The organism is Brevundimonas sp. FV1ye28 (assembly GCF_058681135.1).
Genome location: NZ_CM178731.1, coordinates 2,428,159 through 2,483,152 on the forward strand (window position 1 = coordinate 2,428,159; position 54,994 = coordinate 2,483,152).

The following is a 54,994-nucleotide window of genomic DNA, read 5'->3' on the forward strand; positions in this document are numbered from 1 at the left end:
ACCCCGCGCGCGACCGGCAGGGCGTCGAACTTTTCGTTGGGCGCGAAATCGGCGCCGATCCGCTCGCCGCGCGACCGGGCGGTGCGGGTCAGGAGCTCGGGCAGCTGGTGATAGGCCTGAGGCCCGACGACGATGTCGACGGCGGGCGCCCGCCGCATGATCTCCTGCCCCTCCGCCTGGGCGACGCAGCCGGCCACGGCGATGGTCATCCGGCGCTCTCCGCGCGCGACCTTGCGTTCGCGCAGCTCCCGCATCTTGCCGAGCTCGGAATAGATCTTCTCGGCCGCCTTTTCGCGGATGTGGCAGGTGTTCAGGATGACGAAGTCGGCGGTTTCGACCTGGTCGGTCGTGGCGTAGCCCAGCGGGCGCAGGACATCGGCCATGCGTTCGCTGTCATAGACGTTCATCTGGCAGCCGTAGGTCTTGATGAAGAGCCGCTTGGTCCCGACGGGATCAGCAGGCTTCTCGACCTCGGGCGGGGTCAGGGTATCGGACATGACGGCCTTCTAGTCCGCCCGCCGTCCGGGCGCCACGCCGTCGCTCAGGACAGTTGGTCGGGGTTCACCCGTGCCGCGTTGCGAGTGAAGATCAGGCCTTCACGCTTGGACGGCTCGGCCCCTTCGATGGCCTTGCCGTAGAGTTCCAGCTTGTGGCCGACCAGTTCGAAGCCGAGGCGTTCGGCGATCTCGGTCTTGAGGCGCTCGATCTCGGCGTCGAAGAATTCGATGACCTCGCCGGTGCGGGTGTCGATCAGGTGGTCGTGGTGGTCGTCGCCGGCCTCTTCATAGCGGCTGCGGCCGTCGCCGAAATCATGCTTCTCGACCACGCCGGCCTCTTCGAACAGGCGGACGGTGCGATAGACGGTGGCGATCGAGATGTGGGGGTCGATGGCGGAGGCGCGGCGGTACAGCTCCTCGACGTCGGGGTGATCCTCGGCGCTGCCGAGAACGCGGGCGATCACCCGGCGCTGTTCGGTCATGCGCATGCCGCGCTCGGCGCAGAGTTTTTCGATCCGGTCCATGGCTGTGAAGATAGAGGGGCGAACCGTCGCTGGGAAGCCGTCAGGGCAAGTTGAGAACCAGAAGCAGAGCGTCGACCGCCGAGCCGTCCGGACGCGGATAGTAGCGCGGCCGCCGACCCGTCGGCTCGAAGCCGAGCCCGCCGTAGAGGGCACGGGCTGGGGCGTTGTCCTCGGCCACTTCGAGGAACATCCGGGTTGCCCCGGAAGCGGCCGCGCGATCCGTTGCGGCCCGGACCAGACGCGCGCCCAGACCCTGTCGCCGGGCCGTGGGTCGGACCGCCAAGGTCAGGATCTCCGCCTCGTCGGCGACGGTGCGGATCAGGATGAAGCCGTCCCCCTCGCCTTCCAGGGCCACGCCGGTCTGGCCCAGCAGTTCGGTGAAGGCCGCCGCCGACCAAGGGGTGTCGAAGGCCTCCGCATGAAGGGCGGCGAGCCCTTGGGCCAGGGTCCCGGAATCGGGCGTCGAACTCATGCGACGGGGGCGGCCGGACGGGGCTGGCCGGGCAGGCGTGTCGGCGGGGTGGCGTCGGGCGCGCGAAGATAGAGGGGGCGCGGCGGGTGGGCCGCGGGGTCGTGGGCCACCGTCAGGGCCGCGAGCGCCGCAGGGTCGGGCATGGTCGCGGCGTCGGGAGACCCGCCCACGAGCGCCGCGCCGGAGCCGCTCATGCGCCAGTCGCCGGGGGCCAGGACGGCCGTGGCCTGTTCGATCGACAGGGCTTCGGCTTCCGAGATCGGAGATCCGTCCCGGAAGCGTTGGAGGTAGACCTGGCCACGACGGGCGTCGATGACGGCGGCCGTGGTCCCCTGCCCTCCATCGGCGGAGCGGGCCAGGGCCGCCAGCGTCGAGACCCCGACCACGGGCAGATCGAGCGCGGCGCCCAGGCCCTGGGCGAAGGCCAGGCCGACGCGAAGGCCCGTGAAGGACCCCGGTCCCACGGTGACGCCGATCCGGTCGAGCGCCTCGAAGCCGCCGGCCTCGGCCACCGCATCGCGCACGAAGCCGCCCAGGCGTTCGGAATGGCCGCGCGCCATCGGTTCGGAGCGCACGCCGAGCGGACTGCCGTCCTCGAAGACGGCGGCGGTGCAGGCGTCCAGCGCGGTATCGATGACCAGGACCCGCATCGGGGTCAGATCACCTGTTCGACGCTGGTCACTTCGGGGACATAGTGTTTCATCATCTGCTCGACCCCGGCCTTGAGCGTCATGGCCGAGGACGGGCAGCCGGCGCAGGCGCCGCGCATGCGCAAGGACAGGACGCCGGTCTCCTCGTCGAAGGCGTCGAACAGGATGTCGCCGCCGTCCTGGGCCACGGCGGGGCGGATGCGGCTGTCGAGCAGGGCCTTGATCTCGGCCACGATCTCGGTGTCTTCGGCGCCGTCATCGGCGCCCTCTTCGCCCGCGCGCAACAGGGGGGCGCCGGAGACGAAATGGTCCATGATGACCGACAGGATCTCGGGCTTCATCTCCGACCAGTCGCGGCCGTGCTTGGCCTTGGTGACCGAGACATAGTCGGCGCCGAAGAAGACGCCGGAGACGTCTTCGAGCGTAAACAGGGCCTCGGCCAGGGGCGAGGCCGTCGCCTGGTCGATGGTCAGGAACTCACGCGAACCGGCGGGAGCGACATCGCGTCCGGGCAGGAACTTCAGCGCGTTCGGGTTCGGGGTCGGTTCGGTCTGGATGAACATGGGCGGGAGATGCGCTTGGGCGGGACGGTTCGCAAGGGCGGCGGATCGGGCGGTGCGAAGGCGAGACTCCAAAAATAGAGTCGATAGACTCGACAGAGTCTACATCGGGGGGGGTGTCGCGCTGGGGGTGTCAAGGATCACCCGCAGTGTCTCACGGTTTTGGAGGGTGCCTGGAATAAAGCTTAGTTTTCGGGCGGGACGTTGTTTTCACTCGGTGAATTCGAGCGTCCTTTGCCAACTCCGGGCCTGGTTCCTTCTCCCCCTGCGGGAGAAGGTGGCGGGCGGCAGCCCGACGGATGAGGGGTCACGCGGGCGGTTCCAAGGAGGCAGAGGGCAAGGCTTCCTGGGCCGGTGCGACCCCTCATCCGACCTCCGCTGCGTTCCGGCCACCTTCTCCCGCAGGGGGAGAAGGCATCTACGCCAGGTCCTCGATCTCGGCGTCGGTCAGTTCGCCAGGAACGATGGTGACCGGGAGCTTGCGGCCACCGAAGGCCGCGCCCTGTTTCAGGACGGCGGAAACCAGGGGGCCGGGGCCGCGTCCGCCCGTGCCGGCCGCGAGGACCAGGATCTTGATCTCCGGATCCTCGCCGCAGACCTTGCGGATGGCGGCCTGGGGTTCGCCCTCCTCGATCAGGAAGATGGGCTGTGCGCCGGAGCGGTCCTGGGCTTCCTCGCCGAGACGGTTCAGCAGGGCCTCGGCCTCGGCGCGTTGCTGGCGCTGGATTTCCTCACGGACCCCGGACCAGTGTTCGTCCGAGCCGCCGGGGATGATCCGCAACATGGCGACCCGGCCGCCGGTCGATTTCGCCCGGCGCGAGGCGTAGCGAAGCGCCGCCTCGAACTCGGGGCTGTCGTCGACCACGACCAGGAACTTGCGCGGCATCAGAGGGCGCCCACGATCTGTCGGATCTGACCGTTGGCGATGGTCAGTTTGGCGAAGGTCCAGCCGGCGCCGGAGGCTTCGATCTCGTCCACGGCGGCGCGGACGGCCTCGACCAGTTCGGCGCGCGATCCGATCCAGGCGTCGACGGCGGCCTCGGCCGTCGCCTCGGTGTCGCCCACGGCCGGGTTGGAGGCTTTCGCCACCGCGCGGGTCAGAGAGACCTGTTCGGCCATCAGGTCCTCGATCAGGCGACGCACGGCCAGACGATCGAAATGATCGCCCGACGGCACGGCGCCGGCGGCGGCGCGCAGACGGTCGAAGTCGAAGGCGGCGCCGACCTGGTGATAGAGCCGGGCCATCCGGGGCTCGGACCAGCCGGCTGCGACGCCCGCTTCCTGGGCCAGGTCGCCGATATCGGCGGTGGCGACCAGGGGGCGCAGCATGGCGATGGTCTGGGCCAAGGCTTCGCCCACGCCCATGTCGGCGAACCGTTTGAGGCGATCCGCCAGGCGGCCCTGTTCGAACCGGCTGAGAACGCCGCCCCCCGCCGCGCGGAGCGCATCGGCGGCCGGACGATAGGCTTCGATCAGACCCTGAACCGTCGTTCCCTCGCGGCCCGCGCGGTGCGCCAGCCAGAAGGTCTGACGCCGCAGGACGGTGGAGATTTCGGTGTAGAGGGCCGTCTGGGTCTCGGCCGGGACCTTGAGATCCAGGGCGCTGACCGCGTCCCAGGCCTCGTCGAGGCGGAAGACCCGCCGCGCGGCCTCGAAGGCGATGACCAGGGCCGTGGTGTCGCAACTCGCCGCCGCCCGCAGACGGTCGGGGAAGGTCGGGCCCGTCATGTTGACGATCTCGTTGCACATAACCGTGGCGACGATCTCGCGACGCAGGCGGTGGCCCTGCATCTGGGTCTCGAACCGTGCGAGGGGTTCAGGGAAGTAGCGGACCAGGGTCTCTTCGAAGAAGGGGTCCTCGGGGGCCCTGGACGCCACGATCTCGTCGGCCAGTTCCAGCTTGGAATAGGCCATCAGCACGGCCAGCTCCGGCCGGGTCAGGGCCAGACCCGCTGCCTTCATCTCGCCGAGCCGGACATCGCCCGGCAGGCCCTCGACCTTGCGGTCCAGTTTGCCGCGCGCGGTCAGCGCCTGCATGAACCGCTGCTGGCTATCGAGCGCGCCCGGTCCTTCCGCCTGCTGCAACGTCAGGGCCAGGGTCTGGTCGTAGTTGTGGGCCAGGACCTTGAGGCCGACCTCTTCGGTCATCGAGGCCAGGAGCGGGACCCGCTCGGCCAGCGGCAGAACACCGTTGGTGACGGCCGATCCGATCAGGATCTTGATGTTGACCTCGTGGTCGGAGGTGTCGACGCCCGCCGAGTTGTCGATGGCGTCGGTGTTGATGCGTCCGCCACCGGCCGCGAAGGCGATCCGACCGGCCTGGGTGAGGCCCAGGTTGGCCCCCTCCCCCACCACCTTGACCCGCAGTTCGTCGGCGTTGATCCGCAGGGCGTCGGTGCCCTTGTCGCCGACCTGGGCGTCGGTCTCTGCCGCCGATTTCACATAGGTGCCGATGCCGCCGAGGTAGAGCAGCTCGGCCGGCGCCTTGAGGATGGCGCGGATCAGGCTGACGGGGTCCAGCGCCGTGTCGGTGATGTCGAGGGCGGCGCGGATCTCAGGCGTCAGTTCGATCGACTTGGCCGATCGCGAGAAGACGCCGCCGCCGGTCGAGATCAGGGCCTTGTCATAGTCCTGCCAGGACGACCGCGGCAGTTTGAACAGCCGGTCGCGCTCGACCCAGGACGTGGCGGGGTCGGGTGTCGGGTCGATGAAGATGTCGCGGTGGTCGAAGGCGGCGACCAGCTTGGAGGCCTTGGACAGCAACAGGCCGTTGCCGAAGACGTCGCCCGACATGTCGCCGACGCCGACCACGGTGAAGGGTTCGGTCTGGATGTCCTTGCCGATCTCGCGGAAGTGGCGCTTGACCGCCTCCCAGGCGCCGCGCGCGGTGATGCCCATGGCCTTGTGGTCATAGCCGACCGAACCCCCGGACGCGAAGGCGTCGTCGAGCCAGAAACCGTAGTCGGCCGAGACGCCGTTGGCGATGTCGGAGAAGGTCGCCGTCCCCTTGTCGGCGGCCACGACCAGGTAGGGGTCGTCACCCTCGAAGGCGACGACATTGGCCGGGTGAACGACCGCGCCGTCCGCGCCAATGTTGTCGGTGATGTCCAGAAGGCCCGACAGGAAGGTCTTGTAGGCGCGGATGGCCTCGGCCTGCTGGGCGTCGCGGTCGCCGCCGGCGCGGACGATGCCCGACAGGTGTTTGGGGAAGAAGCCGCCCTTGGAGCCGACGGGCACGATGACGGCGTTCTTGACCTGCTGCGCCTTCACCAGACCCAGGACCTCGGTGCGGAAGTCGTCGCGACGGTCGGACCAGCGCAGGCCGCCGCGTGCGACCGGGCCGAAGCGCAGGTGGACGCCCTCGATGTGCGGCGCCCAGACGAAGATCTCGCGATAGGGCTTGGGCAGGGGCAGGTCGTCGAGCTCGCGCGAGGCGATCTTGATCGAGATGTGGGCCTTGAAGCCCCCGTCGGCGGAGGTCTGGTAGTAGTTGGTGCGCTTGATCGCCCCGATCAGGGCCGCCATGCGGCGCAGCGCCCGGTCGTGGTCGAGCGATTTCACCTCCATCAGGAGGGCATTGATCTTGTCGTTGAGTTCGGCGACCTGGGTCGCGCGGTCGTCGGCGGAGCCGCCGTGAGCCGGGTCGAACTTGCAGGCGAACAGGCTGAGCAGGGCCCGGGCGATGGCGGGATAGTCGCGCAGCGCCTCTTCCTGAACCGCCTGGGACGGGTCGAGGCCGGTCTGCTGGCGGTAGCGGGCGAGGGTGCGGATCAAGGCCGCCTCGCGCCAGCCGACGCCGAGTTCCAGCACCAGACGGTTGAAGCCGTCGCTCTCGGTCTGGCCGTTCCAGACGGCCGAGAAGCCGGTCTCGAACGGACCCTTGATGTCGTCGAAGTCGAGCGAGGCCCCGCGCGGGTCCTCCAGAAGGAACTCATGGACATGGATGTCCTGGGCCGTGCCCGAATGGGCGGTCGGGCGGATGGTGTGGTTGAACTCCTCGAGCGTCTTCAGGCCCATGTCCGCCAGGATCGGCAGGACGTCCGACAGCGGCACGGCGCCGCCCCGGTGGTAGAGCTTGAAGCGGAACTGCAGCGGGCTGTCTTCGGTCGAGCGGAAGGCGCGGACCGCGACCGGTTCACCGCCGTCGCGCAGACCGGTCGCGTTGAGACGATCGATCTCCTTCAGGTCGGTGACGGCCTCGGCGGCGTCGTAGCGGTCGCGATAGCCGGGAGCGAAGGCTTCGGCCCAGCGGCTGCTCATGGCGCCGATCTGATTGTCGTCGATGTCGGCGGCGCGCAGAGCGCTCTCGAAGCGATCGACCCAGCTGCGGCCCGTCTCGACGATCTCGGCGTCCAGGGCGCGGGCGTCCGGCGTGGGATGTTCGCCCGGCGTCACGCCGATGATGTAGTGGATGCGCACGAGCGGCTGATCGGACAACTGCGGATACCAGGCCGAGAGGCGCCCGCCCCAGGCGCGCGCCAGGATGCGGCCGATCCGCTCGCGCACGCCGGCGTCGAAGCGCTCGCGCGGCACGAAGGCCAGGACCGACACGAACCGGTCGAACGGGTCCTTGCGCGTGAAGGTCTTGATCCGGGGACGGTCATACAGGTGGAGGATGCCGAGCGCCGTCTCCAGCAGCTCGTTCTCGGTGACCTGGAAGAGTTCGTCCCGGGGGTAGTTTTCGAGAATGTTCCGGAGCCGCTTTTCGTTGTGCGAGCCGGGAGCCTTGCCGGCGCGGTCGAGCACCTTGGCGACCTTGCGACGGATCAGCGGCACCTGGGACGGCGGGCGGTCGTAGGCCTCGGCGGTGAACAGGCCGACGAACCGGGTTTCGCCCGAGGGACGACCGTCGTCGCCATACCGCTTGACCCCGACGTAATCCATGTAGGCGCGACGATGCACCCGGCTGCGCAGATTGCCCTTGGCCACCGTGACCGGATCACTGAGATCAATCTGGCGCTTCATCTGGGCGGTCAGGACGGCGGGCTCGGAGGTGCGGCGCAGAACGGTGCGCTGCGGATCGCGCAACACGCCGACGCCGGCGGCGGACTGGTCCAGCGGCGCCTCGGCCGCGTAGCCACCGTCGGCGGTACGCGGATAGTCGTAGTCGCGGGCGCCCAGGAAGACGAAGGCGTCGTCGTTGAGCGAGCGCAGGAAGGCGAGGTTCTCGGCCACGATCTCCGGATCGATGCCGCCGGGGCAGGCCTCCAGATGGGCGATCGAGCGGGCCATCAGATCGTTCATGGCCGGGTAGTCGGAGACGGCGATGTGGACGTCGGCCAGGGTCTGTTCGACGCCGGCCTGAAGCGCCTCGCGGCGTTCGGGCGGCAGGGGATCGATGACCAGGATGATGAGGGATTCACGCGCGCCGCCGGCCTGACGCGATCCGTCGGCCTGGCGGGTCAGGTTCAGAACAGGGTGGAACAGGGCGCGGACCGAAACGCCGCTGTCGGCCAGTTCGCCCATGACGCTGTCGACCAGGAAGGGTCGGTCGTCCTGAACGATGCGCAGGGCGTCGTACGGCGTGGCGCGACCGGCCGCCGCCAGGGGTTCCACCGCCACGCGCGTCTCGCCGGGCGCGCGCCGATCGGCCCAGCGCCAGGCCTCGGCCAGGACCGCGCCCAGGTCGACGAGCGCCAGTTCGGGGGTCTCGTCCTCGGCGTAGTCTTCCCAGGCCTGGGCGACGAAAGACTGCTCCAACTCGCCGCCCCCGCCACCCAAGGCCCCAGCGAAGGCCTTTTGCAGCGCCTCCGGGCTTGAGGGCTGGGAGGAGGTGCGGAGGTCGCCGGACATGGGCAGGGTCTCGAAAGGCGCGGCTGGGCCGCCAGGATCTGGACCGGACGTTATCGTCTCACTGTTACGCCGGCGTCACCGCCCGATACGTCCTGTCCCTGATGCGTTGGATAGGCCGGACCGCGCGGGACGGGAAGGCCGGAAACGACAAACGCCGGGTCCTGTCTCCAGAACCCGGCGCCTGATCACCGTTCACTGATCCGGGGGGAGATCAGAAACGGTAGTTCATGCCGATGCGCACCGCATGAAGGCCGAACCGGCCGTTGGAGCGGATCATGTCGGTTCCCACGGTGTTCGGGGCCAGGACGAACGGGTTGTTCGCCGCAGCGACGCCGCGTCCGACGCGAATGTTGAAATCGGGCGCTTCAAGCGAGGTGTACATGTACTCGCCCGTCACGCTGAGGTTCGGCGCCAGCATGTATTCCACGCCGCCGCCGGCCTGATAGCCGTCCGCCTGGTCCTCGTTCGTCGTGGCGTCGAAGCTGTTCATGCCGTTGGACGAATAGAACTGGTTCGACATCTCGCCGCTCGCGGCGCCGCCGGTGGCGTAGAGCAGGGCCGGGCCGTAGGCGTAGCCGACACGGGCGCGGATGGCGGCCAGGTTCTCCAGCTTGCGCTCGAAGGTGTAAGACGCCGGCGTGGTCGAATAGGAGGTGACGCTGTCCTCGGCGCCCGAGAAGCCCGAGTATTCCGCCACGGCCCCGATCACAAAGGAACCGAACTGGAAGTCGTAGCCGGCGCGGATGCCGCCCTCGGCGCCGTCCGAGTCACCGTCGCATCCGGCGGTGGGCACATTGCCTTTGGGCGAACCGCCGCACGATCCGGGGCTGAAGGCGTCGGCACCGGCCGCGGTGGTGACGGTGTCGCCGAAATTGCCGTCCAGATTGCGGTCGAAGCGCAGACGTTCGTCGTCCTGGTCATTGGTCTGGGTCGCGCTGCCGTAAACGCCGACGTAGCCGCCGGTCCAGTTCGGGCGCGCGTCCCAGTTGGGCATCCAGGTCTGGGCCATGGCCGGTGCGGCGACGCCCGTGAGAAGCAGCGCCGTAGCGGCCGCGGAGATGATTTTGATCATGTTTTCAGTCCTTGGTCGAACGCGTTGCGACTGCGCGGCGTGGCAACCCTTCCGCCGGGCCTAACGACAGGAACGGTGGGGCGTTCCGCACGGACGCAGGCCGAGGGTTCGCGATCGCACAGTGTCGCTTTCCCGCATCACTGTTCAGACAAGGAAAAAGGCCGCCGGACGGGCGTCCGACGGCCTCACTCGGACCGGCGCTGGAGGGGGGAGAGGCGCCGGTCGGTACCGTCGCGGCCTTGGGGGAGGGGAGGGGGCCGCGACGTCTGGATGGCAGATGGGAGGGCCTCCCGGCCTCCGCAAGGGGTCGAATGTCAGGGTTCGGCGGTCGAGGCGCGTGGCGGTTTGACGCGGCGTTTCGACGAGGGGGCTCGCTTCGCCGGCGCCTTGCCGGAGGCCTCTTCGTCTTCGTCGGCATAGGGACTCCCGTCACCGGACAACAGGATGGCGACCCACATCGAGCCCTTGAACTCGGCCAGGATGGCCATGGCCATCACGGCGAGCGGCGTCGACAGGAACATGCCGACGACGCCCCAGAGCTTGCCCCAGAGGGCCAGGGCCAGAAGCACGGCGACCGGGTCGATGTTCTGGTTGTCGCCCTGCATGCGTGGCTGGATGGCGTTGCCGACGACGAACAGGATGACCTGCAGTCCCACGAGCAGGATCAGGGCCGGCCAGTAGGTCGGGAACTGCACCAGGGCGAACAGGGGCGGGGCCAAGCCGGCGATCGCGCCGCCCAGGACCGGGATGAAGCCCACGACGAAGATGACGAAGGTCCAGAACTCCGCGTTCTGGAGCCCCACCAGCCGCATCAGGATCCAGGCGGCGGCGCAGATGATCAGGCCGGTGACGGTCTGGACCCACAGATAGCCTTCGACCCCGCCGCGGACCCGCTCGAACACCTCCGAGGCTTCCTGACGGGCCTCGCGGTTCGGGAAGAGGTTGACGAGTTTCCTGCGGAAACCGTTCTGGGCCGCCAGCAGGAAGGCCAGGTAGACCATGACGAAGAAGGCGCCCGAGACCACGCCCTGAACCTGGAAGGCGAGGGAGGTCAGGTTGCCGCGAAGATCGATGCCGCGGATCAGTTCCTGGGCCGTCGGCGGGGTCTCCATGCCGAACAGTCGCGCCCCGTCGGCGATGATGGCGTCGATGCGCGGGCCGATGCCGCTGGAGACGCCCGAGGCGTCGGTGAAGAAGCCCGCCGCCCCGTTCACGATGAAGGCGATCGAGGCGAGGAAGGCCACGACCACCACCGACAGGGCCGCCGTGCCCGCCCAGTGCCTGGGCAGGGTCGTCCGCTCTTCGATGAACCGCTTCACCCCGTCGATCATGATCAGGAGGAAGATCGCCATGGCCAGGGGCGTCAGGATGTCCCGCAGCCAGTAGATGGCCGCGCCTGCGGCCACCACCGCCAGGGTCACCAGCGCATTGCGCGCAACGGTCGAGGTCGGAACGGCGATCGGCGATTTCATGGATCGACTTGTCGGGGGCGGCGGGGCGGCGGTCAATCGACGATTGGCCCGGAGCGAGGCTGCGGCTAATCATCGTGGCAAGGAGATCGCTTCATGACCGACGCCGCCGCCAACCCGGGCCTGTTCCTCGGCCAGTCCTCCGACGGAGGGACGCCGCAACGCGAACTCCTGTTATGGACCCGCGCCAACCGCCATGGGGTGATCGCCGGCGCCACCGGCACCGGCAAGACGGTGACCCTGCAGATCATGGCCCAGGGCTTTTCGGAGATGGGCGTCCCCGTCTTCTGCGCCGATGTGAAAGGCGACCTGTCCGGCATCAGCCAGGTCGGATCACCGAACGAGAAGCTGATCGCGCGCGCCGAGGGGATGGGCCTGAGCCTGTCGCCCAAGGCCGCACCGACGGTCTTCTGGGACCTGTACGGCCAGAAGGGGCATCCGGTCCGCGCGACCGTGTCGGAGATCGGTCCCCTGTTGATGGCGCGCATGCTCGACCTGAACGAGGTGCAGGAGGGGGTGCTGACCGTCGCATTCCACGTCGCCGACAAGGAAGGTCTGCTGCTGCTCGACCTCGACGACCTGAGGTCCATGCTGGTCTATGTCGCCGAGAATGCCGCGCGCATCGGCCGCGAGGTCGGCAATGTCGCCCCGGCTTCCATCGCCTCGATCCAGCGCGCCCTGCTGCAGCTGGAACAGGACGGCGGCGACGCCTTCTTCGGCGAGCCCGCGTTGAAGCTGACCGACATGATGCGGACGAGCCTCGACGGGCGCGGTCAGGTCAACGTGCTCGATTCCACCCGGCTGATGAACAGTCCGCGCCTGTACGGGGCCTTCCTGCTGTGGCTGATGTCCGAGCTGTTCGAACAGCTGCCCGAGATCGGCGACCCGGAAAAGCCGCGTCTCGTCTTCTTCTTCGACGAGGCCCACCTGCTGTTCAAGGATGCGCCCAAGCCCCTGCTGGAGAAGGTCGAACAGGTCGTTCGCCTGATCCGCTCCAAGGGGGTGGGGGTCTATTTCATCACCCAGAACCCGGCCGATATCCCCGACAGCGTCCTGGCCCAGCTGGGCAACCGCATCCAGCATGCGCTCAGGGCCTACACCCCGTCGGACCAGCGCGGACTGAAAGCGGCCTCGCAGAGCTTCCGCGTCAACCCGGCCTTCGACACGGCCGAGGCCATTCAGGCGCTGGGCACCGGCGAGGCCCTGGTCTCGACGCTGGACGAGAAGGGCGCGCCCCGTGTCGTCGCCCGCACCCTGATCCGTCCGCCGGACAGCCGGCTGGGTCCCGCGACCGATACTGAGCGCGCCGCCGTCATGGCCGCCAGTCCGGTGAAGGGAATTTACGACACCGTCGTGGATCGGGAATCCGCGGAGGAAATCCTCGCGGCCCGCCATGCGCAGACGGCAGAAGCTGCGACCCCTGTGACAAAGCCCGCTCCGAAGGGCCGCGCCCCAACGACGCCCAAGGCTCCCCCTGCGCCCAAGGCCCCGCGCAAATCCACCCGTCAGACGCCGATGGAGGCCCTGACCAAGTCGGTGTTGCGCACGGCCGGATCGACGATCACGCGCGAACTTTTGCGGGGAATCCTGGGCGGTCTGCGGCGTTAGGTCAGGCCATAGAACCTAGACGGGCATTGGCGAGATCGGCGATGACGCCGGTGACCTGGGCGCCCGACCCGGTCTGGCTCAGCAGCTTGGCCAGGTGCGGCGACAATCTGCGGGTATCGACCAGAACCATGGCCCAGCCGATGAACAGCTGCGCCTGAATCGGCCAGCGCGCCAGGACGCGGACGTTGCGATGGCGGGTGTCGGCCTCGATCTCCGCCATCAGGGCGGTCAGGGCCTCGGGGTCGCCTTCCAGCACCTGGACGAAGGTGCCGGAATGGAAGGCCAGGGCGCCGGTGATCCGGCGACGACCGTTGTTCCTGACCGAGGTGGCCACGACGTCCGACAGGTCCGTAGGCCCCTCAGACGCATCCACCGCGTCGCTGCGATAGACGAGGCGCTCGAGCACGCGCTCCCGAAGGGGCTGGCGCGTGGTCTCGGTCGGGGATGTCATGGGGAGGATGGCCTGGCGGCGAATCCGCCGTCCATCTAGGCGCTTTTCGCCGGAAACCCTAATCGCTCAGGGGCCAATCGCTCGGAGCCCATTCACTCAGGGTCTGGGCACCAGCCGCCACATGCGCAGGGGATGGCGCACCGCCCCCGCCTCGTCTCCAGCCGCGTGGCCTCGGCCCATGTAGAGATCCGCACGGACCGGGCCACGAATGGCCGAGCCGGTGTCCAGCGCCATGACCAGGCCGGAATAGCCGTGGCGGGCGCCGATCAGGTTGCCGCCGTCGGCCGAGATCCACACCAGGTCGCCATAGGCCCAGCTGGCCGGATCGACCGCGATGGCCCGACGCGCGGGCAGGGGAACGCCCGCCGCTCCGGCCGGATCGCCGCCGTCGTCGGGGTCCATCGCGAAATAGATGTAGCGGGGGTTGAGGGCCGTGATCGCCCTGACCTCAGGCCCGCGGTGGGCGGCCAGCCAGGCGCGGATCGCCTCGCCGGAGGTCCCGTTGGCCGGCAGAATGCCGCGCTCCGCCATCGGCCGGGCTATGCCGACGAACCGGTGGCCGTTGTCGGCGGCGTAGGCGGCGCGGGCCTTGGACCCATCCTCGAAGGTCAGGTAGCCGGAGCCCTGGATCTGGAGGAAGAAGAGGTCCTCGGCCCGCATCCAGGCGAGGGGCGGCGAGGGCGGCGGGCCGGCCTCGATCACGGCGCGCTCGGCGAGGACCTGACCGCGCGTCCAGCCGGCGGGGCGGCCGAGAACCGGCGTGTCGAACTCGCGGTCGGGGGCGCGGCGGGCCGAATATTCCGGGGCGAAATAGGAGGTCAGCAGGCCGGGGCGGCCGTCGGCGGTCTCGGCGGCGACCACCGCGAAGCCGGTCTCGAAGAAGGCGCGGGCCATCGAGGGTGTGACCGGCCTGGAGGTGCGCCGGATCTCCTGGGCCCGCTCGCACTGTCGGGCGGAAGCGGCGTCGCGGGCGACGCGGCAGGTCTCGGCATAGGCCTGGAACGCCGCCAGATGATCCTCGTCGGCCCAGCCCGGCAGGGTCTGGGGTCCCGGCAGGCTGGAGACCTGGGCCGGCGGCGCGCTGGGCGTCGGTCGTGTCGGCGAAACCGGCGCGGTGGTCGGCGGCGACGTCGCACACCCGGCCAGCAGCAGGAACGCGCCCACCACTAACGGCCTCAGGTCAAATCCCAAGGGTAGGTGCCCTAGGCGTTGGCGGGTTCGACGCGGGCGAGGACCCAGTTGGGGTCGGCGGCACCGAGCGAGCGTTCGAACGTCCAGTGTTCGGCCGTGCGGCGTTCCTCGATACGCGGCTCAGACGCCGGGGCGCCGGGGGTGGCCTCGCCTTCGGGCAGGATCACCTTGGAGCGGATCTCGGCCAGGAAGCGGACCTTGGCCACGGCGCGGTCGCCCTCGGCGGAGGCCAGTTCCAAGTCGGCGCGGGGCGGGAACAGGAACTCGACCTGTTCGGTTTCGCCGCGAACCTCACGGGCGGCGATGCCGGTCTCGAACGAGTCCAGCACGGCGGGTGTCAGCAGGGGCTTGAGCGCGGCGCGATCGCCCGAGGCATAGCCGCGGACGATGGTCTCATAGGCCTGACGCGCGCCCTCGATGAACTTGGCCGGATCGAAGGCGGGGTCGCGGGCGCGGAGCGAGGCGGCGGCGGCCAGGGTGGCGGCGTCGAGAGCCGGCACGCGCGACTGAGCTTCCGGGCCAGTGGCGGCGGTCGCGGGCAGGGCGGGGGTCTTGGCGTCTTCCTGCGGCTGGCGGCCGACCTTCTTGCCCAGCACATTATAGAGCTGGAACAGGACGACCGCGGCGATGACGGCGAAGATGACGAGCGAGAACTGTACCGGCACGGGGTATCCCTGGATGGCGTCCTGGTCCCGGCCGAGAGGGCCGGGCGCGTCGGACAGGACGATTACGGTCTGATATGGGCCTTCGCAAGGCGTGACGCACCCCAGGCGAGTTGTGACATCCCGCCGCGACCCCAGGCGCTCAAGCACCGAGCGGCCGAGCAGTGAGCGATAGCGCCCAAAAGATTGCGGCGGGTTCGGGCGGATGCTAGTCGCGCAGCCTCGCATTTTCGCCTCTTTGAACGGCTTCGTTTTCATGACCGACGTTTCGCCCGCCGACGCCAACGGCGCCGCACAGACCAACCAGCCGCCGGTTCCGGGTTTCCGGATCCTGGCCCAGTTCGTGCGCGACCTGTCGTTCGAGAACCCCAAGGCCCCCGACAGCCTGCGCATGGACGGCAAGCCCGCCATCGACATGGGCGTGGAACTGAACGCCCAGGGTCGTCCCGACGGTCTGTTCGAAGTCGACCTGAAGCTGTCGATCAAGGCCTCGGTCGAGACCATGCCGGTCTTCCATGTCGAGCTGCTGTACGGCGGCCTGTTCCAGCTGACCGGCATTCCGGAACAGGACATCGAGCCGATGCTGCTGATCGAATGCCCGCGCTATCTGTTCCCCTACGCCCGCGAGATCGTGGCCCGGGCGACCGCGGACGGCGGCTTCTACCCGCCCTTCATGCTGGATCCGATCGACTTCGCCGGCATCTACACGGCGCGTCAGCAGCAGCAGGCCCAACAGGGCGGCGTAGCCTGAGCCGCTAAACAGCGGGCTCGACGACCTCGAGCCCGTAGCCGGCCCACAGCGATCGATCCTTCAGGGTCGCCAGCAGGAAGGCGTGGTGCGCCTCCGCTTCTTCGGGGTGAAGTCGCGGCGTCAGCGGACGCGGGCGCGGCTGATAACCGCCCGCCGCCGCGTGGGCGGCCGCAGCCTGGGTCTCGCGACGGCTGGTCAGGTCCAGCACCCGCTCCTTGCCGCCCTTCAGCTCCAGATAGACCTCGGCCAGCAGACGGGCATCGATCAGGGCGCCGTGGAACGAGCGGTCGGCCAGGCTGACCTTGTAACGTTTGCACAGGGCGTCGAGCGAGTTGGGCATGCCCGGCCAGACCTTCTGGGCCAGCTGAAGCGTGTCGATCCAGCGGTTTTCGTGCAGCAGGGCCTGACCGCAGCGTCCGCATTCGTGATCAATGAAGTTGCGGTCGAACTGGGCGTTGTGGGCGATCACCGGGGCGTCGCCGATGAAGTCCATCAGGTCGATCACGATCTCGGCGAACTTGGGGGCGTCCTTGACCTTCTCGTCGGTGATGCCGTGGACCCGCGTGGCGTCCGGCGGGATCAGCCGTTCGGGATTGACGAAACGGTGGAAGGTGCGGCCCGTCGGCAGCAGGTCGAGGATCTCGATACAGCCGACCTCGATCAGCCGGTCGCCCGTGCGCGGGTCGAAGCCGGTGGTTTCCGTATCGAGGACGATTTCGCGGGTCATGCGCCCTTAATGGGGCGTTTCGGGCGCTTTCGAAAGAGTCCGGACAGGGCGTTTCCAGCTCGGCGACAGAACCATCCCCACGATTTCAGCGACACGCGCGCGGGTGGCGTCCAGCCCTCGGCCGGTATCGACGACGAAGTCGGCGCGGCGGCGTTTTTCATGGTCGGGTGTCTGGCGCGCCAGGATCGCCTCGAACCGTTCGGTCGTCATGCCCGGTCGGGCGAGAACCCGGCGGCGCTGGGTCTCGGGGTCTGCGCTGACGACGACCACCGCATCCACGGCTGCGTCACCGCCGGTTTCGAACAGAAGCGGAATGTCGAGCACGGCCAGTTTCACGCCCGCCGCTCGGGCCGCTTCAAGATCGGCGGCGCGTCCGGTGGCGACCAGTGGATGGACGATGGCCTCCAGCCGTTCGAAGGCGGTGTCGTCCCGGCCGAGCGCCTCGGCCAGGCGCGTCCGGTCGACCGCCCCATCCACGACCACGCCTGGAAAGGCCCGGCCGATCGGTTCGACCGCAGCGCCGCCGACGGAATAGAGGGCGTGGACGGCGTCGTCGGCGTTCCAGACCACGGCGCCGTGGTCGGCGAACATGGCGGTGGTGGTAGACTTGCCCATGCCGATCGAACCGGTCAGGCCCAGCAGGATCACGCCGTCTCTCCCAGATGGGCCAGAAGCAAGGGTCGCGGGTCGAGGTCGGGCGGGGCGACGCCGAAGATGGCCTCAAACGACGGCGCAGCCTGACCGATCAGCATGGCCAGCCCATCCACCGTGACCAGGCCTGCTTCGCGCCCGGCCTGGAGGAAGGCGGTGATGACCGGCTTGTAGGTCATGTCCATGATCGTGGTCGCCGGGTCAAGCGTCGCCAGATCGATCTCGGGCCGGACCGTCAGGGCGTTGACGATCAAAGCCGCTCCGTCGAACGCCGCCCGTCCCTCGGCGACCGTGACTGATCCGCCCAGATCGGCCGCCAGGGCCTCGGCCCGGTCGCGGGTCCGATTGATGATCCGGACGTGGGCCCCCGCGCCGGCCAGGGTCGCGGCGGCGGCGCGAGCGGCGCCTCCGGCACCGAGCATGACTACCGCCGATCCGGCCAGGGAAAGATTCGGAGCCTGTTCCTCGAGCGCGCGCAGAAGACCCAGGCCGTCGGCGCTGTCGGCGTGGACCTGGCCGTCGCGGAAGACGAGAATATTGGCCGAACCACTGTCCCGAGCCGTCTCCGAAGCCGTGTCGACCAGGGCAAAGGCCTGTTCCTTGAACGGGGCGGTGACGTTGACCCCGCTGAGCAGACCCGCTCGCCCGGCGGCGACCAAGGCGTCGAATCCAGCCGGGTCCTTCGGCGAGAAGGCGACATAGGCCGCATCCAGCCCGGCGGCTTCGATCCAGGCGTTGTGGATCATGGGGCTGAGGGAGTGGGCGACCGGGTTACCGACGATGCCGCCGACCTTGACGGAACCGGTGATGCGCGCGCGGCTCATGTGCGGATCACCCCGGCGCGGCGCAGTTCGTCCAGCACGGGCCAGAGCGGCATGCCGAGCACTGTGAAATAATCGCCCTCGACCCGGTCGAAGAGCTGGGAGCCCATGCCTTCGAGCCGATAGCAGCCGACCGATCCCAGAAGAGCCTCGCCCTCGGTCTCCAGATAGGCGTCGAGGAAGTCGTCCGAGAACCGCCGCATGGTCATCCGTGCGGTATCGACGCCCGACCAGACCACCGCCCCGTTGATGGCCAGGGCCGCGCCGGAGTTCAGATGGTGGGTGTGGCCGCTCATCTGACGGAGCCTCTGACGGGCCTCGGTCAGGTCACTGGCCTTGGAGATCATGCCGCCCTGGAAATCCAGCGTCTGGTCCGAGCCCAGAACCCAGGCCTCTGGATCATGACGCGACACCGCCAGCGCCTTGGCGCGCGCCAGCTCCAGCGCCAGTTCGGCCGGATCGATGCCGGCCAGCGTGGTCTTGACGGCGTCTTCGTCCACCCCGGCGTCGAGGGCGGTGAACGGCACGCCGGCGCCGGTCAGCATGGCGCGACGGGCGGCGCTGCGGGACGCCAGGACAAGGCGTTGATCACTCACCAGGCGCCTCCCATCCGGCGCGTGCGCCGCTCGTTCAGCAGGTTCAGGATAGCGGCCGCCGTCTCTTCCACGGAACGCCGGGTCACGTCGATGGTCGGCCAGCCCCGGCGCTCGAAGGCTCGCCTGGCCTTGATCGTCTCGTCGCGCACGGCGTCAGGCTCGACATAGTTGGAAGCGTGGTTGGCGTTCAGGCCGTCCAGACGATTGCGCCGAATCTGGACCAGCCGGTCCGGCGAGACGGTCAGGCCCACGACCAGAGGATTCTTCAGCCCCACCAGACGCTCGCCGTCCTCCTGGCCCGGCACGAGCGGCACGTTGGCCGCCCTGACGCCGCGATGGGCCAGATAGATGCAGGTCGGGGTCTTGGACGTGCGCGACACCCCGACCAGAACGACGTCGGCGCCCTCCAACTGTTCGGCTGTTCCCTGGCCGTCGTCATGGGCCATGGCATAGTCCAGGGCGCTGATACGGTTGAAATAATCGGTGTCCAGCGCGTGCTGGGCGCCGACCCGCGTGGACAGCGCGGCGCCCAGATAGCGGGACAGGGCCCCCACCAGGGGATCCAGCGCCCCGATATGAGGCATGTCCAGCGTGCGGCAGCCTTCTTCGAGCTGCGCCCTCAGATCGCGATCGACGATGGTGTGCAGCACCACGCCTGGCGCCGCCGCCACCTCGGCCAGGACCCGTTCCATCTGTTTGTCGGAGCGGACCAGGGCATAGATGTGCTCGATCGGAATGACGCCGTCGAAGCGGGCCGTCACGGCCTTGGCCATGGCGTTCAGCGTCTCCCCGGTCGAATCCGAGACCAGATGGACATGGAAATAGGTCGCCAGGCGCGACGCTCCCGCTGGCCGCGCCGGACTCACGCCGGGACCCCGGCGAGGGAAACCAAGAAACTGGACGTGTGAATGGCGATGAATCCTGTGGATCGGCGTGGGCGCCGACCGGGTCGGGCGGGGCGCCGAAACCTATAGCGCCGACCTCGGTCTCCGGCGAGCGGGGACGAAGGTGGAGGATGCGGCCTGTCCGACCCCGGATCATCCCAAGCCCGACATCCTTCGTCCGAACGGATGTGGAAATGCTTAACGAAAGGTAAACGGCCCCCAGACGGAACGCGGAGCCGCCGTCGGGCTCAGCCGCCGCAGGTTAAGGGTTTGTTAAGGGTTTTGCCCGCTTTCCACAGGCCTTCATCCGGGCTTTTCACGGTGCGGCGACGCCTCGGGAAAAGTGGTTTCCGCGTGGGGATCGGCGGCGATTCATCCCCGTCGTCCCGCCCTCTGCCTTCTTCCTCAAAAGATTCTAAGATTCTGATCAGGATAAGAGGGGAAGCGCGGGGTTGAGGGGATGCGCCCACTCTCGTAGAGCCGGGGTCATGAGCATCACGCCTTCGTTGATCCGGGTCCTGCAGGGCGAGACCCTGGAACGCCCGCCCGTCTGGTTCATGCGTCAGGCGGGTCGGTACCTGCCCGAGTACCGCAAGCTTCGGGCCGAGGCGCCGGACTTCATCGCCTTCTGCCTGAACCCGGAGATGGCGGCCGAGGCGACGATGCAGCCGATGCGTCGGTTCGGTTTCGACGCCGCCATCGTCTTCGCCGACATCCTGCTGATCCCCCAGGCCCTGGGCCAGGATGTCTGGTTCGAGACCGGGGAGGGGCCCAAACTCGGTCTCATGCCGTCGCCGGGCGCCATGGCGGAACGGGCCGAGGCCGCCGGCGCCCATCTGCATCAGGTCGGCGAGACCCTGAGCCGGGTCCGGGCCGAGCTTGAGCCCGAGCGGGCCCTGATCGGCTTCGCGGGCGCGCCCTGGACGGTCGCCACCTATATGCTGGACGGGCATCACAACACGATGGGCAAGGGCGAGCGGGCCCAGGCCCGGTCCTATGCCTATTCCGACCCCGAGAAGGTCGATGCGGTTCTGGATGTCCTGGTCGAGGCGACCGCCCGCTATCTGAAGATGCAGGCCGATGCCGGCGCCGATGCGCTGAAGATTTTCGAGAGCTGGGCCGAAGGCCTGCCGGACGACCTGTTCGAACGGCTGGTCATGCGGCCGCATCAGAAACTGGTCGCCCGGGTACGCGAACTGGGCGTCACCGTCCCCCTGATCGGTTTCCCGCGCGGCTCGGCGCTTCATGCCGAACGCTACGCCCGCGAGGTCGATGTCCAAGGCGTCGCGCTCGACACCGCCTGTTCGCTGGAGCGCGGCCGCGAGGTTCAGAAGATCAAGCCGATCCAGGGGGCGCTCGATCCGTTGCTGCTTCGGGCCGGCGGTGCGGCGCTGGACCGCAGGGTGGATCAGCTTGTCGAGGCCTGGGGCGCGGGTCCATGGATCTTCAACCTCGGCCACGGCATCCTGCCAGACGTGCCGATCGCCCACGTCGAACAGGTGCTGAAGCGCCTGGGCGCCCAGTAAGGACCCACGAATGGCCGGCAGACGGATTGCAGTCGTCCTGTTCAACCTCGGCGGACCGGACGACGCCGCCTCGGTGCGACCCTTCCTGTTCAACCTGTTCAACGACCCGGCCATCATCGGCCTGCCCGGTTTCGCCCGGACGCCGCTGGCCAAACTGATCTCCTCGCGTCGCGAGAAGAGCGCTCAAGCCAACTATGCAATGATGGACGCCGGCGGCGGGTCGCCACTGAAGGCCGAAACGCACAAGCAGATGGCGGCTCTGGACGCCCGGCTGGCCGCGCACCTGGCGGGCGACGAGGTCAAGAGCTTCATCGCCATGCGCTACTGGCATCCGCTGACCGAGGAGACGGCGATGGATGTCGCCGCCTTCGGCCCGGACGAGGTCGTGCTTCTGCCCCTCTATCCGCAGTTCTCGACCACGACGACCCAGTCGTCGCTGAAGGCCTGGAACGCGGCCTACGCCGGTTCGGGTCGCAGTCGAACCATCTGCTGCTATCCGCGCGCCACCGGCTGGGTCGAGGCCCAGGCCGAGGGCATTCGCGCCAAACTTGACGAGGCCGCCCGCGATCATCCCGGACGCCCGATGCGCGTCCTGTTTTCAGCCCATGGCATCCCCGAAAAACTGGTGGCCCAGGGCGATCCCTATCAGGAACAGATCGAAGCCACGGTCGCCGCCGTGGCCGAGGCCGCAGGACTGACCGACTGGAGCCTCTGCTACCAGAGCCGGGTCGGGCCGTTGAAATGGCTGGGTCCCTCGACGCCCGATGCGATCAAACAGGCTGCGGCTGACGGGGTTGGGGTCGTCGTCACCCCCATCGCCTTCGTCTCCGAACATATCGAGACCCTGGTCGAGCTGGACATCGAATACGGCGAACTGGCCCACGAAGCCGGCGTTCATCCCTATCTGCGGGCTCCCGCAGTCGGCGTGGCCGAAGCCTTCATCGACACCCTGGCCCAGGCGGTGACCGACAGTCTGGGCGGCACGGGCACGGCACCCTTCGGCCCCGGCTGTCAGGCGCGGTGGAAAGCCTGTCCCTTCCAGGCCGAAAGGGCCGCGGCATGAACCTGTACGACCTGGCTCGGGGCCTGCACATCCTGGCCGTCATCGCCTGGATGGCCGGCCTGCTCTTCCTGCCCCGCCTCTACGCCTATGACGCTGAACAGAGCGGCAAGGCCGAGCCGCTGAAGTCCGAGATGCAGACCCTGCTACGCCAGTGGCAGACCCGGCTGCTGAGGATCATCGTCAACCCGGCCATGATCCTGGCCTTCGTCTTCGGGCTGTGGCTGATCCATCTGGACGTCCAGATGCGCGGCGCGGCCTTCCTGGCCGAACCGTGGATGATCACCAAGCTGGTCGGCGTGGTCCTTCTGGGCGGCTGGCACGGTTTCCTCGCCGGAGAGCGCAAGAAGATCGCCGCAGGCACATCCACCAGGACCAGCCGCTTCTGGCGGATGACGAACGAGATCCCCTTTGTTCTGGCCATCATCATGGTGCTGTCGGTGACGACGGAATGGACCTTCTGACCCGCGACGCTTGACCCCAGCCCCCGGAATGTGGTTCCGCTGACGGTGAGGCGTCGTTCGCGGCGCTGCCCTTCTCTTCGCGCCGACCGATCGCAGAGCCTCTAGGCCGCCTTCGGACCCGGCGCTCTCCCTTCCGGCCGCAAGGCCCTCGTCATCCCCCGGCCTGACCGGGGGACCATTCGCTCCCGCCTGACGTCTCGCGACGCCGGGCGAAGACCGCATGAATCCAGAGTTTTCGACATGACCGACGTCCGCGACACCGACAACAACGCTCCCGAAACCGAAGCGCTCGAAGGCCTGACACCCGAGACGACCGAGGACGCGTCGCAGACCGATAACTCCCAGGAAGATGGGGCCAACGACGCCGACGTGGCCGCCGACATCGGCGACGACAGCGAGGATGACGGCGAATCCGTCGTCCCGTCCGGCCGGATCACGCTGCAGGAGTTGAACGACAAGACCCCGGTCGAGCTGGTCGCCTTCGCAGAACAGCTGGACATCGAGAACGCGTCGAACCTGCGCAAACAGGATCTGCTCTTCGCGATCCTCAAGACCCTGGCCGATGAAGAGGTCGAGATCATCGCCTCCGGTACACTGGAAATGCTGCCCGACGGCTTCGGCTTCCTGCGCTCGCCGGACGCCAACTATCTTCCGGGTCCTGACGATGTCTATGTGTCGCCGTCCCAGATCCGTCGCTTCGGCCTGCGGTCCGGCGACACGGTACACGGCGCCGTGCGTGGCCCCCGCGAGGGCGAGCGCTACTTCGCCCTGCTCAAGGTCGACACGATCAACTTTGAGGATCCGGAGACGGTCCGCACCAAGGTCAATTTCGACAACCTGACGCCGCTCTATCCCAACGAGCGGCTGATCATGGAAATCCAGGACCCGACCCTGCGGGACCGTTCGGGCCGGGTCATCGACATCGTCGCCCCGCTCGGCAAGGGCCAGCGCTGCCTGATCGTGGCCCCGCCGCGCGTCGGCAAGACCGTGATGCTGCAGAACATCGCCAAGTCGATCGAGGCCAACCACCCTGAGGTCTCGCTGATCGTGCTCCTGATCGACGAACGCCCGGAAGAAGTCACCGACATGCAGCGGACCGTGAAGGGCGAGGTCGTGGCCTCGACCTTCGACGAGCCCGCCACCCGTCACGTCGCCGTCGCCGAGATGGTGATCGAAAAGGCCAAGCGCCTGGTCGAGCACAAGAAGGACGTCGTCATCCTGCTGGACTCGGTCACCCGTCTGGGTCGCGCCTACAACGCCACCGTCCCGTCGTCGGGCAAGGTGCTGACCGGTGGTGTCGACGCCAACGCCCTCCAGCGGCCCAAGCGCTTCTTCGGCGCGGCGCGCAACGTGGAGGAGGGCGGTTCGCTGACCATCATCGCCACCGCCCTGATCGACACCGGCTCGCGCATGGACGAGGTGATCTTCGAAGAGTTCAAGGGCACGGGTAACTCGGAAATCGTCCTGGACCGCAAGGTCGCCGACAAGCGCATCTTCCCCGCGATCGACGTGCTGAAGTCCGGCACCCGCAAGGAGGAGCTGATCACGCCGAAGGATCAGCTGACCAAGACCTACGTCCTGCGTCGCATCCTGAACCCGATGGGCCCGCAGGACGCGATCGAGTTCCTGCTCGACAAGCTGCGCCAGTCCAAGAACAACGCCGACTTCTTCCAGTCGATGAACACCTGATTCATGATTGGTGTTTCACGTGAAACACGGAGCAAAGCGCGATGAAGGTCAACGTCGAAGTCGAATGTACCCCGGCGGAAGCGCGCCATTTCCTTGGCCTCCCCGACGTCGCGCCGCTCAACGACCATCTGGTCGCCGAGATGCAGAAGCGAATGGACGCCAATATGTCCGCCATGCAGCCGGAAGAGCTGATGAAAACCTGGACCAGCTTCGGCCTTCAGGCCCAGGACCAGTTTCGCCAGCTAATGCAGGCCGCGGTCACCACGCCGAAGTGACCGGCCGGCCTCCTCTCCGTGAAATGGGGAGGAGACAGATCCCATGACCGACACCGTCTTCGCCCTCGCCACGCCTCCGGGTAGGGGCGCTATTGCCATCCTGCGTCTGTCCGGTCCGCAGACGGACGCCGCTCTCGCCGCACTCGGTGCGCCGAACCTCAAGCCGCGTCTCGCCTCGCTCCGCACGCTTCGCCAGAACGACGCCGTCCTCGACCAGGCCCTGGTCCTCCGCTTCCCCGGCCCTAACTCCTACACCGGTGAGGACTGCGCCGAGCTCCACCTGCATGGCGGTCGGGCGGTCATCGACGCTGTCTCCTCCGCCCTGATCGCCCTGGGCCTCCGCCCCGCCGACCCAGGCGAATTCACCCGCCGCGCGTTCGAGAACGGCCGCATGGACCTGGCCCAGGCCGAGGCCGTCGCCGACCTGATCGACGCCGAAACCTCGGCCCAGGCGTCCCAGGCGCTGGGCCAGCTCGACGGCGCCCTCAGCCAGACCTACGCCGGGTTCCGCCGCGACCTCCTGACAGCCCTGGCCCTGGTCGAGGCCGAAATCGATTTCCCCGACGAGGAACTGCCCGACCATCTGGCCCAGTCCGCCGGCCCGGTGCTCGACCGCCTGACCGCCGATCTGAATGCGGCCCTCGCCGACGCCGATCGGGGGCGCCGGGTCCGCGAAGGCTATCGCATCGTGCTGATCGGTGAGACGAACGCCGGCAAGTCCGCCCTGTTCAATGCGTTGGTCGCGCGTGAGGCCGCTATCGTGACCCCGATCGCCGGGACGACACGTGACGTGCTCGACGCCGACCTGATCATCGGCGGCTATGCCGTGACCCTGTCTGACACGGCCGGTCTGCGCGACAGCGACGACGTGGTCGAGGCCGAGGGCATTCGCCGCGCCCAAGCTCGCGCTGCAGCCGCCGACCTCCGTCTCTGGATCCGAGCGCCCGGCGATCCCGAGGGTGCCGCCGCCGACTTCTTCCAGCCCGAGGACTTGGTTGTCTGGACCAAGGCCGATCTCGGCGCGACGGGCGAGGGCGGCCATCGGGTCAGTTCCGTGTCCGGCGAAGGGTTGAAGTCGCTCCACGACGCCTTGGCTGACCGCCTCGCTCGTGATCTGTCAGGTGCCGACTTTCCGGCCGTCACCCGTGAACGCCATCGCCGACGTCTGGCCGAAGCGGTCGAGGCTGTCAGCGTCGCCCGCACCCATCTGATGACCGCGCCCGAGCTGGCCGGGGATGACCTCCGTCGTGCGGCCGAAGCGCTAGGCCGGGTTACCGGTGCCATCGGGGTCGAGGAAGTCCTCGGCGAAGTCTTCTCCACCTTCTGCATCGGCAAGTAATTCTGGCACGCACCCCGGCATGTTTCACGTGAAACAGACCGTTGGTGGCGCTCCGAGGCCTTTTCCCCTATGTCCCCGCCCATGAGCTCCCCCTCTTCCTTCGACGTCATCGTGATCGGCGGCGGCCATGCCGGCTGCGAGGCCGCAGCTGCGTCCGCACGGGCTGGCGCACGCACCCTGCTGTTGACCCAGAAGCTCGAGACCATCGGCGAGATGAGCTGCAACCCGGCCATCGGCGGCCTCGGCAAGGGCCATCTGGTGCGCGAGATTGATGCCCTGGACGGCTTGATGGGGCGGATCGGCGACAAGGCGGGGATCCAGTTCCGCCTGCTCAACCGCTCCAAGGGCGCTGCGGTGCGCGGTCCGCGCAGCCAGATCGACCGTCGTCTGTATCGCGAGGCCATGCAGGCCGAGCTGGCCGACTATCCCAACCTGACCCTGATGGGCGGCACGGCCGAAAGCCTGATTCTCCACGGCGACCGCGTGGTCGGTGTGGTGACTGGAGAGGGTGTGTCGCTCCGCGCGGGCGCGGTGGTCCTGACGACCGGCACCTTCCTCAATGGCGTGATCCACCGGGGGGATGAGCGCATCCCGGCCGGCCGCCATGGTGAGGCGCCTTCGACGGGTCTCGCCGCCGATCTCTATGGCTCGGGCCTGCAGATGGGTCGTCTCAAGACCGGCACGCCTGCGCGCCTCGACGGCCGCACCATCGCCTGGCACCGGCTGGAGATGCAGGAAGCCGACGCCGAGCCCGTGCCCTTTAGCTTTCTGACCGATCGGATCGACGTACCCCAGATCGCCTGCGGCATCACTCATACGACCGAGGAGACCCACGCCATCATCGCCGCCAACCTCGGCGAGAGCGCCGTCTATGGGGGTAAGGCGACGGGCGTCGGTCCCCGCTACTGCCCCTCGATCGAGGACAAGGTCGTCCGCTTCGCCGACAAGACCTCGCACCAGGTCTTCTTGGAGCCCGAGGGTCTGGATGATCCCACCGTCTATCCAAACGGGATCTCCACCTCGGTCTCGCCTGAGACCCAGCTGGCCTTCCTGCGCACCATGCCGGGGCTGGAAGAGGTGGAGGTGTTCCGCTTCGGCTACGCGATCGAGTACGATTACGTCGATCCGCGGGAACTGAGCGCCGCGCTGGAGGTCAAGCGTCGCCCGGGGCTCTATCTGGCGGGTCAGATCAACGGTACGACCGGGTATGAGGAGGCGGGCGCTCAAGGGTTGATCACCGGCCTGAACGCCGCCCGCGCCGCAGCCGGATCGGCGGAAATCGTTCTGGGGCGGGACCAGGCCTATATCGGCGTCATGATCGACGATCTGGTCACACGCGGTGTGACCGAGCCCTACCGCATGTTCACCAGCCGCGCCGAGTACAGGTTGACTCTGCGCGCCGACAACGCCGATCAACGGTTGACGCCACTCGGTATCGAGGCCGGGATCGTCTCCTCGGAGCGCCGCAGCGCTTTCGAGGCCAAGGCAGCGGCTCTGGCCGAGGCGGCGGCGCTCGTCCGCGACACCCGCTACACCCCGAACGAGGCCCAGGCTCTCGGCATCGCCGTCAACGCCGACGGTCAGCGTCGCTCGATGCGCGACCTGCTGGCCTATCCGGGCGTCACTCTGACGGCGTTCGAGACCGCCCATCCGCAGATCCGCGACTGGACCCCGGCCGTGCGTGAACAGGTCGAGATCGACGCGGGCTATGCCGGCTATCTGGATCGCCAGAACGCCGACGCCGAAGCGCTCCGCCGCGAGGAAGCTCTGACGCTTCCGGCCAATCTGGACTACGCGACCATCGGCGGACTGTCGCACGAGGTCCGCGAGAAACTGTCCCTCGTGCAGCCCCGGACCCTGGGCCAGGCCGGTCGCATCGAGGGTGTCACCCCCGGCGCCCTGACGGCGCTGCTGTCCTACGTGAAGAAGTCCGCCGCGGTCGCCGCCTGATGACGGCAGACGAATTCCAGGCCCTGACCGGCGCCGCGCCGGAGCGGATGGCCGAGCTCGAACGCTTCGTCGGCATGCTGACCGAGGCGAATGAAGTCATGAACCTGGTTGGGCCGGACACGCTTCCCGACTTCTGGGACCGTCATGCCTGGGATTCGGCCCAGCTGCTGGACAGGGCGGAGTTCGCGCGGACCTGGGCCGACCTCGGCGCCGGCGCCGGTTTCCCCGGTCTGGTCCTGGCCATCCTGTCGAAGGGCAGGGCAGAGGCCCACGTCTGGCTGATCGACTCCCTGCAGAAGCGTTGTCGCTTCCTTCAGACCGTCGTCGACGAGCTCGATCTTCCGGCCACCGTGGTCTGGGGTCGGGCCGAAGAGCAGGCGATCAAGGTGGACGTCGTCACCGCCCGCGCCGTCGCTCCAATGGAAAAGCTGCTCGGTTATGCACAGCCTTACCTGTCTCGCGGTGCACAAGGTCTGTTTCTCAAGGGAGAGAAGGCCGAGCAGGAGTTGAAGGATGCGGCCAAGTCTTGGCATGTGGAGGCTGAACTGACGGTCTCGCGCAGCGACCCGAGGGGCAGAATCGTGACAATCCGGAGCCTGAAGTCCCGTGGCCAGCAGCAACGTGGTTAGTATGACCAAGTCCGTCCAGAAGAAGGCTCCGCGCGTCTTGGCGGTCTCGAACCAGAAGGGCGGGGTGGGCAAGACCACGACCGCGATCAACCTAGGCACGGCGCTGGCCGCCATTGGCGAGAAGGTTCTGATCGTCGACATGGACCCCCAGGGCAATGCCTCGACGGGTCTGGGTGTTCCACGTGAAACACGCCGGATAACCATCTATGACGTGATCGTGGACGGTCGATCCGTGCATGACGCGGCGGTCAAGACGGCCGTACCTGGGTTGGATATCATCCCGGCCGACGCCGACATGTCCGGCGTCGAAATCGAACTCAGCCAGGCCGATCGCCGCTCCTATCGCCTTCGCGATGCGCTCGCCGGCCAGGGTGGGGAGGGCCATACCGGGTATGACTATGTACTCATCGACTGCCCGCCGTCGCTGAACCTGCTGACGCTCAACGCCATGGCCGCCGCCGACGGCGTCCTGGTGCCGTTGCAGTGCGAGTTCTTCGCCCTGGAAGGGTTGACGCAGTTGATGAAGACGATCGAGATGGTCCGTCAATCATTGAACCCGACCCTGGAGATCCAGGGTCTCGTCCTGACTATGTACGACCGGCGCAACGCCCTGTCGGGCCAGGTGGCGGCCGACGTCCGCGCCCACTTCGGGGACAAGGTCTATGAGGCCGTCATCCCCCGCAACGTGCGGGTTTCGGAGGCACCGTCCTTCGGCAAGCCTGTTTTGATCTATGATCTGAAATGCACGGGCAGCCAGGCCTACCTGAAGCTCGCCAAAGAGGTGGTCGGTCGCGAACGCCGCCGCCTCGCCGCCTGATAACCATACGGATTGAAGAGTTTGTCTGAACGTCAAAGAGGTCTGGGCCGCGGCCTGTCCGCCCTGATGGGCGAGCCGGTCGTCGAGGCCGTGTCGGTCACGCCCGGGGCCGAACTGCCCACGGGCGTGCTTTCTGTTCCGGTCGAGAGCCTGAAGCCCAACCCCGATCAGCCGCGCAAGGTCTTCACCAAGGAAGACCACGAGGAGCTGACGCAGTCGATCCGCGACAAGGGCGTCCTCCAGCCGATCCTCGTGCGTCAGCAGCCCGGCGAGGACGGGGTCTGGCAGATCATTGCCGGTGAGCGTCGTTGGCGCGCGTCCCAGGCCGCGCGCCTGACCCAGGTGCCCATCATCGTTCGCGAGATGGACGACCTGGAGGTGCTGGAAGTCGCCATCATCGAGAACGTCCAGCGCGCCGACCTGAACCCGCTGGAAGAGGCGGCGGCCTACGCCGTCCTGATGGAGCGGTTCGGCCGGACCCAGGACGCGGTCGCCGGCATCGTCGGCAAGTCGCGCAGCCATGTCGCCAATACGCTTCGCCTGACACAGCTCACGCCCGGCGCGCGCGCGCATGTGCTCGAGGGCCGGTTGTCGGCCGGCCACGCTCGCGCCCTTCTGACCGCCAAGGATCCCGACGCCCTCGCCGACCAGATCGTCGATCAGGGCCTGAACGTCCGCCAGACAGAGGCCCTGGCCCGTAAGTCGCAGGACGAACCGAAGCCCAAGGTCGCCAAGGTCGCGGGCGGGCAGGGGGAGGCCTCGCCCGACATCGCCGCGCTCGAACAGGATCTGACCGACGCCCTGGGGCTGAAGGTTTCGCTGGCCGACAAGGGCGGGAAGGGCGAACTGACCCTGTCCTACGCCGACCTGGAGCAGCTCGACGACCTCTGCCGACGGTTGATGCGCGCCTGAGGCATGCTTGGTCCGGAGGCCTGTGCTAGGGTGGCCTATGACTGACACGCCCGAGACTCCCGCCGAAGCCCTGAAACGCGTCCTCGCCGCCAAGAATGCCGGCGGAAAAGCGGGCGGCCCGGCCTTCAAGCCCGGCCAGCACCCCGAAAAGGCCGCCGCTCACAAAAGCGCGGCGATGGCCAAGCCGGCGTTCAGGAAGGCGTCCAAGCGAGGCTGAGGGGCGTTCGAGCCTCTACAGTATCTCGGCCAGCTGCAGACCCTGGAAGGCCGCCAGACACAGAAGCAGCCCGCCCACCGCATAGGTCAAAGCCCGCTGCGGCACCGTCTTGGTGATGTATCCGGCGAAGGGCGCGGCCATCAGACCGCCGACGACAAGCCCGGCCACGGCGGAGGCGTGATTGGTCAGGGCGTCCGCTTCCTTCCAGTGCCCCGTCAACAGGGACCAGACGAAGGTCGCCGAAATGACCACGGTGAGGAAGAACTCGGCCGTGTTGACCGTGCCGATGGCCCGACGCGGTTCCTCGCCGGCGCCGACCAGGGTGGACGAGACCGTCGGACCCCAACCCCCGCCGCCAATGGCGTCGAAGAAACCGCCGACCAGACCCAGGGGCACCACGATCCAGGGGGGGCGGATGGGCTTGGGTCGGATGTCGCGTGTCGCCCGCCACAGGATCCAAAGTCCCATCAGAGCCAGATAGGCGACGATGAAGGGCTTGATCGCGTTACCGTCGATACCGGCCAGGACATAGGCGCCGAGAACCCCGCCGATCACTCCGGCGACGGCCAGGGGCAGAAAAAGGCGCCACTCCACGTTCTTGTGCAGAATATGGGACCCGGCCGAGGCGGCCGTGGTGAAGACCTCCGCCCCGTGCACGCTGGCTGAGGCCGTCGCCGGCGGAACCCCGAACGCCAGCAGGACGGACGACGAGATCACGCCATAGGCCATGCCCAGGGCGCCGTCGACGGCCTGGGCGAACAGGCCCACCAGCAGGAACAGCAGAAAGGTATCCATCCAGCCCCGAAGACCGTCGATCATATGCACGACAAAGCGTCGCCGTTCCCGCCATAACCGATTTCGCGGTCCGTGGCGCCATATGGCTCAGCTGGATTGGGTTCTGGTCCTCGAAAGCCGCTGCAAGGCGGCCAGCACGTCGGCGCCGCGATAGGGTTTGATGATCATGGCCTCCGCGATATCGGCCTGGATGGCGGCGGCGGTCAAATCGCCCGACGAGAAGATCACCTTCAGGTCCCAGCGCGTCTTCAGATTACGTCCCAGCGTCCCGCCGTCGGCCGCGCCCGAGAGATTGATGTCCAGCAAGGCCACGTCGATCGGGTGCAGACCCGCCGCTACCTCGGCCGCCTCGGCGCTATGGAACGGGCCCACGACGTGATGCCCGGCGTCGACCAGCAGGGCCGTCAGATCCTGAGCCATTTCGGGCTCGTCCTCGACGACCAGAACCGTAAACGACGTCGTGTCGTCCGAGATCACGGGGGCTTCGACCACACGCGGGCTCTGCGCCGCCAGCACCGCCCGCACCTCGGGCCACAGCGCCTGAGGCGGCCTCTTCGTATCGAGATCGAAGATGCCCGCCAGGGCCGCCAGGTCGGTCGCGTCTTCCGGGGTGATCGCCTCGGGCGCTGACATCAGGGCGTCGTATCGCTCGAGAATGGCCTCGAGGTTCGCCTTGTCCGAGGCGGTGGTCTGGCTGTCGATGGATCCGTCGAACATGAAAAGCTCCCTCTGCCCTCGACGGACCTAGGCTCCCGCATGGCCCAGCGTAACCGCCTTGACGCCAACGTCATTGGCGCTCACGGCCGGCACAAGAGTGCGTGAACGCCGTTGTTCCAGGCGGCCGCATCGACATCGCGCGCCTCCCCGGAGTAAGACCGCGCCTCGCGTCTCGCCGGAACATCGCCTTTGCAACTGCCTCAGATCAAACTCGACCAGGTCCTGGACCGCTTCCACCAGGTGGAGGCCCGGATGGGCGCGGCCACCGATGGTCAGGAGATCGTGCGCCTGTCCAAGGAGCACGCCGAGATGAAGCCGGTCGCCGACGCCGTCCAGGCGCTCGGCAAGGCGCGCGCCGAGGTCGAGGATCTCCGCGCCATGGCCGAGGACCCCGAGATGGCCGCCATGGCCGCCGACGAACTGGAAACGCTCAGCGCCCGTCTGCCGGAGATGGAGCGGGACGTCGCCCTGCTGCTGGCTCCGCGCGATGCCGACGAGAACGCCTCGGCCGTGCTGGAGGTGCGCGCCGGGACCGGCGGGGACGAGGCGGCCATCTTCGCCGGCGACCTGTTCCGCATGTATTCGCGCTACGCTTCCACGCGGGGTTGGAAGGTCGAGCTGGACAGCGCCACCGAGGGCGACGCCGGCGGCTACAAGGAAATCATCGCCACGGTCACCGGCGAAGGCGTCTTCGGTCGGCTGAAGTTCGAAAGCGGCGTCCACCGCGTCCAGCGCGTTCCGCAGACGGAAACCCAAGGCCGCATTCATACTTCGGCCGCCACGGTCGCCGTCCTGCCCGAGGTCGAGGACGTCGAGATCGACATCCAGGACAAGGACATCCGCATCGACACCTTCCGCGCCTCCGGTTCGGGCGGGCAGCACGTCAACAAGACCGATTCCGCGGTCCGCATCACCCACTTCCCGTCCGGGATCGTGGTGACCTCGTCGGAGAAGTCGCAGCACGTCAACCGCGACAAGGCGATGCGAAACCTGCGCGTGCGTCTGTATGACATGCAGCGCCAGATGAAGGACCAGGCACGCTCGGATACGCGCAAGTCCCAGGTGGGGTCAGGCGATCGATCCGAGCGCATCCGCACCTACAACTATCCGCAGGGCCGGGTGAGCGATCACCGCATCAACCTGACCCTGCACAGCCTGCCCCAGATCATGGAAGGCGACCTCGACCCCCTGCTGAACGCCCTGATCGCCGAGGATCAGGCGGCGCGTCTGGCGGATCTGGAAGCCGAGTTCGCCTGACGCGGCGTTAGGCCTCTTCGGGCGGTTGCCAGTCGGGGTGATCGACGTCCTCGCCCCGGGCTTTGGCTTCCTTCTTCGCCAGCTTGGCGGCGGCCTTGCGTGCGGCCTTCTCGGCGTCCGCCTTGTCGCGTTCCATACGTTCGAAGCCGTAGTTGGGTTTTCTGGCCATGGATGGGTCTGTCCTTTTTGTCGTGCGCTATCGCTCGCCTCGCGGAGGCTTACGGCTTGAGCGCCGGGAGGGCGCTCGTGTTCGTCTCACCAATGTGGGGTGGACCGGGCGTTCAGTCCACCGCGATGATTTCCACAGACTGTCCCGCCACCATCGCCTCGTCGCCGACGCCCTTGCCGATCAGGGCGCGGGTCAGGGGCGAGACATGGCTGACCGAGCCGTTGGCAGGGTCCGCTTCGTCCTCGCCGACGATGCGCCAGGTCTGGGTCCGGCCGTCGTCCCGCTCGATCGTCACCGAGCCGCCGAAGCGCACCCGGCCCTCCGCCTCGGTCTCGACCAGTTGGGCATTGGTCCGCCGCGCCGACCAGTAGCGCAGATCCCGGGTCGCCCGCGCCATGGCCGTCCGGTCCGCCTCGATCGAGCCGGACGCCTGGGCGCCGGCATAGGCGGCGCGCGCCGAGGCCAGGGCGTCATCGATTGCGGCGAGGCCGGCGGCCGTCACCAGATTGGGATGGGTGGAGATGGGGCGGTCCGGCAGATCGGCGGCCGTGGCCTCCAGATCTTCCTCGCGCGTGAAGGCGACGCTCATGATGGAGCAAGCGTATGCAGTGGACGGACGTTCCCGCGCAACTCTTTCCCCCCTCGGAGGAGGGTGGTCGAAGCGCAGAGGAGACCGGGTAGGGGCGGCAAGGCGAACCTCGCAGGCCTCCATCCGCATCACCGGCCGGTCCCACCCCGTCGCTTCGCGACGACCCTCCCCCAAGTGGGAGGGAGACGCATCTTCCCGCTCACGTTACAGGACTGCATGACTTCTTCCACCGACCACGCCGTCCACATCATCGGGGCCGGACCCTCAGGCCTGATGGCCGCCGAGACCCTGGCCCGAGCCGGCGCCCGCGTCGTCGTCCACGACCGCATGCCCTCGGTGGGGCGCAAGCTGCTGATGGCGGGGCGCGGCGGCCTGAACCTGACCCATACGGAGGCGCAGGACGCCTTCCTCGCTCGCTACGCAGAAGCCCAGGCACCCATCACTGACTGGCTCGACGCCTTTTCCCCCGACGACCTGACGCAATGGGCCAACGGCCTGGGCCAGCCCACCTTCGTCGGCTCCAGCGGCCGGGTCTTCCCGCGTGCCATGAAGGCCTCGCCCCTGCTGCGCGCCTGGCTGGGCCGCCTCAACGAACTCGGCGTCGAGATCCGCACCCGCTCGCGCTGGACTGGCTGGCAGGGCCAGGCCCTGACGTTCGACACCCCCGGCGGCGAACGGGTCGAACACCCGGCCGCCGTCGTCCTCGCCCTCGGCGGCGCCAGCTGGCCCCGGCTCGGCTCCGACGGAGCCTGGGTGCCGACGCTGGAGGGCCAGGGGGTCGCCGTCTCGCCTCTCGTCCCCGCCAATGCCGGCTTCGACGCCGCCTGGTCCGACATCCTGATCGAGCGGTTCGCCGGCCAGGTCCTGAAGCCCGCGACCCTGACCTTCGGCGACCAGACGGTTCGTGGCGAGATGGTCGTCACCCGCTATGGCGTCGAGGGCGGGGCCGTCTACGCCCTGTCCGCACCCTTGCGCGCCGCCATCGCGGCCGAGGGTTCCGCGACCCTGGTCGTCGACCTGCGTCCCGACCTGACGGAAGACGCTCTTGCCGAGCGGCTAGGTCGTCCGCGCGGCAAGGATTCGATTACCAACCACCTTCGCAAGGCCGGGGGCCTCTCTCCGGTGGCGATCGCCCTGCTGCGCGAGATCGGCGAGATACCGCCAGGCGCGCCGAAGCTGGCCAAGCGGATCAAGGCGATCCGTATTCGGCTGACCGGCATCCAGGGCCTGGAGCGCGCCATTTCCACCGCCGGGGGCGTCCGGTTCGACGCTCTGGATCCGTCCTTGATGCTGACTTCCCGGCCCGGCGTCTTCGTCGCCGGAGAGATGATCGACTGGGAGGCGCCGACGGGCGGTTATCTGCTCCAGGCCAGCTTGGCGTCCGGCGTCGTCGCGGCGAACGGCGTCTTGCAGTGGCAGGCGTCGCAATAGGCCGATACAAGCCCGCCCCATGACCAGCGCCCCCGAGATCTCCGGCCTCTGCCCGCCGCGCTTCCACGCGGTGAAGGACGCCTTCGCCTCGAACTTCACCGACGCGCCTGACGGGCTCAACGAACAGGGCGCGCGCTTCTCCGTCGTGATCGGCGGGGAGACGGTGCTCGACCTCTGGGCCGGTGTCGCAGAACCGCGCGACCAGACCCCGTTCACCGCCGACACCCTGGTGCCCGTCTTCTCCTCTGGCAAGGCGATCATGGCCCTGCTGATGGCTTCGGCCGTCCAGCGCGGCAAGCTGGCCTATGAGGAGAAGGTCGCCCACCTGTGGCCGGCTTATGCGGCGAACGGCAAGGCGGAGGTCACCATCGCCCAGCTGCTGTCGCATCAGGGCGGACTGCCGGGCTTCTCCGAGACTGTCGATCCCGCCATCTGGTTCGACCAGCGCGCCGTGCTGGATCGTCTCGCGGCCCAGACGCCGATGTGGCCGCCGGGAACCGCGTCCGGCTATCACCCCGTCACCGTCGGCTTCCTCGCCAACGAGGTCCATCGCCTCGCCGACGGCCGGACCATGGGCCAGGCCCTGCGTCAGGATTTTGCCCAGCCGTTCGACCTCGACCTTTGGATCGGTCTGCCCGAGGCCGAGCACAGCCGCGTCGCCGCTCTGCGCAAACCGTCGAAGGCCCCCGACCTCGGCCCCATCGACGCCATCAAGACCGCCGCCTTCCTCGACAAGGGCTCGGCCCCCGGTGGGCGCGGTTCGACCGAATGGCGCTCCATCGAGATACCCTCCGCCAACCTGCACGGCACGGCCCTGGCCCTCGCCCGCGGCATGGGGGTCTTCGCCAACGAAGGAAAGCTCGGCGGCCGGGCGATCCTGTCCCCCGCCGTCCTGGCCGAAGCCGCCAAGGCGCGCATCTCCGGTCCCGACAAGGTCCTGCCCTACGAGATCACCTGGGCGGCGGGACTGATGCGGAACCAGGGGCTGAACATCTTCGGCCCCAACCCGGACGCGCTGGGCCATTGCGGCTGGGGCGGCAGCTGCGTCATGGCCGATCCGGACGTGAAGCTCTCGGCCGCCTACGCCATGACCCGCCAGTCGCCCTATCTGATCGGCGATCCGCGGGCGCAAAGGTTGATCGAGGCCCTCTACACCGCGTTCTGAGGTCTCGCGGGCGCGGTCAGCAGGCCGATGACACCGGCCAGCCCGGCACAGGCCGCGCATGCGACCATCACCCATTGGAAGGCCGTGTGGAATGCGTTCACCGCGCCCTCCGAAAGTCCGCCGTCGCCCGCCATGACTGCCCCGAGCTGAGCCCTCGCGTCCGGCGCATCGACCCTCGACACGAACACCGCCGACAGCAACACGCCCAGCAGGGCGACGGCCAACAGGCCCGCGATCCGCGCCACGGCGTTGTTCACCCCCGAGGCCACGCCCGTGTGCCCCTCCTTCACAGCCCCCATGACCGCCGCCGTCAGCGGACCGACCGCCAGCGTCATGCCCACGGCCAAGACTGTCATCCCCGCCAGCGGCCCCGCGACATAGCCCGCGTCAGGCGGCATCAGGGCCAGCAGAAACAGACCGACCCCGGCCAGTCCCGGCCCGACGCTGAGCGACAGCTTCGCCCCGAACCGATCGGCCAGCTTCCCCGCCGCCCCCGAGAACAGGCTCATGATCACGGCGAACGGCAGCATGGCCGATCCCGCTCCGGTCGCGCTCCAGCCGTGCACCCGGATCAACTCGAAAGGCAGGAAGAACATCGCCCCGCCCAGCGCGAAATACAGCAGCAGGGTCAGCAGGTTGATCCCCGAGAAGACCCGCGACCGGAACAGCGTCAGCGGCATCATCGGATGTTTCTCGCGGGCCTCGGCCCAAAGGAAGCCGGCCAGCAGCATCGCCCCGCCCACCAGTCCGCCGATCACCCCCGGATGGGTCCAGCCCAGATCGGGCGCCGCCGTCAGTCCCCAGATCAGGACGCCGAGCCCGCCGATCGCCAGGACGGCGCCGAGCCAGTCCAGCCCCTTCGCGTCGTCGTCCCGGCTCTCGGGCACGGCCTTCAGCGCCACGGCCACCGTCAGGGCGGCCAACGGCACATTGATCCAGAAGATGAACCGCCAGTCCGCATGGTCCGCCAGCCAACCCCCGACCAAGGGCCCGACCATGCCGAACAGCGCCCCCGCCCCGGCCCAGGCTCCGAAGGCCGCGCCGCGCTCATCTGGCGGAAAGGTCGCCCCGATCAGGGCCAGGGCCCCCGGCGTCAGCAAGGCCGCCCCGATCCCCTGCGCCGCCCGCCCGGCGATCAGCAGCGGCGCGGTCGGTGCCAGTCCACAGGCGATGGACGACAAAGCGAACAGGATGACACCGATCAGGAACACACGCTTGCGCCCGAACCGATCCCCCGCCGCTCCGCCGATCAGCACCAGCGCGCCGAGCGTCAGCAGATAGGCGTTGGAAATCCACTGGGCCGCCGCCGGACCCGCGCTGAGATCGCGCTGAATCGAGGGCAGGGCGACGCCGAGCGCCGATCCGTCGATGAAGGTCAGCGACGACCCCAGCACCGTGGCGACCAGGATCCAGCGCTTCTGGCTCTTGGACAGGTCAGGATGCTGGACGGCCATGCCTGGACGCTAGACCGGTTGCGCGGCCTCCGCCAAGGCCCGCCGCGCCGCCCGCGCCCGGAACAGGGCCGCCGCCGCGAACACTCCGGCCCCCAGCCAAATAAAGGCGAACGACACGGCCCTCAGCGGCGTGAACAGCTCACCCGTCGCCAGCCCGACGCCGAACTGCAGCGTCGGGGCCAGGAACTGGATGAAGCCCATGGTCGACAACGGCATGCGTCGGGCGGCGAAGGCGAACATCGCCAGCGGCAACACCGTCGCCGGCCCGTTCAGCAAGGCCCAGCCGAAGCCCTCCGCCGTCGCGAAGCCGTGCCCCAGACCCTGAATCTGCAGCCACAGCACGAAGGCGAGGCCGAACGGGACCAGCAGCAGGCATTCGATGAACAGCCCCGCCTGAGCGTCCACCGGCACCCGTTTCTTGATCACCCCGTAGGCGCCGAAGCTCAGGGCGATGGCGATGGAGATCCACGGCGGCCGGCCCAGGGCCAGGGCCTGGAGCAGCACGCCGACGGCGGCCATGCCGATGGCGACCCAGCCCCATCTGTCGATCTTCTCGCGGAACAGCCACAGCCCCACCATCATGTTGAGCAGCGGGTTGATATAGTAGCCGAGGCTGGCTTCCAGCGTCGCATGGTGGGTCGTGGCCCAGACGTAGAGGCCCCAGTTGATCGCGATCAGCACCGTCGCCAGCGCCAGCCAGGCCAGGGTCTTCGGCTGGCCCAGCACGGCCCGGACCTGTTTCGACTGGCCGGCCAGCAGAACCAGCGCTCCCGCGAACAGCACCGACCACAGGGCCCGGTGCGACAGGATTTCCGGCGCCGAGAAGCCGATCGCCGCCTGCCCCATGAACAGCAGGGGCATGAACCCCCACATGATGTAGCAGCCCACCGCCGACAGGAAGGCGGCCCGGGTCGGGGCAGGCGTCGGGGTCGCCAAGACCCTAGACCGTCAGCGAGCGATACCCGCTTTTCGGCTTGATCGTGCCCGTCTCGTCCAGAAGCTGGGCGATCTGGACGGCGTTCAGGGCCGCGCCCTTGCGCAGGTTGTCCGACACGACCCAGAAGACCAGGCCGTTCTCGACGGTGTGATCCTTGCGGATGCGCGAGACATAGACGGCGTGCTCGCCGGCCGCGTCGACGGGCGTGATGTAGCCGTCGTGCTCCTGCTTATCGATCACCTGCACGCCCGGCGCTTCGCGCAGGATGGCGCGCGCCTCGTCGGGGCTGATCGGCCGGTCGAACTCGACCGTCACGGCCTCGGAGTGACCCACGAAGACCGGCACGCGGACGCAGGTGACCGTCAGCTTGATCGACGGATCCAGCATCTTGTGGGTTTCGTCCCACATCTTCTGCTCTTCGTCGGTGTAGCCGTCCTCGTTGAACGACCCGATGTAGGGGATGACGTTGAAGGCGATCTGCTTGGGGAATTTCTTCGGCGTGGCGTCGCCCAGGCCATAGATGGCCTTGGTCTGGTTCCACAGCTCGTCCATGCCTTCCTTGCCGGCGCCCGAGACCGATTGATAGGTCGAGACCACCACCCGCTTGGCCTTGGCCGCGTCGTGCAGAGGCTTCAGCGCGACCACCAGCTGGGCCGTCGAGCAGTTCGGGTTGGCGATGATGTTTTTCTTGGTGGCCAGCTTGATCGCGTCTGGGTTCACCTCGGGCACGATCAGGGGCACGTCCGGGTCCTTGCGGAAGGCGGAGGAGTTGTCGATCACGATCGGGCCCATCTTGCCGATCTTCTCGGACCATTCCTTGGACACCGCGCCGCCGGCCGACATCAGGACGATGTCCACCTTGGAGAAGTCGAAGGTGTCGATGACCTCGCACTTGATGGTCTTGTCGCCCCAGGCGACCTCGATCCCCTTGGATTTTCGCGAGGCGACCGCGTGCATCTCGTCCACCGGAAACTGCAGTTCCTCGAGGATGGTCAGCATCTCGCGCCCGACATTGCCGGTGGCGCCCACGATAGCGACGGAATAGCCCATTCTTGTCAGTCCTTCGGACGCGCTAACGCTCGCGACGCGGTCGCTTGCTGCTTGAGCGCGGTATGGGGGAGTTGGAGGGCGGAACCCTCAGCTTCGCATTTAGGCGTTCGCGCCTGCGAAGCAACCGCTTTTCAGGCCGGGACCGGCCGTTTAAGCCCCGTTGCATGCCGTCACACATCGCCCGTGCTTATGCCGAACGTCTGAAGTCGGGCGTTCTGACCGCCGATCCGGCCCAGAAATCCGCCATCGACGCCCTGTCCCGTCTGGAGAAGGACCTCGGCAAACGCGGCCTGTTCGGAAGCACGCCCGAGGTGCGCGGCCTCTACCTCTGGGGTCCGCCGGGGCGGGGCAAGTCCATCCTGATGGATCTCTTCTTCGCCGGTGTGCCGGAGCCACGAAAGACCCGCGCCCATTTCCACGCCTTCATGGCTCGGGTCCACGACCTGATCCGCCAGTGGCGCGAAGGCGACAAGAAGGCCCGCCAGGCCGTCTTCGGCACGCACAAGGGCGACGACCCCATCGAACCCGTCGCGGCCCTGATCGCGTCCGAAGCCCGCCTGCTGTGCTTCGACGAGCTTCAGGTCACCGATATCGCCGACGCCATGATCCTGGGCCGGCTGTTCGACGCCCTGTTCGAGCGCAAGGTCGTGGTCTGCATCACCTCCAACCGCGCGCCGGACGCCCTCTACAAGGACGGCATCAATCAGCCCCTGTTCGTCCCCTTCATCGAGCGCATTAAGGACCGGTGCCAGGTCGTCGAACTGTCGGGAGGGCGTGACTGGCGCCGCGACCGGATCAAGGCGACCCGCGTCTGGTACGTCATCCCCGACCTCGGCGAAGGCGGGGCTCGCCGCACCGGCTTCGACGTCCTGTGGGACGCCCTTCGGGGCGACATGCCGGAATGCCCGACGCGTCTGAAGGTGCTGGGCCGCGACGTGGTGATCGAGACGACGGCCGGCTGCATGGCCCGCGCCACCTTCGCCGACCTGTGCGAACAGCCTCTGGGCCCCCAGGACTATCTGGCGATCGCCGAGCGGTTCCACACACTGTTCCTCGACGACATCCCCCTCCTGGGTCCCGAGAACCGCCAGGCGGCCCGGCGGTTCGTCACCCTGATCGACGCCCTTTACGAGGCCAAGACCCGCCTGATCGCCATCGCGGCGGGCCTGCCCGAGGACCTCTATCCCAAGGGCGACGGCGCGTTCGAGTTCGAGCGCACGGTGTCCCGCCTGAACGAGATGTCGTCGCAGGACTGGCTGGACAAGGCCGAACATCGGGACTGAGCTTTGGAACCGGGCGCCGCCTTCGGTTCGCCGCAAAACCGTCTAGGCTGAGCCGATCAACGGAACCCGCCCATGAAACTCGCCGCCACCCTCGCCGTCTGCCTTTTGATTTCGACCCCGGCGCTGGCCCAAACGGCGCCCGCCGCGCCCGCCGCGCCCGCGCGCTGGAGCGGGCTGACGGTGGCCGAGATCACCGGCCGCCTGACCGCCGCCGGCCTGATCGTCGCCCCGCCCCAGATGAACAACGACCGCGTCTATCTGCGCGTCACCGACGGCGCGCTGCGCTGGGTCGCGACCCTGTTCTCCTGCACGGACGGCGCCTGCCCCGACGTTCAGTTCACCGCCGCCTTCTCCGGGACCAACGCCACGCCGGACATCATCTCGCGCTGGAACGGCAGCCGCCGTTTCGTGAAGGCATTCTACGCGGAGCCGGAGGCCGCAGGCGCCGAGGGTCAGGCCGTGGCCCAGTACGACGTCCTGCTTAGCCGGGGCGCTGGCCCCGAACAGCTCGACGACCCCATCCAGGTCTGGCGCAGCCTGTCCGCAGATCTCGGCCGCACGGTGACGACGGAACAGCCCGCGACGGCCACGCCTCCGGCTCAGTAATCAGGGCAAATGAAAAGGGCCCCGGATCGCTCCGAGGCCCTTTCCAATCACGCGCTCAAGCAGCGCGCGACCGCGTCGCGCGCGTTAGCGCCGCTGGCTATGCCAGCGAAGGATCGAGATCCTTGCAGGACTGGATCAGGCCCTGGACCGAGGCGACCGACTTCTCGAACATCGCCTTCTCTTCGTCGTTGGTCGTGAACTCGACGATCTTCTCGACGCCGCCCGCGCCGATCAGGGCCGGCACGCCGACGTAGAGGTCCTTGAGACCGTATTCGCCCGACAGCCAGACGGCGCAGGGCAGGACGCGCTTCTGGTCCAGCAGGTAGGACTTGGCCATGGCGATGGCGCTCTCGGCCGGGGCGTAGAAGGCCGAGCCGGTCTTCAGCAGGGCCACGATCTCGCCGCCGCCCTTGCGGGTCCGCGTGACGATCGCGTCCAGATCGGCCTGCGACAGGAAGCCGGCCGCGACGGCGTCAGGCAGGGGCAGGCCGCCGACGGTCGAGTGGCGTACCATCGGCACCATGTCGTCGCCGTGGCCGCCCAGGGTCCAGGCGTGGATGTCCTGCACCGAGACGCCGGTCTTTTCCGACAGGAAGTAGGCGAAGCGGGCCGAGTCCAGCACGCCGGCCATGCCGACGACCTTCTCCTTCGGCAGTCCCGAGAACTTCTGCAGGGCCCAGACCATGGCGTCGAGCGGGTTGGTGATGCAGATGACGAAGGCGTTGGGCGCGTGGGCCTTGATGCCTTCACCCACGGCCTTCATGACCTTGAGGTTGATGGAGACCAGGTCGTCGCGGCTCATGCCGTCCTTGCGGGGCACGCCGGCGGTGACGATGCAGACGTCGGCGCCCGCGATGTCGGCATAGGCGTTGGCGCCCTTCAGCGAGACGTCCGAGCCGAACACGGCGGTGGCTTCGGCGATGTCGAGCGCCTTGCCCTGCGGCGTACCTTCGGCGATGTCGAACAGGATCACGTCGCCCAGGGCTTCGCGCGCGGCCACGTGGGCCAGGGTTCCGCCGATCATTCCGGCGCCGATGAGGGCGATCTTCGCGCGAGCCATGGAGTTCTCCGTTGTCGGTGGCCTACCGCGCTGAGCGGGACTTGCGGCCGGTTGCTGCAATGCGATGTGAGAAATCGTCGGCGGGCGGTCTAGACCCGGGGCGGCGGGGCTGCAAGGTTTCCGGCCTGGCAACAAAACGGAGTTCCCTCCCGATGCGTACCGTCCTCGCCGCACTGCTCCTATCCGCCGCCGCCGCAAGTCCCGCGCTGGCCCAGACACCCCCCGCCACCATCGGCCAGCAGTATGTCCCCGCCCCCTGGTGGATGCGCGATCCGGTGATCGCCTCGATCGGCCATGTCCGGGTCGAGCTTCAGGCCAATCGCGCCGGGTTCAACGCCACCTTCCAGGTCGTGGACCGCAGCGTCGCCGAGGCCTCGCGCAAGGCCGCCGATCAGGTCCGCGCCCTCTCACAGACCCTGGCCGCCTATGGGGTGGACACGGTCCGCGTCGAGACCAGCCTGACGACCCAGCCCCTCTATGACCAGTACCGCGACGAGAACGGCATCCTGCGCGACAACACCCGCGCCGACCGCATCGAACGCTATCAGGCCCAGGCCACGGTGACGCTGACCATCCGGGACGTAGGCCGGCTGGAGCGGATCTACGCCACCGTCGTCGCCTCCCAGCCCAATGCAATCAGCCAGGTCTATTTCAGCCTGGAGCCCGACAATGTCGCCAAGTCCAATCTGGCGCGCGAAGCGGTGCGGGACGCCGCCAACCGCGCCCGTTCGGCGGTCGAGGCGGCGGGCGGAAGCCTCGGCTCCGTCCGTGTGATCGATCCGACCGGCCGCGCCTGCCAGACCGACGTCCTCGCCGGATGGCCCTCCTATGGCTCGGGCCTCGGCCAGGCGACGACCGTGGACGAGGTCGTGGTGACGGGTAACCGGGTCCAGCGCGCCGCCATGGCCCCGCCGCCTCCGCCGCCTCCTCCCCCGCCGCCCGCTCCCGGACAGGCCCCCAGCGAAGCCCAGATCGAGGCCGCGCGTCTGGCGCTTCAGCCGCCGCTTCAGGTCCTGACGGATCGGGCCTGCGTGGTCTACGGCCTGAACTGATGTCCGACTTCGCCGTCGACCCGGCCTTCGCGGCCGGGTCGGTCTTCGCCGCCGACTGGCCGCTCTGTCACGTCCGGCTTCAGGACGACGCCCGCTTTCCCTGGCTGATCCTGATCCCCCGGGTCGGGGGAGCGACCGAGCTCGAGCATCTGTCGGCGGCGGATCGCGCCGTCCTGATGGAGGAGACGGTCCGCGCCGGCGCGCTGGTCCGCACTCTGGCTCAGACGGAGGGCCGCCCCATCGACAAGCTCAATGTCGGAGCCATCGGCAATGTCACGGCCCAGCTGCATGTGCATGTCATAGGCCGCCGCCGCGACGACGGCCTATGGCCCGATCCTGTCTGGGGCAGGCCGGGCGCGGTTCGCTGTGAGCCGGATGCGCTGGCGGCCCGGATCGAGGGGATCAACGAGCCAGGGTGACCGCCTGCTCGCCTCCGGCCCGGCTCAGCGTGCCGGCCCAGCCCTCGCCGCTCGGCGACAGATGGATGCGGTCGCCGGACATCTGCAGCACCAGAGCATCGCCGGAGCGATCCGCCGCCGTCAGAGGCCCGACCTCGGCGGCCGAGTCCGCCGTCCGATAGGCGCCCTCCAGCGGCCTGTCCTCGCCCTGATCCACCAGGGAGACGGTCATCAGGGTGCGCCCCTCGCCGTCCTTCAGCAGCCAGCGACCGTCAAGCGGACCCATCCGGCCGTCCATATTGCGTTCGGCATTGTCGACGCCGGCGTCATAGGCGTTGTCCGAGCGTGACGGCGCGTGCTCATAGCTGCGCGCGTAGTCCTCGACCACGACAGGAGCGGAGATGACGCGCAGTGGACGATCGCCCCCGCCGTCGCCTTCCTCGGTCACCCGGCCGAAGTTGGAGGGCGGCTCGAACGGACGCACGACCGGGGCCCGATAAATCTGGGCCGAATAGGGGATGGCCGCCGACTGCATCGGCGTCGCGGCCAGAGAAGCGAGCGCGAACAACATCATGACCCCAAGACTGTCGTCTGATGTCGGACATGACCAGTGCTTACGGCAAATACGCGAAATCGTGATCGGTTCCACATAACGCGTGAGCAGCGGAGCCATTCGTTCATGTTGCGCCGCACCGTCGCGTTGACACCCCCCTCCGGCGGTCCTTAAAGCCATCCTCAATCGCGCTTGAAGCCTGATCCCGCTTGGCTTTTTTGAGAACCATTCGCATGTCGAACTCTCCCGGCGACGCGGCCGACGACCAGACCGGTCGTTTCGTCGCTCAGCCCAATGGACGTCCCCGCCCGCTTTCGCCGCACCTGCAGACCTGGCGCTGGCACATCACCATGACGGCCTCGATCGCCTTCCGCGTCACCATCGGCGCGGCCAGCGTCGGGGCGATCTTCGTCGTCGGCTGGCTGGCCGCCGCCGCCTTCGGCCCGGACGCCTACGCGGCCTTCCTCGGCCTTGCCGCCTCGCCGCTCGGCCTGATCGTTGGCTTCGGCCTGACGGTGGTGCTGATGTCCTTCCTGCTCAACGGCGCCCGCCACCTCTACAACGACACGGGCAACGGCCTGACGATCAAGTCTGCCGACACGCTGTCGAGCATCGCCGTCTATGGCCCCATCCCCCTGGCCATCCTGTTCTGGATCGCCTTGTTCGCCACCGGAAGGGTTTCGCTGTGAGCGGTGCGGTTCAGTTCAAAAACGGCGTGAAGGTTTCCGAGCGTCACGGCGCCGGCGAGTGGACGCTGGAAAAGATCTTTCTGGCCCTGTTCATCCCCTTGGGGATCTGGCTGGTCTCGACGGCCTTCACCTTGGCCGGCGCCGACTACGACGTCGTCCTGCAGTGGTTCGCCAGCCGGCTGAACGCGGGCCTGCTGATCGCTACGGCCCTGGTCTTCTTCGGCTACGTCGCCCTGGCCTGGAAGGTGATCATCGAGGACTACATCCACCGTCCGGGCAACAAGGCCCTGCTGATCGGCCTCGTGAACCTGATCTTCCTCGTGCTGGCTGCGGCCAGCGTCTTCTTCATCGTCCGGCTGGCGCTGGGTTCTGCGCCGCTTCCGGCCGGCTTCGGGATCTGAGATGGCTGACTACACACTCGTCGACCACGAATACGACGTCGTCGTCGTCGGCGCCGGCGGCTCCGGCCTCCGCGCCGCGCTCGGCGCCGCCCAGCAGGGCCTGAAGGTCGCCTGCGTCACCAAGGTCTTCCCGACCCGCTCCCACACCGTGGCGGCGCAAGGCGGCATCTCCGCCTCGCTCGGCAATATGGGCGAGGATTCGTGGAAATGGCACATGTACGACACCGTCAAGGGGTCGGACTGGCTGGGCGACCAGGACGCCATCGAATACCTCGTCCGCGAGGCCCCCAAGGCCGTCTACGAGCTGGAACACTGGGGCGTGCCCTTCTCGCGCACCGATGAAGGCAAGATCTATCAGCGCGCCTTTGGCGGCATGACCAAGAACTACGGTGAGGGCCCGGTCCAGCGCACCTGCGCCGCCGCCGACCGCACCGGCCACGCCATCCTGCACACCCTCTACGGCCAGTCGGTCCGCCGCGAGGTCGAGTTCTTCATCGAGTATTTCGCGCTGGACCTGATCATGCAGGACGGGGCGTGCACTGGCGTCACGGCCTGGAAGCTCGACGACGGCACCCTGCATCAGTTCCGTGCCAAGCTCGTGATCCTGGCCACCGGCGGCTACGGCCGCGCCTACTTCAGCGCCACATCGGCCCACACCTGCACCGGCGACGGCAATGCCATGGTCCTGCGCGCCGGCCTGCCGCTTCAGGATATGGAGTTCGTCCAGTTCCACCCGACCGGCATCTACGGCTCGGGCTGTCTGATCACGGAGGGCGCGCGTGGCGAGGGCGGCTATCTGACCAACTCCGAAGGCGAGCGGTTCATGGAACGCTACGCCCCCTCAGCCAAGGATCTCGCCTCGCGCGACGTCGTCTCGCGCTCCATGACCATGGAGATCCGCGAAGGCCGCGGCGTGGGTCCGAAGAAGGACCACATCTTCCTCCACCTCGACCACCTGGATCCGAAGATCCTGCACGAGCGCCTGCCCGGTATTTCGGAAAGCGCCAAGATCTTCGCCGGCGTCGATGTGACCAAGGAGCCGATCCCGGTGATCCCGACCGTCCACTACAACATGGGCGGCATCCCCACGAACTATCACGGCGAGGTCCTGACCAAGGTCGGGAACAACGCCGACACCGTGGTCCCCGGCCTGATGGCCGTCGGCGAAGCGGCCTGCGTCTCGGTTCACGGCGCCAACCGACTGGGCTCGAACTCCCTGACCGACCTGGTCGTCTTCGGCCGCGCCGCCGGGCTTCGTGCCGGTGAAGTCGTCGACAAGGCCGCCCCGGTCCCCGCCGCCCCGGCCTCGGCGACCGCGTCCCACCTGGCCCGCTTCGACAAGATGCGGAACGCCTCGGGCGCCAATCCCACCGCGAAACTGCGCAACGAGATGCAGCATGCGATGCAGTCCGACGCCGCCGTCTTCCGCACCGGCGAGACTCTGGATGAAGGCGTGGCCAAGCTGCGCGACATCCACGCCCGCTCGGCGGACATCAAGGTCACCGATCGCGGCCTGATCTGGAACACCGATCTGGTCGAGGCTCTGGAATACGACAACCTGATCGACCAGGCCCTGGTCACGATCGAGAGCGCCGCCAACCGCAAGGAAAGCCGCGGCGCCCATGCCCGCGAAGACTTCCCCGACCGTCACGACGAAGAGTGGATGAAACACACTCTGGCCTGGCGCAAACCCGGCGAGGGCGTGACGATCGACTACCGCCCCGTCCACACCTACACGATGTCCGCCGACATCGAGTACATCAAGCCCAAGGCAAGGGTTTACTGAGATGGTCCAGCTTTCCCTCCCGCGCGGTTCCAAGCCCACCAAGGGCAAGGTCCACAAGGCCGCCCCCGGCGCGCAGAACGTCAAGACCTACAAGGTCTATCGCTACGACCCCAACGTCGATGCCGACCCTTCGTGGGACGTCTATGAGGTCTCGGCCGACGACCACGGCCCCATGCTGCTGGACGCCCTGATCTACATCAAGAACGAGATCGACCCGACCCTGTCGTTCCGCAAGTCGTGCCGCGAGGGCATCTGTGGTTCCTGCTCGATGAACATCGACGGCCGCAACACCCTGGCCTGCACCAAGGGCTGGGACGAATGCTCGTCCTCGACCATCGCCATCGGTCCCCTGCCGCACCAGCCGGTGGTCAAGGATCTGGTGACGGACCTCACCCTGTTCTACGCCCAGTACGACTCGATCAAACCCTACCTTCAGTCCGACGACCCGGATCCGACCACCGAGCGTCTGCAATCGCCCGAAGACCGCGCCAAGCTGGACGGTCTTTACGAGTGCATCCTGTGCGCCTGCTGCTCGACGTCGTGCCCCTCCTACTGGTGGAACCAGGAAGAGTACCTCGGCCCGGCGGCCCTGCTTCAATCCTACCGCTGGATCTCCGACAGCCGCGACGACAAGACCCAGGAACGGCTCGACGACCTCGAGGACCCGTTCAAGCTCTATCGCTGCCACACGATCATGAACTGCGCCCAGGTCTGCCCCAAGGGCTTGAACCCGGCCAAGGCCATCGCCGAGACCAAGAAGCTGATGATTGCACCGGGCCGCCAGAAGCAGGCGGCCTGAGACGCAGGCCGTGGCGGAGGTCCTTCTCTTCTCCTACGGCACGCTTCAGGATCCAGCGGTCCAACAGGCCAATTTCGGGCGTCTCCTCACCGGGACGCCCGACCGCCTGACCGGCTACGTCGTGGGTGAGATCGAGATCACCGACCCGGAGGTCATCGCCGAGAGCGGCCTGACCCACCACCTGATCCTGCATCCCAGCGGCGACCCGGCCGATACCGTCGACGGCATGGTCTTCCGCATTACCGATGACGAGCTGGCCGCCGCCGACGTCTACGAGGCCGAGGACTACCGACGGATCCTTGCGCCCCTCGGCTCGGGTCTCGAGGCCTGGGTCTATATCGCCGCCTGACCCAACCGAGCCAGACGATCTTGCCCACGCCGAAACAAGCCCCTAATCCCGGTCCATGCCCAAGATCACCTACATCGAGTACGACGGACGCGACCATGTCGTGGAGGTCAAGTCCGGCCTCTCCGTCATGGAGGGCGCGATCCGCAACAGTGTGCCGGGCATTGACGCCGACTGCGGCGGCGCCTGCGCCTGCGCCACCTGTCACGTCTATGTCGACGAGGCCTGGCGCGAGGCGACCGGCAAGCCCAGCGCCATGGAGGAGTCCATGCTCGACTTCGCCGAGGAGGTGGAGCCCAACTCGCGCCTCTCGTGCCAGATCCGCGTCTCCGATGCGCTGGACGGCCTGATCGTCCGCCTGCCCGCCAACCAGCACTGACAATGGTCAATCCACGGCTGATCCAGGCCGTGGACGACCTGATCCGCCGTCACGAACGGCCCGGCCATGTGCCTCTGATCGCCATCGCGGGCGCGCAAGGATCGGGCAAGAGCACTCTAGCCGCCGAGGCCGCCCGCATCCTGTCCTGCGTGACCCTGTCCCTCGACGACGTCTATCTGACGAAGGTCAAACGCGCCGACCTCGCCGCCCGTCTCCATCCCCTCTTCGCCGTTCGCGGCCCGCCCGGCACGCACGACCTCGCGCTGCTGCAGCTCATCCTGACGCGTTTGCGCGCCGCCGCCCCCGGCGACCGCACGTCGATCCCCACCTTCGATAAGCTCGCCGACGACCGCCGCCCGGAAACGGAGTGGCCCATCTTCGAGGGCCGCCCCCGTGCCGTCCTGCTCGAAGGCTGGTGCCTCGGCGCGACGCCCCAGAACGACCCCGACCTGTCGGACCCCATCAATGACCTCGAGCGCGACCACGACCCAGACGGCCTCTGGCGCCGCGCGGTCAACGGTTCACTGGCCACAGACTACGCCGACCTGTTCGCGACCTTCGACGCCCTCCTGTTCCTCAAGGCTCCCGATTTCGACCACGTCCTAGACTGGCGCGCCCAGCAGGAGGCGAGCTTGACCGCCGCGCCCGTCTCAGAAATCCGCCGCACCGAACTGGCCCGCTTCGTTCAGCATTTCGAACGGATTACCCGCCATATGCTGGCGGGCGGCGTCGCGGCGGACGTCGTGGTCGAACTGGACGAGGGACGTGGCATAGGGCGCGTCCTGAACCTCGGCGGCGCCTGAACCTTCCGCCGCGCGTTGAGTATCGTGGCCTTGAACCAACCCATCGACCGTCGCCTTCAACCCCGCACCTCCGCGAACGCGCGCGCCGTCCTGGTCGCGCCCGGTATCGAGATGGCCTGCCTGATCCTCGACACCTCGTCCGGCGGCCTCAAGGTCCGCACCGACCGACAGCTCGCCCTGCCGCCCCAGGTCACCATTGTGGATATCGCCGCCGGCATCGCCACCGAAGCCGACGTCGCCTGGCGCAAGGGCGTGGAGGCCGGCCTCAAGCTCAAGGGCCAGTCGTCGCTGCGCGGCCTCGTTCCGTCCCGCCTCCTCCCCGCGCGCGAGGCGTGGGTGAGAGCCGGGGGGCGCTGAACGCCTACGGATTCAACGTCCGCTCCATGAAGGCGACGATCTTCGGCCAGGCGTCCTGACGCGCGGCGGCGTTGGTCTCGGGTGTTCCGCCGCTGCGTGTCGCGTCGCGGGGGCCGCCGTCACCGACCAGATCGTGACCGGCCTCGGGATAGATCAGGGTTTCCGTCTTCCGCCCGGCCGCCTCACGCGCCGCCGTGATGGCCGTTGCCGCGGCCGCCGCATCCCATTGGGCATCCAGACCGCCGGCAATCAGGATCAGCGACCCGGCATAGGCCTCGACCGGGATCCGCGCCGCGGCCTCCTTGTCGGGATGATCGACCCGACCGTTGGCGTGGATGGCGCGCAGATCCGCCGCCGGCCCGGCCATCAGCCCCTCGACGAAGCCGCGATAGGGCATGAAGGGCAAGGGCTGGCCGTCGAACGAGAAGGAGGACCGCGTCCCCTCGGCCTCGACCATCTCCAGCCCCCAGCCCTCCCACACCACGTCGGTCGGGGCATAGGCGACGACGCTGTTGATCCAGGGATAGCGGCTGGCCGCGATCAGGGCGAACTCCGCGCCCTTCGAGGCGCCGAACAGACCGAACCGTTCGACGTCCACGCCCGCCATCGGTCGCAGGGCCTCACGCAGTTCGGACAGCTGGTCCACGCGGATGTCGATGAAGCTGCCCGGCAGGTCCGAGAACATCGGCGGCGGTCCAAAGTCGCCCCAGTTCGGCGAATAGTAGGGCAGTCCCACGGCCGCATAGCCCAGCCGCGCCAGGATCGGCCCGAACCTGCGCCCCGCCTCGTCGTTGCCGTCCGCACCGTGCAGGATCACCACCACCGGCCGCGCCTCGTCGCCCGCCAGGCTCCAGACCTTCGCGTGGGGGAAGCCATCGATCGGTCGTTCGGTGATGTCCTGGGCCTGGACGGGCGAAACGGCCCAGACGGCGGCGACGGCGCAGAAGGCGAGGATCAGGCGGCGGATCATGTGAGCTCCGGAGCTGGGGCCTGCGGCGAGAACCGCCTTGCGCCCTTCAACCCAGAGAACATCGTCCGGCCTGGGCGGAGCAAGCCGAAACTTCGCCTCGCCTGCGATCTCGGCCCTAATCGATATCCTTCATCGTGCCCGCGTTGATCGCGATCCGTCCGATCAGTCCCTTCACGATCAGGTCCAGCGGCTGGCCCTCGCGATAGTCGGCGGCGGCGACGAAGTTCACCCGGTCCTCGGAGATCAGCGAATAGATCTTCTTCTGATCCTTCTCGGAGTTCCTGGGATCATAGACGGCGATCGAGAAGCCGCCCTTGGTGTGCATCATCTTCATGGTCGGCACGTCGGTGTCGCCGTCGCCCAGGAAGATCATCCGCTCGAACGGAATGGCCCGGTCCTCGTCGGCGGTGAACCGGTTGATCCGCTCGTGGTCCCAGTGGTTCAGCACCCCCTTGTTGATGCGGAACAGGTACTGGGTCTTGGTCGTGTAGTTGACCCCCACCGCCGGCCAGATGGCCGTCCCGTGTTCGTCATAGGCGAACTTCGATGCGAAGACGTGGTGAAAGGCGTCGCGGATCGGACAGCCGTCTATCATCTCCTCCAGCCCGGCCGAGATGATGTAGTGCTCGATCTCCAGCCCGTACTTCGCCCCGATGGCGTCGATCCGGTCAAACCAGCCCTTGCCGGTCAGGTCCGACTTCAGCCCGTCGAACAGCTTCACGTCCTGCCCGTGCTCAGCCAGCAGCTTTTTGGTGATCGTCTGCCCGTTCTGGCGCGACCGCAGCAGCATCAGCTGCATGTACATCAGGATGTTGTCGCCGTCGGACGACTTGGTCAGCCGGTCCGCCTCGCCCCAGAAGTCACCGATGTCCATGCCCACGGAGGGGATGAAGGTCACCTCCTGCATGTTCCCCCGCGCCAGGGTCCCGTCGAAATCATAGATGAGGGCGGTCTTGAGGAGTTTGTCGGCCATGGCGGAGGTCCGGTGGATCAAGGCAGTAGGCAGTAGGCAGTAGGCAGTAGGGGCGCAAGCCGAGACGACCGTGCGTCACTCGCCTCTTCTACTGCCTACTGCCTACTGCCTATTGCCTAACCAAGCGCCAGCTCCGGCGCAGCCGCATCGCTGTCCGCCTCCAGCGGCAGATGCAGGATGAAGGCCGCACCCTTGCCCGGCTCGGACTCCACCTCGGCCCAGCCGCCGTGCAGTTCGACCAGCGCCTTGACCAGCGCCAGCCCCACGCCTGGTCCGCCGCGCTCGCGCTTCACGAACCGGTCGAAGACGTGCGCCTGCAGGTGATAGGGGATGCCCCGGCCGGTGTCCTCGACCCGGATGCGCAGTTCCGACGCATTGGCCTCGGCGCGCAGATGCACCGCCCCGCCCTCCGAAACCGACCGCCCGGCATTGTCCAGCAGATGGTCGACGGCCTGGGCCAGACGACGCGCATCCGCCCGAATGGCCGGCAGGTTGGCGGCGGCCACGGCCTTCAGCTTGGCGCCCCGCCCCTCGATGCGCGGTCGGTGCTTCTCGACGGCGGTCGAGAACAGGTCGCGCACGCGCACGTCGCCCAGCGACAGCTCCATCTCGCCCGCGTCGATCTGGGCCATGTCGAGGACGTCGTCGATCGACCCGGTCAGCTGCGCCGCCGCGATGCGGATCGCCCCTGCATGCTGGCGGCTGCGCTCGGGCAGGTCGCCCATGGTCTCCAGCAGTTCGGAATAGCCGACGATGGTCGTCAGAGGCGTCCTCAGCTCGTAGCTGACCGAGCCGACGAACTCGCGCTTCAGCGCCTGGCTTTCCTTCAGCGCAGCCTCGCGCTGGGCCAAGGCCTGCTCCAGCTCGCGCCGCGCCGTGACGTCAGAAAACGCCACCAGGGTCGCCCCGTCGGGCAAGGGCCGGGTCTGCCACGACGCGGTCCGCCCGTCCGTCGTCCGCCCCTCGCCCGAGATCGGCACCCGGCTTTCGGGATCGGGATCGGCCACCCGCGCCTTCAGCCCCAGCCACAGGGCCGCGTCGGGCAGGGCCGCCTTGCACAGCTCGGCGATGGCGTCGAACTCCCCCGCCTCCTCCAACCGCTCGGCCGACAGGTTCCAGAACCGCTCGAAGGCCTCGTTATGCAGCCTCAGCCGACCGTCCGATCCGAACACGGCGACCGCGTCGTTCAGCTTGTCCAGCGTCGCCGTCTGCACCTGCAGCTGGGCGTTGAACCGGCTACGCAGGCTCAGCTCGCCCGTGATGTCCGAGAACAGCAACAGGATCCCGCCCAGCGGATGCGGTTGACGCACCAGCCTCAGCGTCCGCCCGTCCGGCAGGGACCAGCTGTCGTCGGCCGCCGCCTCCGTCGCCTCATAGAAGTCCAGCTCGGACTGTTTCCAGCCGGCGTAATCGATGACTTCGGGCAGCATCCGGCGCTGACGCAGCCGATCCAGCAGTTCGGCATGCGTCGGCCGCTCGTCCAGCCAGGCCGGATCCAGGTTGAACAGGGTCTGGAAGGCCGTGTTGTGGAAGGCCAACCTGCGCGACGGCCCGAAGATCGCCACCGCATCGGCCAGGTGGTTCAGGGTCTCGTCATGGGCCTCGACGTGACGGCGCAGGGTGTCGCGCGTCTCCTCCGCCTCGGTCATCTCGATGGCGAAGACCAGCACCGGCCCGCCCGCGCCGCCCGGACCGCCGGAAACCAGCGGTTCGGCCATGATCTTCCACGCCCGGCGCCGTCCGTCCCCGGCCGTCCAGCGGAAGCCTTCCTGATGCGTCCCCAGCCGTCCGGCCTCGGCGGCCAGTTGATCGGCGCCCCGGTCGAAGCTGGCGTGGGCCTCGCGCGCCGCCTCCACCGTCGGCTGGTTGACCTCCGCCAGCCAGGCGCGGTTGGCCCAGACCAGACGCCCCTCGTGATCCACCACCCAGGTCGGCGAGGGCGAGGCGTCGGCGATCAGCCCGGCCCCGAACCCATGTTCGCCCTCGTCGCCGCCCGCGCGACCGCCTTGCGTCGCAGCGTGAACCACGGGCGAAAGCCTCATCCAGGCCGTGCCGTTGACCGGCGCCCCCTCGAGCTTCCATCCCTCGCCGTCGTGCGCTTCGAAGGGGGTGCCTTCGTTCATCAGGGCATCGATCGCTTCGGAGTGTCGCGAATGCAAAGCCTCGGCCAGAGCCGAGCCGGGCGGTCCCTGGACGTCGTGGGCAAAGGCGACCCGCGCCGCCTCCAGCGCCTCGTCGCGCCCCAGCAGGATCGGCGCCTCACCGGGCGTCAGACCGATCCGCACATCGTCGAACGCGGCCATCGCGCCGTCATACTGCGCCCGGCCCAGGGCCCCGGCCGCGCGATCGCGCTCCATCAGGGTTTCGCGCAGGCTTAGGGACCGGCGCAAACGCCACGCCCACGCGCTGATCGACAGGGCCAGCCCCGCCGCTCCCGCCGCCGCCGCAAAGGCGATATCGGCCTCCGCCATACCCGTCCACCCGCTGATCGAATCGCGACCATAGCCGAAGTCGCGGCGAGGGCGAACGGGATGGCTAACATTGGGCAGTAGGCATCAGGGAACAGGCAACAGTATCCCAGGCGGAGTGCGACGCCATCTCGCTAGCCGCGACCTTCCCGACGCCCTATTGCCTGTTGCCTGATGCCTACTGCCTCTCTCGACACCTGGACCGACCAGCACGCCCCGTCCCTGGACGATTTCGCCCGGTTGGCGCGCC

58 protein-coding genes (2 of these 58 running past the window's edge) are annotated in these 54,994 nt (G+C 68.1%); 29 read left to right on the forward strand and 29 right to left on the reverse strand.

The features are described 5' to 3' along the window. The 9 genes from miaB to ACW171_RS11885 form a co-directional block, all read right to left on the reverse strand. Positions 1-497, reverse strand: the start of a protein-coding gene (gene miaB, locus ACW171_RS11845) for a tRNA (N6-isopentenyl adenosine(37)-C2)-methylthiotransferase MiaB (RefSeq protein WP_492093498.1). The gene continues 901 nt to the left of window position 1, outside the view; only the first 497 of its 1,398 coding nucleotides appear in the window; the start codon lies at positions 495-497; its stop codon lies off the left edge, out of view. 44 nt (positions 498-541) lie between these two features. Next, positions 542-1,021, reverse strand: coding sequence for a Fur family transcriptional regulator (locus tag ACW171_RS11850; RefSeq protein WP_492093499.1), 480 nt, complete (start codon positions 1,019-1,021; stop codon positions 542-544). A 40-nt stretch (positions 1,022-1,061) separates the two neighbouring features. Beyond that, positions 1,062-1,493 (reverse strand): ribosomal protein S18-alanine N-acetyltransferase, encoded by a 432-nt coding sequence (gene rimI / locus ACW171_RS11855; RefSeq protein WP_492093501.1) that lies wholly within the window; start codon positions 1,491-1,493, stop codon positions 1,062-1,064. Further along, the gene (gene tsaB, locus ACW171_RS11860; protein WP_492093502.1) at positions 1,490-2,143 is read right to left on the reverse strand and encodes a tRNA (adenosine(37)-N6)-threonylcarbamoyltransferase complex dimerization subunit type 1 TsaB; all 654 of its coding nucleotides are present in this window, start codon (positions 2,141-2,143) and stop codon (positions 1,490-1,492) included. The genes rimI and tsaB overlap by 4 nt, the downstream gene beginning before the upstream one ends. 5 nt (positions 2,144-2,148) lie before the next feature. Then, on the reverse strand, positions 2,149-2,706 hold the full coding sequence (locus ACW171_RS11865; protein WP_492093503.1) for a NifU family protein: 558 nt from the start codon (positions 2,704-2,706) through the stop codon (positions 2,149-2,151). Positions 2,707-3,121: 415 nt separating this feature from the next. After that, the gene (locus tag ACW171_RS11870; protein WP_492093504.1) at positions 3,122-3,589 is read right to left on the reverse strand and encodes a universal stress protein; all 468 of its coding nucleotides are present in this window, start codon (positions 3,587-3,589) and stop codon (positions 3,122-3,124) included. Next, positions 3,589-8,496: an NAD-glutamate dehydrogenase gene (locus ACW171_RS11875; RefSeq protein WP_492093506.1), complete on the reverse strand. Its 4,908-nt coding sequence runs from the start codon at positions 8,494-8,496 to the stop codon at positions 3,589-3,591. The genes ACW171_RS11870 and ACW171_RS11875 overlap by 1 nt, the downstream gene beginning before the upstream one ends. A 211-nt stretch (positions 8,497-8,707) precedes the next feature. After that, positions 8,708-9,568: an outer membrane protein gene (locus ACW171_RS11880; protein ID WP_492093508.1), complete on the reverse strand. Its 861-nt coding sequence runs from the start codon at positions 9,566-9,568 to the stop codon at positions 8,708-8,710. A 314-nt stretch (positions 9,569-9,882) separates the two neighbouring features. Beyond that, entirely contained in the window at positions 9,883-11,040 is a 1,158-nt protein-coding gene (locus ACW171_RS11885; protein WP_492093510.1) for an AI-2E family transporter, read from the reverse strand. Positions 11,041-11,133: 93 nt separating this feature from the next. Between ACW171_RS11885 and ACW171_RS11890 the strand changes: the two genes are divergently transcribed. Next, positions 11,134-12,645, forward strand: a complete 1,512-nt coding sequence (locus ACW171_RS11890) for a helicase HerA-like domain-containing protein (RefSeq protein ID WP_492093512.1) — start codon at positions 11,134-11,136, stop codon at positions 12,643-12,645. A 1-nt stretch (position 12,646) separates the two neighbouring features. Here the strand turns inward: ACW171_RS11890 and ACW171_RS11895 are convergent, their stop codons facing one another. The 3 genes from ACW171_RS11895 to timA form a co-directional block, all read right to left on the reverse strand. After that, entirely contained in the window at positions 12,647-13,096 is a 450-nt protein-coding gene (locus tag ACW171_RS11895) for a BLUF domain-containing protein (protein ID WP_492093514.1), read from the reverse strand. Positions 13,097-13,192: 96 nt separating this feature from the next. Next, the gene (locus ACW171_RS11900; RefSeq protein WP_492093516.1) at positions 13,193-14,260 is read right to left on the reverse strand and encodes an MltA domain-containing protein; all 1,068 of its coding nucleotides are present in this window, start codon (positions 14,258-14,260) and stop codon (positions 13,193-13,195) included. A gap of 38 nt (positions 14,261-14,298) precedes the next feature. Then, positions 14,299-14,952 (reverse strand): TIM44-related membrane protein TimA, encoded by a 654-nt coding sequence (timA, locus tag ACW171_RS11905; protein WP_492093517.1) that lies wholly within the window; start codon positions 14,950-14,952, stop codon positions 14,299-14,301. A 253-nt stretch (positions 14,953-15,205) separates the two neighbouring features. Between timA and secB the strand changes: the two genes are divergently transcribed. After that, a complete protein-coding gene (secB, locus tag ACW171_RS11910) occupies positions 15,206-15,700 on the forward strand; it encodes a protein-export chaperone SecB (protein ID WP_492093518.1) in 495 nt (164 codons plus the stop codon). Between the two features lie 4 nt (positions 15,701-15,704). Here the strand turns inward: secB and dnaQ are convergent, their stop codons facing one another. The 5 genes from dnaQ to ACW171_RS11935 are packed head-to-tail and all read right to left on the reverse strand — an operon-like array spanning position 15,705 to position 19,361. After that, positions 15,705-16,427, reverse strand: a complete 723-nt coding sequence (dnaQ, locus tag ACW171_RS11915; protein ID WP_492093519.1) for a DNA polymerase III subunit epsilon — start codon at positions 16,425-16,427, stop codon at positions 15,705-15,707. A gap of 6 nt (positions 16,428-16,433) precedes the next feature. Further along, complete coding sequence (gene coaE / locus ACW171_RS11920) at positions 16,434-17,075, reverse strand: dephospho-CoA kinase (RefSeq protein ID WP_492093520.1); 642 nt, start codon at positions 17,073-17,075, stop codon at positions 16,434-16,436. After that, a complete protein-coding gene (locus tag ACW171_RS11925) occupies positions 17,072-17,902 on the reverse strand; it encodes a shikimate dehydrogenase family protein (RefSeq protein WP_492093521.1) in 831 nt (276 codons plus the stop codon). Before ACW171_RS11925 ends, coaE begins: the two co-directional genes overlap by 4 nt. Further along, complete coding sequence (locus tag ACW171_RS11930) at positions 17,899-18,495, reverse strand: Maf family protein (protein WP_492093522.1); 597 nt, start codon at positions 18,493-18,495, stop codon at positions 17,899-17,901. Before ACW171_RS11930 ends, ACW171_RS11925 begins: the two co-directional genes overlap by 4 nt. Beyond that, on the reverse strand, positions 18,492-19,361 hold the full coding sequence (locus tag ACW171_RS11935; RefSeq protein WP_492093523.1) for a pyruvate, water dikinase regulatory protein: 870 nt from the start codon (positions 19,359-19,361) through the stop codon (positions 18,492-18,494). Before ACW171_RS11935 ends, ACW171_RS11930 begins: the two co-directional genes overlap by 4 nt. Before the next feature lie 506 nt (positions 19,362-19,867). On the opposite strand from ACW171_RS11935, the gene hemE reads away from it, so the two are divergent. From hemE to ACW171_RS11990, 11 genes are all read left to right on the forward strand, one after another. After that, positions 19,868-20,905, forward strand: a complete 1,038-nt coding sequence (gene hemE, locus ACW171_RS11940; RefSeq protein ID WP_492093525.1) for a uroporphyrinogen decarboxylase — start codon at positions 19,868-19,870, stop codon at positions 20,903-20,905. Positions 20,906-20,915: 10 nt separating this feature from the next. After that, positions 20,916-21,968: a ferrochelatase gene (gene hemH, locus ACW171_RS11945; RefSeq protein ID WP_492093526.1), complete on the forward strand. Its 1,053-nt coding sequence runs from the start codon at positions 20,916-20,918 to the stop codon at positions 21,966-21,968. After that, positions 21,965-22,429, forward strand: a complete 465-nt coding sequence (locus tag ACW171_RS11950) for a CopD family protein (RefSeq protein ID WP_492093528.1) — start codon at positions 21,965-21,967, stop codon at positions 22,427-22,429. Before hemH ends, ACW171_RS11950 begins: the two co-directional genes overlap by 4 nt. A 240-nt stretch (positions 22,430-22,669) precedes the next feature. Next, entirely contained in the window at positions 22,670-24,118 is a 1,449-nt protein-coding gene (gene rho / locus ACW171_RS11955) for a transcription termination factor Rho (protein WP_492093530.1), read from the forward strand. A 41-nt stretch (positions 24,119-24,159) separates the two neighbouring features. Further along, positions 24,160-24,393 carry a DUF6489 family protein gene (locus ACW171_RS11960; RefSeq protein ID WP_492093531.1) on the forward strand — a complete coding sequence of 78 codons (234 nt, stop codon included), beginning with the start codon at positions 24,160-24,162 and terminating at the stop codon, positions 24,391-24,393. 43 nt (positions 24,394-24,436) lie between these two features. After that, entirely contained in the window at positions 24,437-25,732 is a 1,296-nt protein-coding gene (gene mnmE / locus ACW171_RS11965) for a tRNA uridine-5-carboxymethylaminomethyl(34) synthesis GTPase MnmE (protein ID WP_492093532.1), read from the forward strand. A gap of 81 nt (positions 25,733-25,813) precedes the next feature. Next, positions 25,814-27,682, forward strand: a complete 1,869-nt coding sequence (mnmG, locus tag ACW171_RS11970) for a tRNA uridine-5-carboxymethylaminomethyl(34) synthesis enzyme MnmG (protein ID WP_492093534.1) — start codon at positions 25,814-25,816, stop codon at positions 27,680-27,682. 47 nt (positions 27,683-27,729) lie between these two features. Then, complete coding sequence (rsmG, locus tag ACW171_RS11975) at positions 27,730-28,311, forward strand: 16S rRNA (guanine(527)-N(7))-methyltransferase RsmG (protein WP_492093536.1); 582 nt, start codon at positions 27,730-27,732, stop codon at positions 28,309-28,311. A gap of 1 nt (position 28,312) precedes the next feature. Continuing rightward, positions 28,313-29,128 (forward strand): ParA family protein, encoded by an 816-nt coding sequence (locus ACW171_RS11980; RefSeq protein WP_492093537.1) that lies wholly within the window; start codon positions 28,313-28,315, stop codon positions 29,126-29,128. Between the two features lie 21 nt (positions 29,129-29,149). After that, the gene (locus ACW171_RS11985) at positions 29,150-30,040 is read left to right on the forward strand and encodes a ParB/RepB/Spo0J family partition protein (protein ID WP_492093538.1); all 891 of its coding nucleotides are present in this window, start codon (positions 29,150-29,152) and stop codon (positions 30,038-30,040) included. Between the two features lie 37 nt (positions 30,041-30,077). Continuing rightward, a complete protein-coding gene (locus tag ACW171_RS11990) occupies positions 30,078-30,257 on the forward strand; it encodes a hypothetical protein (protein WP_492093540.1) in 180 nt (59 codons plus the stop codon). A gap of 15 nt (positions 30,258-30,272) precedes the next feature. On the opposite strand, the gene ACW171_RS11995 is transcribed toward ACW171_RS11990, so the two are convergent. After that, on the reverse strand, positions 30,273-31,076 hold the full coding sequence (locus tag ACW171_RS11995) for a sulfite exporter TauE/SafE family protein (RefSeq protein ID WP_492093541.1): 804 nt from the start codon (positions 31,074-31,076) through the stop codon (positions 30,273-30,275). 63 nt (positions 31,077-31,139) lie between these two features. After that, entirely contained in the window at positions 31,140-31,769 is a 630-nt protein-coding gene (locus ACW171_RS12000) for a response regulator (protein ID WP_492093542.1), read from the reverse strand. A gap of 189 nt (positions 31,770-31,958) precedes the next feature. Here ACW171_RS12000 and prfA point away from each other — a divergent pair, with 189 nt between their 5' ends. After that, entirely contained in the window at positions 31,959-33,026 is a 1,068-nt protein-coding gene (gene prfA, locus ACW171_RS12005) for a peptide chain release factor 1 (protein WP_492093543.1), read from the forward strand. Positions 33,027-33,033: 7 nt separating this feature from the next. On the opposite strand, the gene ACW171_RS12010 is transcribed toward prfA, so the two are convergent. Both ACW171_RS12010 and greA read right to left on the reverse strand, forming a co-directional pair. Next, positions 33,034-33,195 (reverse strand): hypothetical protein, encoded by a 162-nt coding sequence (locus ACW171_RS12010; protein ID WP_492093544.1) that lies wholly within the window; start codon positions 33,193-33,195, stop codon positions 33,034-33,036. A 112-nt stretch (positions 33,196-33,307) separates the two neighbouring features. Continuing rightward, positions 33,308-33,784 (reverse strand): transcription elongation factor GreA, encoded by a 477-nt coding sequence (gene greA / locus ACW171_RS12015; protein WP_492093546.1) that lies wholly within the window; start codon positions 33,782-33,784, stop codon positions 33,308-33,310. A gap of 216 nt (positions 33,785-34,000) precedes the next feature. Between greA and ACW171_RS12020 the strand changes: the two genes are divergently transcribed. Then, a complete protein-coding gene (locus tag ACW171_RS12020; RefSeq protein ID WP_492093547.1) occupies positions 34,001-35,215 on the forward strand; it encodes a BaiN/RdsA family NAD(P)/FAD-dependent oxidoreductase in 1,215 nt (404 codons plus the stop codon). Between the two features lie 19 nt (positions 35,216-35,234). Further along, positions 35,235-36,380 (forward strand): serine hydrolase domain-containing protein, encoded by a 1,146-nt coding sequence (locus ACW171_RS12025; protein WP_492093548.1) that lies wholly within the window; start codon positions 35,235-35,237, stop codon positions 36,378-36,380. Here the strand turns inward: ACW171_RS12025 and ACW171_RS12030 are convergent. The 3 genes from ACW171_RS12030 to ACW171_RS12040 are packed head-to-tail and all read right to left on the reverse strand — an operon-like array spanning position 36,365 to position 39,821. Further along, entirely contained in the window at positions 36,365-37,834 is a 1,470-nt protein-coding gene (locus ACW171_RS12030) for an MFS transporter (RefSeq protein WP_492093549.1), read from the reverse strand. The two genes, ACW171_RS12025 and ACW171_RS12030, sit on opposite strands and share 16 nt — an antisense overlap. Before the next feature lie 9 nt (positions 37,835-37,843). Further along, on the reverse strand, positions 37,844-38,770 hold the full coding sequence (rarD, locus tag ACW171_RS12035; RefSeq protein WP_492093551.1) for an EamA family transporter RarD: 927 nt from the start codon (positions 38,768-38,770) through the stop codon (positions 37,844-37,846). Between the two features lie 4 nt (positions 38,771-38,774). Further along, positions 38,775-39,821: an aspartate-semialdehyde dehydrogenase gene (locus ACW171_RS12040; RefSeq protein WP_492093552.1), complete on the reverse strand. Its 1,047-nt coding sequence runs from the start codon at positions 39,819-39,821 to the stop codon at positions 38,775-38,777. Between the two features lie 164 nt (positions 39,822-39,985). Here ACW171_RS12040 and zapE point away from each other — a divergent pair, with 164 nt between their 5' ends. After that, positions 39,986-41,104 (forward strand): cell division protein ZapE, encoded by a 1,119-nt coding sequence (zapE, locus tag ACW171_RS12045; protein WP_492093553.1) that lies wholly within the window; start codon positions 39,986-39,988, stop codon positions 41,102-41,104. 72 nt (positions 41,105-41,176) lie between these two features. Then, positions 41,177-41,710, forward strand: coding sequence for a YbjN domain-containing protein (locus ACW171_RS12050; RefSeq protein WP_492093554.1), 534 nt, complete (start codon positions 41,177-41,179; stop codon positions 41,708-41,710). 97 nt (positions 41,711-41,807) lie between these two features. Here the strand turns inward: ACW171_RS12050 and mdh are convergent, their stop codons facing one another. Then, positions 41,808-42,770 carry a malate dehydrogenase gene (gene mdh, locus ACW171_RS12055; protein ID WP_492093555.1) on the reverse strand — a complete coding sequence of 321 codons (963 nt, stop codon included), beginning with the start codon at positions 42,768-42,770 and terminating at the stop codon, positions 41,808-41,810. A gap of 152 nt (positions 42,771-42,922) precedes the next feature. On the opposite strand from mdh, the gene ACW171_RS12060 reads away from it, so the two are divergent. Both ACW171_RS12060 and ACW171_RS12065 read left to right on the forward strand, forming a co-directional pair. Beyond that, positions 42,923-43,822, forward strand: coding sequence for an SIMPL domain-containing protein (locus tag ACW171_RS12060; RefSeq protein ID WP_492093556.1), 900 nt, complete (start codon positions 42,923-42,925; stop codon positions 43,820-43,822). Then, on the forward strand, positions 43,822-44,241 hold the full coding sequence (locus ACW171_RS12065) for an HIT domain-containing protein (protein ID WP_492093557.1): 420 nt from the start codon (positions 43,822-43,824) through the stop codon (positions 44,239-44,241). Before ACW171_RS12060 ends, ACW171_RS12065 begins: the two co-directional genes overlap by 1 nt. Here ACW171_RS12065 and ACW171_RS12070 read toward each other — a convergent pair. Further along, complete coding sequence (locus tag ACW171_RS12070; RefSeq protein ID WP_492093558.1) at positions 44,225-44,791, reverse strand: hypothetical protein; 567 nt, start codon at positions 44,789-44,791, stop codon at positions 44,225-44,227. The genes ACW171_RS12065 and ACW171_RS12070 overlap by 17 nt on opposite strands. Before the next feature lie 215 nt (positions 44,792-45,006). Here ACW171_RS12070 and sdhC point away from each other — a divergent pair, with 215 nt between their 5' ends. Genes sdhC through ACW171_RS12110 form a run of 8 tightly spaced genes read left to right on the forward strand, consistent with a single transcriptional unit; the run spans position 45,007 to position 50,333 of the window. Continuing rightward, positions 45,007-45,462, forward strand: coding sequence for a succinate dehydrogenase, cytochrome b556 subunit (gene sdhC, locus ACW171_RS12075; protein ID WP_492093559.1), 456 nt, complete (start codon positions 45,007-45,009; stop codon positions 45,460-45,462). Continuing rightward, on the forward strand, positions 45,459-45,863 hold the full coding sequence (locus tag ACW171_RS12080) for a succinate dehydrogenase, hydrophobic membrane anchor protein (protein WP_492093560.1): 405 nt from the start codon (positions 45,459-45,461) through the stop codon (positions 45,861-45,863). Before sdhC ends, ACW171_RS12080 begins: the two co-directional genes overlap by 4 nt. Position 45,864: 1 nt before the next feature. Beyond that, positions 45,865-47,649, forward strand: coding sequence for a succinate dehydrogenase flavoprotein subunit (gene sdhA, locus ACW171_RS12085; protein ID WP_492093561.1), 1,785 nt, complete (start codon positions 45,865-45,867; stop codon positions 47,647-47,649). 1 nt (position 47,650) lies between these two features. Continuing rightward, positions 47,651-48,448 (forward strand): succinate dehydrogenase iron-sulfur subunit, encoded by a 798-nt coding sequence (locus ACW171_RS12090; RefSeq protein ID WP_492093563.1) that lies wholly within the window; start codon positions 47,651-47,653, stop codon positions 48,446-48,448. Between the two features lie 10 nt (positions 48,449-48,458). Then, on the forward strand, positions 48,459-48,797 hold the full coding sequence (locus tag ACW171_RS12095) for a gamma-glutamylcyclotransferase family protein (RefSeq protein ID WP_492093564.1): 339 nt from the start codon (positions 48,459-48,461) through the stop codon (positions 48,795-48,797). Positions 48,798-48,852: 55 nt separating this feature from the next. Then, the gene (locus tag ACW171_RS12100; RefSeq protein ID WP_492093566.1) at positions 48,853-49,173 is read left to right on the forward strand and encodes a 2Fe-2S iron-sulfur cluster-binding protein; all 321 of its coding nucleotides are present in this window, start codon (positions 48,853-48,855) and stop codon (positions 49,171-49,173) included. A 2-nt stretch (positions 49,174-49,175) separates the two neighbouring features. Then, entirely contained in the window at positions 49,176-49,976 is an 801-nt protein-coding gene (locus ACW171_RS12105; protein WP_492093568.1) for a kinase, read from the forward strand. A 24-nt stretch (positions 49,977-50,000) separates the two neighbouring features. Further along, positions 50,001-50,333, forward strand: a complete 333-nt coding sequence (locus tag ACW171_RS12110) for a PilZ domain-containing protein (protein WP_492093569.1) — start codon at positions 50,001-50,003, stop codon at positions 50,331-50,333. Positions 50,334-50,337: 4 nt separating this feature from the next. On the opposite strand, the gene ACW171_RS12115 is transcribed toward ACW171_RS12110, so the two are convergent. The 3 genes from ACW171_RS12115 to ACW171_RS12125 all read right to left on the reverse strand — a co-directional run bounded on the left by ACW171_RS12115 (position 50,338) and on the right by ACW171_RS12125 (position 54,747). Next, positions 50,338-51,303: an acyl-CoA thioester hydrolase/BAAT C-terminal domain-containing protein gene (locus ACW171_RS12115; RefSeq protein WP_492093570.1), complete on the reverse strand. Its 966-nt coding sequence runs from the start codon at positions 51,301-51,303 to the stop codon at positions 50,338-50,340. Positions 51,304-51,418: 115 nt separating this feature from the next. Further along, complete coding sequence (locus ACW171_RS12120; RefSeq protein ID WP_492093571.1) at positions 51,419-52,276, reverse strand: HAD family hydrolase; 858 nt, start codon at positions 52,274-52,276, stop codon at positions 51,419-51,421. Between the two features lie 116 nt (positions 52,277-52,392). Continuing rightward, entirely contained in the window at positions 52,393-54,747 is a 2,355-nt protein-coding gene (locus tag ACW171_RS12125) for a PAS domain-containing sensor histidine kinase (protein WP_492093572.1), read from the reverse strand. Between the two features lie 171 nt (positions 54,748-54,918). On the opposite strand from ACW171_RS12125, the gene ACW171_RS12130 reads away from it, so the two are divergent. Beyond that, a protein-coding gene (locus tag ACW171_RS12130; protein WP_492093573.1) for a metallopeptidase family protein crosses the window boundary here: on the forward strand, positions 54,919-54,994 show its 5' portion. It continues 344 nt past the right edge of the window; 76 of the gene's 420 nt are visible here — the first part of the coding sequence; its start codon is at positions 54,919-54,921; the stop codon falls past the right edge of the window.

What these genes read in the sequence shown, in the direction of transcription:
- ACW171_RS11850 (WP_492093499.1), bottom strand. Translation starts at nt 1,021, where the DNA reads ATGGACCGGATCGAAAAACTCTGCGCCGAGCGCGGCATGCGCATGACC.
- rimI (WP_492093501.1), bottom strand. Translation starts at nt 1,493, where the DNA reads ATGAGTTCGACGCCCGATTCCGGGACCCTGGCCCAAGGGCTCGCCGCC.
- tsaB (WP_492093502.1), bottom strand. Translation starts at nt 2,143, where the DNA reads ATGCGGGTCCTGGTCATCGATACCGCGCTGGACGCCTGCACCGCCGCC.
- ACW171_RS11865 (WP_492093503.1), bottom strand. Translation starts at nt 2,706, where the DNA reads ATGTTCATCCAGACCGAACCGACCCCGAACCCGAACGCGCTGAAGTTC.
- ACW171_RS11870 (WP_492093504.1), bottom strand. Translation starts at nt 3,589, where the DNA reads ATGCCGCGCAAGTTCCTGGTCGTGGTCGACGACAGCCCCGAGTTCGAG.
- ACW171_RS11875 (WP_492093506.1), bottom strand. Translation starts at nt 8,496, where the DNA reads ATGTCCGGCGACCTCCGCACCTCCTCCCAGCCCTCAAGCCCGGAGGCG.
- ACW171_RS11880 (WP_492093508.1), bottom strand. Translation starts at nt 9,568, where the DNA reads ATGATCAAAATCATCTCCGCGGCCGCTACGGCGCTGCTTCTCACGGGC.
- ACW171_RS11885 (WP_492093510.1), bottom strand. Translation starts at nt 11,040, where the DNA reads ATGAAATCGCCGATCGCCGTTCCGACCTCGACCGTTGCGCGCAATGCG.
- ACW171_RS11890 (WP_492093512.1), top strand. Translation starts at nt 11,134, where the DNA reads ATGACCGACGCCGCCGCCAACCCGGGCCTGTTCCTCGGCCAGTCCTCC.
- ACW171_RS11895 (WP_492093514.1), bottom strand. Translation starts at nt 13,096, where the DNA reads ATGACATCCCCGACCGAGACCACGCGCCAGCCCCTTCGGGAGCGCGTG.
- secB (WP_492093518.1), top strand. Translation starts at nt 15,206, where the DNA reads ATGACCGACGTTTCGCCCGCCGACGCCAACGGCGCCGCACAGACCAAC.
- dnaQ (WP_492093519.1), bottom strand. Translation starts at nt 16,427, where the DNA reads ATGACCCGCGAAATCGTCCTCGATACGGAAACCACCGGCTTCGACCCG.
- ACW171_RS11925 (WP_492093521.1), bottom strand. Translation starts at nt 17,902, where the DNA reads ATGAGCCGCGCGCGCATCACCGGTTCCGTCAAGGTCGGCGGCATCGTC.
- hemE (WP_492093525.1), top strand. Translation starts at nt 19,868, where the DNA reads ATGAGCATCACGCCTTCGTTGATCCGGGTCCTGCAGGGCGAGACCCTG.
- hemH (WP_492093526.1), top strand. Translation starts at nt 20,916, where the DNA reads ATGGCCGGCAGACGGATTGCAGTCGTCCTGTTCAACCTCGGCGGACCG.
- ACW171_RS11950 (WP_492093528.1), top strand. Translation starts at nt 21,965, where the DNA reads ATGAACCTGTACGACCTGGCTCGGGGCCTGCACATCCTGGCCGTCATC.
- rho (WP_492093530.1), top strand. Translation starts at nt 22,670, where the DNA reads ATGACCGACGTCCGCGACACCGACAACAACGCTCCCGAAACCGAAGCG.
- ACW171_RS11960 (WP_492093531.1), top strand. Translation starts at nt 24,160, where the DNA reads ATGAAGGTCAACGTCGAAGTCGAATGTACCCCGGCGGAAGCGCGCCAT.
- mnmE (WP_492093532.1), top strand. Translation starts at nt 24,437, where the DNA reads ATGACCGACACCGTCTTCGCCCTCGCCACGCCTCCGGGTAGGGGCGCT.
- mnmG (WP_492093534.1), top strand. Translation starts at nt 25,814, where the DNA reads ATGAGCTCCCCCTCTTCCTTCGACGTCATCGTGATCGGCGGCGGCCAT.
- rsmG (WP_492093536.1), top strand. Translation starts at nt 27,730, where the DNA reads ATGGCCGAGCTCGAACGCTTCGTCGGCATGCTGACCGAGGCGAATGAA.
- ACW171_RS11980 (WP_492093537.1), top strand. Translation starts at nt 28,313, where the DNA reads ATGACCAAGTCCGTCCAGAAGAAGGCTCCGCGCGTCTTGGCGGTCTCG.
- ACW171_RS11990 (WP_492093540.1), top strand. Translation starts at nt 30,078, where the DNA reads ATGACTGACACGCCCGAGACTCCCGCCGAAGCCCTGAAACGCGTCCTC.
- ACW171_RS11995 (WP_492093541.1), bottom strand. Translation starts at nt 31,076, where the DNA reads ATGATCGACGGTCTTCGGGGCTGGATGGATACCTTTCTGCTGTTCCTG.
- ACW171_RS12000 (WP_492093542.1), bottom strand. Translation starts at nt 31,769, where the DNA reads ATGTTCGACGGATCCATCGACAGCCAGACCACCGCCTCGGACAAGGCG.
- ACW171_RS12010 (WP_492093544.1), bottom strand. Translation starts at nt 33,195, where the DNA reads ATGGCCAGAAAACCCAACTACGGCTTCGAACGTATGGAACGCGACAAG.
- greA (WP_492093546.1), bottom strand. Translation starts at nt 33,784, where the DNA reads ATGAGCGTCGCCTTCACGCGCGAGGAAGATCTGGAGGCCACGGCCGCC.
- ACW171_RS12020 (WP_492093547.1), top strand. Translation starts at nt 34,001, where the DNA reads ATGACTTCTTCCACCGACCACGCCGTCCACATCATCGGGGCCGGACCC.
- ACW171_RS12025 (WP_492093548.1), top strand. Translation starts at nt 35,235, where the DNA reads ATGACCAGCGCCCCCGAGATCTCCGGCCTCTGCCCGCCGCGCTTCCAC.
- ACW171_RS12030 (WP_492093549.1), bottom strand. Translation starts at nt 37,834, where the DNA reads ATGGCCGTCCAGCATCCTGACCTGTCCAAGAGCCAGAAGCGCTGGATC.
- ACW171_RS12040 (WP_492093552.1), bottom strand. Translation starts at nt 39,821, where the DNA reads ATGGGCTATTCCGTCGCTATCGTGGGCGCCACCGGCAATGTCGGGCGC.
- zapE (WP_492093553.1), top strand. Translation starts at nt 39,986, where the DNA reads ATGCCGTCACACATCGCCCGTGCTTATGCCGAACGTCTGAAGTCGGGC.
- ACW171_RS12050 (WP_492093554.1), top strand. Translation starts at nt 41,177, where the DNA reads ATGAAACTCGCCGCCACCCTCGCCGTCTGCCTTTTGATTTCGACCCCG.
- mdh (WP_492093555.1), bottom strand. Translation starts at nt 42,770, where the DNA reads ATGGCTCGCGCGAAGATCGCCCTCATCGGCGCCGGAATGATCGGCGGA.
- ACW171_RS12060 (WP_492093556.1), top strand. Translation starts at nt 42,923, where the DNA reads ATGCGTACCGTCCTCGCCGCACTGCTCCTATCCGCCGCCGCCGCAAGT.
- ACW171_RS12065 (WP_492093557.1), top strand. Translation starts at nt 43,822, where the DNA reads ATGTCCGACTTCGCCGTCGACCCGGCCTTCGCGGCCGGGTCGGTCTTC.
- ACW171_RS12070 (WP_492093558.1), bottom strand. Translation starts at nt 44,791, where the DNA reads ATGTTGTTCGCGCTCGCTTCTCTGGCCGCGACGCCGATGCAGTCGGCG.
- sdhC (WP_492093559.1), top strand. Translation starts at nt 45,007, where the DNA reads ATGTCGAACTCTCCCGGCGACGCGGCCGACGACCAGACCGGTCGTTTC.
- sdhA (WP_492093561.1), top strand. Translation starts at nt 45,865, where the DNA reads ATGGCTGACTACACACTCGTCGACCACGAATACGACGTCGTCGTCGTC.
- ACW171_RS12090 (WP_492093563.1), top strand. Translation starts at nt 47,651, where the DNA reads ATGGTCCAGCTTTCCCTCCCGCGCGGTTCCAAGCCCACCAAGGGCAAG.
- ACW171_RS12100 (WP_492093566.1), top strand. Translation starts at nt 48,853, where the DNA reads ATGCCCAAGATCACCTACATCGAGTACGACGGACGCGACCATGTCGTG.
- ACW171_RS12105 (WP_492093568.1), top strand. Translation starts at nt 49,176, where the DNA reads ATGGTCAATCCACGGCTGATCCAGGCCGTGGACGACCTGATCCGCCGT.
- ACW171_RS12115 (WP_492093570.1), bottom strand. Translation starts at nt 51,303, where the DNA reads ATGATCCGCCGCCTGATCCTCGCCTTCTGCGCCGTCGCCGCCGTCTGG.
- ACW171_RS12120 (WP_492093571.1), bottom strand. Translation starts at nt 52,276, where the DNA reads ATGGCCGACAAACTCCTCAAGACCGCCCTCATCTATGATTTCGACGGG.
- ACW171_RS12125 (WP_492093572.1), bottom strand. Translation starts at nt 54,747, where the DNA reads ATGGCGGAGGCCGATATCGCCTTTGCGGCGGCGGCGGGAGCGGCGGGG.